This window comes from Vibrio azureus (assembly GCF_002849855.1).
Taxonomy (GTDB): Bacteria; Pseudomonadota; Gammaproteobacteria; order Enterobacterales; family Vibrionaceae; genus Vibrio; species Vibrio azureus.
This window is the reverse complement of record NZ_CP018616.1, coordinates 459,980-517,650: the sequence shown is the minus strand read 5'-3', so window position 1 is coordinate 517,650 and position 57,671 is coordinate 459,980. Positions and strand designations below refer to the sequence as shown.

The 57,671-nt window shown below is 43.9% G+C and carries 45 protein-coding genes and 1 other annotated feature (2 of these 46 running past the window's edge); of the genes, 17 read left to right on the top strand and 28 right to left on the bottom strand.

Features of this window, described 5'->3' with window-relative positions:
- Positions 1-179, bottom strand: the 5' portion of a protein-coding gene (locus BS333_RS02475) for an ArsR/SmtB family transcription factor (RefSeq protein ID WP_021710252.1). The gene continues 142 nt to the left of window position 1, outside the view; 179 of the gene's 321 nt are visible here — the first part of the coding sequence; its start codon is at positions 177-179; the stop codon falls past the left edge of the window.
- 127 nt (positions 180-306) lie between these two features.
- Positions 307-1,197 carry a transcriptional activator NhaR gene (nhaR, locus tag BS333_RS02470; protein WP_021710251.1) on the bottom strand — a complete coding sequence of 297 codons (891 nt, stop codon included), beginning with the start codon at positions 1,195-1,197 and terminating at the stop codon, positions 307-309.
- A gap of 579 nt (positions 1,198-1,776) precedes the next feature.
- On the opposite strand from nhaR, the gene BS333_RS02465 reads away from it, so the two are divergent.
- Positions 1,777-2,922 carry a Na/Pi symporter gene (locus BS333_RS02465; RefSeq protein WP_033003965.1) on the top strand — a complete coding sequence of 382 codons (1,146 nt, stop codon included), beginning with the start codon at positions 1,777-1,779 and terminating at the stop codon, positions 2,920-2,922.
- Between the two features lie 145 nt (positions 2,923-3,067).
- Here BS333_RS02465 and BS333_RS02460 read toward each other — a convergent pair whose 3' ends face one another.
- From BS333_RS02460 to rppH, 5 genes are read right to left on the bottom strand one after another with little or no spacing between them, the layout of a single operon-like run.
- Complete coding sequence (locus BS333_RS02460) at positions 3,068-3,919, bottom strand: thymidylate synthase (protein WP_021710249.1); 852 nt, start codon at positions 3,917-3,919, stop codon at positions 3,068-3,070.
- 9 nt (positions 3,920-3,928) lie between these two features.
- Entirely contained in the window at positions 3,929-4,750 is an 822-nt protein-coding gene (lgt, locus tag BS333_RS02455) for a prolipoprotein diacylglyceryl transferase (protein WP_021710248.1), read from the bottom strand.
- A 38-nt stretch (positions 4,751-4,788) separates the two neighbouring features.
- A complete protein-coding gene (locus BS333_RS02450) occupies positions 4,789-5,580 on the bottom strand; it encodes a sulfite exporter TauE/SafE family protein (protein WP_021710247.1) in 792 nt (263 codons plus the stop codon).
- A 2-nt stretch (positions 5,581-5,582) separates the two neighbouring features.
- Complete coding sequence (gene ptsP, locus BS333_RS02445) at positions 5,583-7,829, bottom strand: phosphoenolpyruvate--protein phosphotransferase (protein ID WP_021710246.1); 2,247 nt, start codon at positions 7,827-7,829, stop codon at positions 5,583-5,585.
- A 9-nt stretch (positions 7,830-7,838) separates the two neighbouring features.
- The gene (rppH, locus tag BS333_RS02440; protein WP_021710245.1) at positions 7,839-8,357 is read right to left on the bottom strand and encodes an RNA pyrophosphohydrolase; all 519 of its coding nucleotides are present in this window, start codon (positions 8,355-8,357) and stop codon (positions 7,839-7,841) included.
- Positions 8,358-8,974: 617 nt separating this feature from the next.
- Between rppH and mutH the strand changes: the two genes are divergently transcribed.
- The gene (gene mutH, locus BS333_RS02435; protein ID WP_021710244.1) at positions 8,975-9,652 is read left to right on the top strand and encodes a DNA mismatch repair endonuclease MutH; all 678 of its coding nucleotides are present in this window, start codon (positions 8,975-8,977) and stop codon (positions 9,650-9,652) included.
- Between the two features lie 67 nt (positions 9,653-9,719).
- Here mutH and BS333_RS02430 read toward each other — a convergent pair whose 3' ends face one another.
- Positions 9,720-10,031, bottom strand: coding sequence for a DUF6482 family protein (locus tag BS333_RS02430; RefSeq protein WP_021710243.1), 312 nt, complete (start codon positions 10,029-10,031; stop codon positions 9,720-9,722).
- A gap of 288 nt (positions 10,032-10,319) precedes the next feature.
- Here BS333_RS02430 and BS333_RS02425 point away from each other — a divergent pair, with 288 nt between their 5' ends.
- Positions 10,320-11,354, top strand: coding sequence for an NADP(H)-dependent aldo-keto reductase (locus BS333_RS02425; RefSeq protein WP_021710242.1), 1,035 nt, complete (start codon positions 10,320-10,322; stop codon positions 11,352-11,354).
- Between the two features lie 206 nt (positions 11,355-11,560).
- Here BS333_RS02425 and BS333_RS02420 read toward each other — a convergent pair whose 3' ends face one another.
- From BS333_RS02420 to xerD, 7 genes are all read right to left on the bottom strand, one after another.
- Positions 11,561-11,812: a hypothetical protein gene (locus BS333_RS02420; protein ID WP_021710241.1), complete on the bottom strand. Its 252-nt coding sequence runs from the start codon at positions 11,810-11,812 to the stop codon at positions 11,561-11,563.
- 458 nt (positions 11,813-12,270) lie between these two features.
- Positions 12,271-13,596 (bottom strand): sigma-54-dependent transcriptional regulator, encoded by a 1,326-nt coding sequence (locus tag BS333_RS02415; RefSeq protein WP_021710240.1) that lies wholly within the window; start codon positions 13,594-13,596, stop codon positions 12,271-12,273.
- Between the two features lie 360 nt (positions 13,597-13,956).
- Entirely contained in the window at positions 13,957-15,489 is a 1,533-nt protein-coding gene (gene lysS / locus BS333_RS02410; protein ID WP_021710239.1) for a lysine--tRNA ligase, read from the bottom strand.
- Positions 15,490-15,522: 33 nt separating this feature from the next.
- A protein-coding gene (prfB, locus tag BS333_RS02405; RefSeq protein ID WP_101903845.1) for a peptide chain release factor 2 occupies positions 15,523-16,621 on the bottom strand; the annotation gives its coding sequence in 2 pieces (ribosomal slippage) (positions 15,523-16,545 and positions 16,547-16,621; 1,098 coding nt in all).
- 197 nt (positions 16,622-16,818) lie between these two features.
- Positions 16,819-18,558: a single-stranded-DNA-specific exonuclease RecJ gene (gene recJ / locus BS333_RS02400; RefSeq protein WP_021710237.1), complete on the bottom strand. Its 1,740-nt coding sequence runs from the start codon at positions 18,556-18,558 to the stop codon at positions 16,819-16,821.
- Positions 18,559-18,603: 45 nt separating this feature from the next.
- A complete protein-coding gene (dsbC, locus tag BS333_RS02395; RefSeq protein ID WP_021710236.1) occupies positions 18,604-19,410 on the bottom strand; it encodes a bifunctional protein-disulfide isomerase/oxidoreductase DsbC in 807 nt (268 codons plus the stop codon).
- A gap of 58 nt (positions 19,411-19,468) precedes the next feature.
- Positions 19,469-20,386: a site-specific tyrosine recombinase XerD gene (gene xerD / locus BS333_RS02390; RefSeq protein ID WP_021710235.1), complete on the bottom strand. Its 918-nt coding sequence runs from the start codon at positions 20,384-20,386 to the stop codon at positions 19,469-19,471.
- Positions 20,387-20,591: 205 nt separating this feature from the next.
- On the opposite strand from xerD, the gene fldB reads away from it, so the two are divergent.
- Entirely contained in the window at positions 20,592-21,110 is a 519-nt protein-coding gene (gene fldB / locus BS333_RS02385) for a flavodoxin FldB (protein ID WP_021710234.1), read from the top strand.
- Positions 21,111-21,184: 74 nt separating this feature from the next.
- On the opposite strand, the gene brnQ is transcribed toward fldB, so the two are convergent.
- Entirely contained in the window at positions 21,185-22,549 is a 1,365-nt protein-coding gene (gene brnQ / locus BS333_RS02380) for a branched-chain amino acid transport system II carrier protein (RefSeq protein ID WP_021710233.1), read from the bottom strand.
- A gap of 328 nt (positions 22,550-22,877) precedes the next feature.
- Here brnQ and BS333_RS02375 point away from each other — a divergent pair, with 328 nt between their 5' ends.
- Positions 22,878-23,597: a tRNA1(Val) (adenine(37)-N6)-methyltransferase gene (locus tag BS333_RS02375; RefSeq protein ID WP_033003943.1), complete on the top strand. Its 720-nt coding sequence runs from the start codon at positions 22,878-22,880 to the stop codon at positions 23,595-23,597.
- Positions 23,598-23,705: 108 nt separating this feature from the next.
- Positions 23,706-24,929 (top strand): ATP-dependent RNA helicase SrmB, encoded by a 1,224-nt coding sequence (srmB, locus tag BS333_RS02370; RefSeq protein ID WP_021710231.1) that lies wholly within the window; start codon positions 23,706-23,708, stop codon positions 24,927-24,929.
- A 159-nt stretch (positions 24,930-25,088) separates the two neighbouring features.
- Here srmB and yaaA read toward each other — a convergent pair whose 3' ends face one another.
- Both yaaA and BS333_RS02360 read right to left on the bottom strand, forming a co-directional pair.
- Complete coding sequence (gene yaaA, locus BS333_RS02365; protein ID WP_021710230.1) at positions 25,089-25,865, bottom strand: peroxide stress protein YaaA; 777 nt, start codon at positions 25,863-25,865, stop codon at positions 25,089-25,091.
- Positions 25,866-25,989: 124 nt separating this feature from the next.
- Positions 25,990-27,426 carry an alanine/glycine:cation symporter family protein gene (locus BS333_RS02360; RefSeq protein ID WP_021710229.1) on the bottom strand — a complete coding sequence of 479 codons (1,437 nt, stop codon included), beginning with the start codon at positions 27,424-27,426 and terminating at the stop codon, positions 25,990-25,992.
- Positions 27,427-28,129: 703 nt separating this feature from the next.
- Between BS333_RS02360 and BS333_RS02355 the strand changes: the two genes are divergently transcribed.
- Positions 28,130-28,315 carry a DUF3545 family protein gene (locus BS333_RS02355; RefSeq protein ID WP_021710228.1) on the top strand — a complete coding sequence of 62 codons (186 nt, stop codon included), beginning with the start codon at positions 28,130-28,132 and terminating at the stop codon, positions 28,313-28,315.
- A 93-nt stretch (positions 28,316-28,408) separates the two neighbouring features.
- Here the strand turns inward: BS333_RS02355 and ung are convergent, their stop codons facing one another.
- Positions 28,409-29,089 carry a uracil-DNA glycosylase gene (gene ung, locus BS333_RS02350; RefSeq protein WP_021710227.1) on the bottom strand — a complete coding sequence of 227 codons (681 nt, stop codon included), beginning with the start codon at positions 29,087-29,089 and terminating at the stop codon, positions 28,409-28,411.
- Between the two features lie 382 nt (positions 29,090-29,471).
- A complete protein-coding gene (gene nfo / locus BS333_RS02345; protein ID WP_021710226.1) occupies positions 29,472-30,347 on the bottom strand; it encodes a deoxyribonuclease IV in 876 nt (291 codons plus the stop codon).
- Between the two features lie 611 nt (positions 30,348-30,958).
- Between nfo and grcA the strand changes: the two genes are divergently transcribed.
- The gene (gene grcA, locus BS333_RS02340) at positions 30,959-31,336 is read left to right on the top strand and encodes an autonomous glycyl radical cofactor GrcA (RefSeq protein WP_021709925.1); all 378 of its coding nucleotides are present in this window, start codon (positions 30,959-30,961) and stop codon (positions 31,334-31,336) included.
- Between the two features lie 250 nt (positions 31,337-31,586).
- On the opposite strand, the gene thrC is transcribed toward grcA, so the two are convergent.
- The 3 genes from thrC to thrA are packed head-to-tail and all read right to left on the bottom strand — an operon-like array spanning position 31,587 to position 36,301.
- Positions 31,587-32,867 carry a threonine synthase gene (thrC, locus tag BS333_RS02335; protein ID WP_021709924.1) on the bottom strand — a complete coding sequence of 427 codons (1,281 nt, stop codon included), beginning with the start codon at positions 32,865-32,867 and terminating at the stop codon, positions 31,587-31,589.
- Positions 32,864-33,820, bottom strand: coding sequence for a homoserine kinase (gene thrB, locus BS333_RS02330; RefSeq protein ID WP_033003801.1), 957 nt, complete (start codon positions 33,818-33,820; stop codon positions 32,864-32,866). Before thrB ends, thrC begins: the two co-directional genes overlap by 4 nt.
- 21 nt (positions 33,821-33,841) lie before the next feature.
- Positions 33,842-36,301, bottom strand: coding sequence for a bifunctional aspartate kinase/homoserine dehydrogenase I (gene thrA / locus BS333_RS02325; protein ID WP_021709922.1), 2,460 nt, complete (start codon positions 36,299-36,301; stop codon positions 33,842-33,844).
- Between the two features lie 54 nt (positions 36,302-36,355).
- Positions 36,356-36,472 (bottom strand) — a sequence feature (Thr leader region).
- A 365-nt stretch (positions 36,473-36,837) separates the two neighbouring features.
- On the opposite strand from thrA, the gene BS333_RS02320 reads away from it, so the two are divergent.
- On the top strand, positions 36,838-37,308 hold the full coding sequence (locus BS333_RS02320) for a hypothetical protein (RefSeq protein ID WP_021709921.1): 471 nt from the start codon (positions 36,838-36,840) through the stop codon (positions 37,306-37,308).
- A gap of 10 nt (positions 37,309-37,318) precedes the next feature.
- Here BS333_RS02320 and BS333_RS02315 read toward each other — a convergent pair whose 3' ends face one another.
- Positions 37,319-37,813, bottom strand: coding sequence for a putative 4-hydroxy-4-methyl-2-oxoglutarate aldolase (locus tag BS333_RS02315; RefSeq protein ID WP_021709920.1), 495 nt, complete (start codon positions 37,811-37,813; stop codon positions 37,319-37,321).
- Between the two features lie 502 nt (positions 37,814-38,315).
- Here BS333_RS02315 and arcA point away from each other — a divergent pair.
- Positions 38,316-39,032 carry a two-component system response regulator ArcA gene (gene arcA, locus BS333_RS02305; RefSeq protein WP_021709919.1) on the top strand — a complete coding sequence of 239 codons (717 nt, stop codon included), beginning with the start codon at positions 38,316-38,318 and terminating at the stop codon, positions 39,030-39,032.
- 123 nt (positions 39,033-39,155) lie between these two features.
- Here arcA and BS333_RS02300 read toward each other — a convergent pair whose 3' ends face one another.
- The 4 genes from BS333_RS02300 to BS333_RS21985 form a co-directional block, all read right to left on the bottom strand.
- Positions 39,156-39,605 carry a hypothetical protein gene (locus tag BS333_RS02300; RefSeq protein WP_033003800.1) on the bottom strand — a complete coding sequence of 150 codons (450 nt, stop codon included), beginning with the start codon at positions 39,603-39,605 and terminating at the stop codon, positions 39,156-39,158.
- Positions 39,606-39,621: 16 nt separating this feature from the next.
- Positions 39,622-42,012 carry an aerobic respiration two-component sensor histidine kinase ArcB gene (gene arcB / locus BS333_RS02295; RefSeq protein WP_021709917.1) on the bottom strand — a complete coding sequence of 797 codons (2,391 nt, stop codon included), beginning with the start codon at positions 42,010-42,012 and terminating at the stop codon, positions 39,622-39,624.
- 127 nt (positions 42,013-42,139) lie between these two features.
- A complete protein-coding gene (gene mnmL / locus BS333_RS02290) occupies positions 42,140-43,066 on the bottom strand; it encodes a tRNA modification radical SAM protein MnmL/YtqA (RefSeq protein ID WP_021709916.1) in 927 nt (308 codons plus the stop codon).
- Between the two features lie 251 nt (positions 43,067-43,317).
- The gene (locus BS333_RS21985; protein ID WP_021709915.1) at positions 43,318-43,644 is read right to left on the bottom strand and encodes a hypothetical protein; all 327 of its coding nucleotides are present in this window, start codon (positions 43,642-43,644) and stop codon (positions 43,318-43,320) included.
- 58 nt (positions 43,645-43,702) lie between these two features.
- Here BS333_RS21985 and gltB (BS333_RS02285) point away from each other — a divergent pair, with 58 nt between their 5' ends.
- The 7 genes from gltB (BS333_RS02285) to BS333_RS02255 all read left to right on the top strand — a co-directional run.
- Positions 43,703-48,253, top strand: a complete 4,551-nt coding sequence (gene gltB / locus BS333_RS02285; protein WP_021709914.1) for a glutamate synthase large subunit — start codon at positions 43,703-43,705, stop codon at positions 48,251-48,253.
- Positions 48,253-49,722, top strand: a complete 1,470-nt coding sequence (locus BS333_RS02280) for a glutamate synthase subunit beta (protein ID WP_021709913.1) — start codon at positions 48,253-48,255, stop codon at positions 49,720-49,722. The genes gltB (BS333_RS02285) and BS333_RS02280 overlap by 1 nt, the downstream gene beginning before the upstream one ends.
- A gap of 506 nt (positions 49,723-50,228) precedes the next feature.
- Positions 50,229-54,692: a glutamate synthase large subunit gene (gene gltB, locus BS333_RS02275; RefSeq protein WP_021709912.1), complete on the top strand. Its 4,464-nt coding sequence runs from the start codon at positions 50,229-50,231 to the stop codon at positions 54,690-54,692.
- 20 nt (positions 54,693-54,712) lie between these two features.
- Positions 54,713-56,125 (top strand): FAD-dependent oxidoreductase, encoded by a 1,413-nt coding sequence (locus BS333_RS02270; RefSeq protein WP_021709911.1) that lies wholly within the window; start codon positions 54,713-54,715, stop codon positions 56,123-56,125.
- A 159-nt stretch (positions 56,126-56,284) separates the two neighbouring features.
- Positions 56,285-56,713, top strand: a complete 429-nt coding sequence (locus BS333_RS02265) for a DUF1499 domain-containing protein (protein ID WP_021709910.1) — start codon at positions 56,285-56,287, stop codon at positions 56,711-56,713.
- Positions 56,714-56,778: 65 nt separating this feature from the next.
- Complete coding sequence (gene mtnN, locus BS333_RS02260; RefSeq protein WP_021709909.1) at positions 56,779-57,474, top strand: 5'-methylthioadenosine/S-adenosylhomocysteine nucleosidase; 696 nt, start codon at positions 56,779-56,781, stop codon at positions 57,472-57,474.
- Between the two features lie 12 nt (positions 57,475-57,486).
- Positions 57,487-57,671 carry the 5' portion of a cobalamin biosynthesis family protein gene (locus tag BS333_RS02255; protein ID WP_021709908.1) on the top strand. The gene runs 769 nt beyond the window's last position, so only the first 185 of its 954 coding nucleotides appear in the window; the start codon lies at positions 57,487-57,489; its stop codon lies beyond the right edge, outside the window.

Here is a 57,671-nt window from a genome sequence, read left to right as displayed (position 1 = left end):
AGCCAAGCCAAGTGTTGTGACAGAGCCGATTGGCTTAATTCTAATTTTACACATAATTCTCCGACTGATAGCTCTTGGTCATGCAGCATGCAAAGAATCTGTAATCGCCTTTCATTAGCCATCGCTTTAAGTAATACCACGGCTTTCGGGGCGTTTTTCTCCATTTCTTGTAAGTTCATCTCCTGGACTCCTAGCGACAACGCACTTGACCTAACCTAGGCAAGGTTGCTGTATTATATAAATTCTATCGTTTTGAGTTATAATTTTATTGATAGTAATCTATTTGCGAGTCCAACGAAACCTTGTTTATTCAAACATTTGACTAAAGTTTGCATCACATACGCTCTTTACAGCAGGATGCTGTATCATCCGTTCAGCAAAAATGACGTAATACTCTTCTTTTAAGTCATCAATATGACTGATGAGCTGAAGGTTTCGCTCATCTTCTATCTCCGACATATACACCGTCGGTGCAAGAAAAATCACATCATCATGATAACGAGCAAACGCTTTCATTAGTGCAACATCATCAAATTCACCTAAAATATCTGGCTGCAAACCTTGATGATCAAACCATTGCAGCACCTTTCGACCCATTGCCGTTCGACCAGCAGGTAAAAGAAGCTTCTTTTGCTCTAAAATGGCAGGAAAACTCACGTTATCGATCGGTGAAGAAGCAAAAAAACTCATGCTACTCTCACCAAGCTTTTTACTATACAGCCCTGGACTTTGAGTAGAGTCAACGGGGCAATCGGATAAAATCATATCCAGTTTATGTTGAGATAAACGTTCTAAGAGCAGTTCATGTGTCGCTTCGTAACAGCGCAGGTGGATACGATTGTCTGATGGCACAGTTGTCATCAATACTTTGCTAACAAGACGCTTTGAAAGCGCATCCGCCACCCCGACTTCAAATAAAATATTCGAGTGCTGGCTGTAGTTCACCACATCGAGCATTTCATAACTTAAGCCAAACATTCGATCCGCATATTTATAAACTAATTGGCCTAACTCCGTTGGTTCTACCGTACGACCATTGCGCTTAGTGAGTTTGCCCTTCATTCGGTCTTCTAATGCTTTGATCTGCCCAGTGACAGTTTGAGGAGTTAAAAAAAGGGCTTCTGCGGCTTTGGTGACAGAGCCTTGTTTGCAAACCATCCAAAAGTAATAAAGATGGTTGTAATTTAAATGGGACATCTCATTTCCTCTAATGTCGATAATTATGGGCATATTTTTATAGCCAAATCACTTCAAAAACGGCTCAAAATATTCGATAAAGCCTACAAGATGAGAATTAAAGACTACTTTTTCCGAAGTTTATAGCGTCATAATGTCATATAAAAAGGTAAACTCAAGAAAATTAATTAAGCCTCCAACAAAAGTAAATCTTGACACCAAGAACTTGCCTTTCCCCAGCGATGTCTGTTTCGGTTCTACAGAATATTACTTCTAACCCATTAATTAATAAAAAATAAGCCAAGAAGAATCATCATCAACTTGCAGGGTAAAGGAAGCCTTGTTCTAGATTAAACAAGCCATAGTTTACACCTAGGTGACGTCTCTCTTTCGCTGTTCACCCAAAAGCTACAAATCACCACACTTATGATTATAATCAGCAACTTAAAGATGCAAACTCATGGAATACTTCATAAAATCTAGAAAAGTTACGCCTCTCTCACTGACTGTAATATTAATGAAATATTTCTTTACTAACATCGCTCACAGTTTCAACTACAGACCAAACACACAAACTCAAGGTCAACGGAGAAAATTATGATGAACCAAGCTACTTCAACAGCACAACCTATTGCGAGCACGACTCGCTGGGTGCGCTGGGCTAACTTGGCATTCATGCTGTACCTGCTTCTTTTAGCAGTATCTATGATTGGTAGCGGCTTCAAATGGGCAACAGGCGACCAAGCAAAAGTCTTGTTTGAATTTGCTTCACACCCTATTGCTGGTTTAATGATTGGCTTAGTGGCCACTGCATTAATTCAATCTTCCAGTACCGTCACTTCTATTATTGTTGGCCTTGTGGCTGGCGGCCTTCCAGTAGAAACCGCGATTCCTATGGTCATGGGTGCAAACATTGGTACAACATTGACCAATACACTCGTTTCTCTTGGTCATGTCCGTTGTAAAGAAGAATTTAAGCGGGCATTCGCAAGTGCAACTATTCATGACTTCTTTAATCTACTTGCGGTACTGATCTTCCTACCTCTCGAAATGATGTTTGGTATTCTAGAAAAGATCTCTCATTGGTTAGTATCACCTTTACTGAACGCAGGTGATATGAGTATGAAAGGCTTTGACTTCATTAAGCCAATAACCAAACCAGTAGTAAGTGCAATCAAAGAGCCACTGTCTACGTTTGGTGACAACATTGGCGGTGTTATTCTGATCGCTATGGGTATCGGTACTATCTTTGTTGCGATCACTGTCATGGGTAAATTGATGAAAAGCCTGATGGTAGGAAGAGCACGTGATATTTTGAAAAATGCAATTGGTCGTGGTCCAATTCACGGCATCGTATCAGGCTCACTGGTGACGGTCTTAGTTCAATCGTCTTCTACCACCACAAGTTTGATGGTACCTCTTGTAGGCTCTGGTGTCCTGAAAGTCCGTGACATCTACCCATTCACATTGGGAGCCAATATCGGTACATGTATTACTGCACTGCTTGCTGCCACTGCAGTATCAGGGGAGTTTGCTGTTTTTGCCCTACAAATTGCTTTGGTTCACCTTACCTTCAATGTGCTAGCAACACTGTTTATCTTTGGTATTCCGTTGTTGCGAGAAATTCCAGTTAAGTGTGCAGAGTGCCTTTCAGATATGGCGATCAAAAACAAAGCGGTTGTCGCAGGTTATCTACTCGCTGTATTTTTAGTTCTTCCTGGAACTATCCTAGCACTGAGTGTTTAAACTCTAGATACGACTATAAAGTGCGGCTGTAACTCAATAGCAAATGCCTAAAACAGCCGCCATCTGATAATAAAAAAGCTGACTCCAAAGGGTCAGCTTTTTTGATCTCGCAATCAACAATCTCACACTCAACAACCGTGTTTAATTAAACCGAAAACGGATAGCGGATCGGGTCATGATGTTGATAATCTTCTACCCAAAAATCGTCAAGCGTAACCCAGGTTTCTAAATCTTCTAATGATTTAATATCTGGATTGATATGGAAAGTCGGCGCTTGTAACGGCTCTCGCTTTAGCTGAACATCACGCATTAACTCAAGCTGATCTTCGTAAATGTGCGCGTTAACCAGCTTATGATAGGCTTGACCTGCTTTTTTACCTGTTATCTGAGCCATAATCGCCAAGAACACATAGACTTGAACCATATTAAAGTTCAATCCAAGTGGGACATCACAAGAACGCTGAGTACTATTTAGATACAATGTATCCCCAAGTAAAGAAAAGTGATGACTGTACATACATGGCCTTAGGCATCCCATATGAAACTCGCCAGGGTTATAGAAATTGAGAATCTCACCTCTATCATCCACTCCACGAGTCAAGTCATCGACAATTTTACGCAGTTGATCGACATGACCGCCATCTGGCTTTGCCCAAGCACGACCTTGAACACCGTAGACTCGGCCCATATCATCTTCGCCTTTACGGTGCTTATTATTCAGCCATGCTTGATTGAGGTTGGCATTCGCATCCCAAGTTTTTGTCCCAAGTTGACGAAAATCTTCGGCATTATCATAACCACGAATATAGCCCAGCAGCTCAGCAACCGCAGCTTTCCAAAAGCTTTTACGCGTTGTCACTAATGGAAATTGGTTATTCGCAACATCATAAGTTAGATCGGCGTTAATTACCGTCAGGCAGCGTTTACCAGTTCGTTCATTTTCAACCCAAACGCCTTGGTCAACAATGCGTTGACACAAATCTAAATACTGTTTCACTCCAATTCCTTACTTCTTTTCTGCTGGAACTTTGTCTTGATATAGGCCTCGTTTGTAAGCCCAAATCATCATCAAAATACCCAAAATGATCATCGGTGACGAGAGGATCTGCCCCATTGAAATGTAGTCACCATACAAGCCAAGTTGCGCATCTGGCTCACGGAAAAACTCAATGATGAAGCGGAATGTACCATATCCAGCCAAAAATAGCCCTGATACAGCTCCTAATGGGCGTGGTTTTTTGATAAACCAGTTAAGAATAAAGAACAACACAACACCTTCAAGAAGCATCTCATACAGTTGAGATGGATGACGCGGGACAGGACCACCCGTTGGAAATACAATTGCCCAAGGGACATCGGTCATTCTTCCCCATAATTCACCGTTCATAAAGTTACCCATTCTTCCCATACCGAGACCAAAGGGCACTAAAGGTGCAACAAAATCGGCGACACCAAAAAAGCTGCGGCCATGTCTATGCGCATACCAGAACATCGCCGTAATGACTCCAAGCAATCCGCCATGGAATGACATGCCACCTGTCCATACTTTGAACAAATAAAGAGGGTCGGCTAGGAAAAGATCAAAGTTGTAAAAAATAACGTAGCCAACACGTCCACCAATGACAACGCCAAGAAAACCTGCAAATAACAAATCAGAAATTTGCTCACGAGTCCAACCACTACCAGGCTTATCTGCACGACGGTTTGCTAGCCATAACGCGAACATAAATCCAATCAGGTACATCAACCCATACCAGCGGATAGAAATAGGGCCAATAGAGACTAGAACAGGATCAATATTGGGAAATTCAAAGTAGCCCTGAGACATAAATTATTCTCTTCTTATTAATAGTTAACGGGTGCACTTTACAACAGCATCGCTGCTGCAACAAATATCAAAAATACTGCAAATATCTTTTTGAGCGTCGCTGTTGGCAAATGAGTCGCCATTTTAGCCCCAACACGAGTTGTCACCATGGATGCCATAGCGATCGCCAATAAAGCAGGTAAGTAAACATAGCCAAGGCTATAACTGGGTAAGTCTTCGACTTGAGCGCCATGTAAGACAAATCCAATCATTCCTGAAATAGCAATCATAAAGCCACATAAGGACGATGAGCCAACAGCTTTTCGCATCTCTATACCATGCTTGTTCAAAAATGGTACCGATAAAGAACCGCCACCAATCCCTGCTAAGCTTGAAATAACGCCAATTCCGGCACCATATAACGTGGTCACTGTGCGGCTTGGCATCGGCTTAGTATGCATGGCTTTAATCGAATAGAGCATCTGGAACCCAAGAAATAAAACAATGATTCCGAAGATTTTGGGTAAGTAATGAGTAGGAATCCATTCAGCGATATTCGCCCCCAAAAAACCACCGAATACCACACCGGGAATCAGCCATTTGACCACGAACTTATCGACATTACCAAGCGTCAGATGATTAAAAGCAGATGAACCCGAGGTTACGATAATACTGGCTAATGAGGTCGCTAAAGCCATGTGCATGCTAAGCTCAACGCTCACCCCCATAAGAGGAAGCAGATATAACAGAGCGGGAACGATGATCAGTCCACCACCGATGCCCAATAGGCCTGCCATAATTCCGACAAATCCACCCAACAACAGCAATAGGAAAAAAAGAGAGATGGTCACTGTTACTTTTTACCCGCACGAATGAAGCCTGCAAAGCCCTGCTGGACAAAAAAGTCATTCATCATTTGATGAATTTCCAATCCATAGGAACAGGACATAGCTTGCTCTGCCAGCTCGGTTAATTCTTGCTGATGGCTTTTACGAATTAAATATTTGACCTTAGCAACGTTAGACATGTTCATACTCAAACGGGTGTAGCCAAGGCCTAATAACAATAGTGCACCAAATGGGTCCCCTGCTAACTCTCCGCAAATACAGACCGGGACTTGATATTGGTGACAGACTTCGCGAATCTGCTTCAAGGCCAATAATACAGCAGGGTGCATCGATTCATAGACATCAGCAACACGTGCATTATTTCTGTCGACTGCGAGTAAGTATTGGGTAAGGTCATTGGTTCCAACAGAGACAAAATCGACACGATGTGCAATAGCAGGCAACAGATACACCATAGATGGAACTTCGATCATCACGCCAATTTTCGGCATGGGTATCCGCTCGTCGATCAGTATGACTTCATTGTAAGCTTGTTGAATCAACAGCAAAGCATCATCAAATTCTTTAATGCCCGAGATCATCGGCAGCAAAATACTCAAATTACCGTGTTCTGCACTGGCTCTCAGCATCGCGCGTAATTGGATCAAGAAAATATCAGGATGGTCTAGCGTAAAACGAATCCCGCGCCAGCCTAAAAATGGATTATCTTCATCAATCGGTAAATAAGGTAAAGGTTTATCACCGCCAATATCTAATGTACGCATGACCACATCTTGCGCAGCATAGTGTTCAAGGATTGTGCGATACTGCTGGTATTGTTCATCTTCTGAAGGAAAGTGATGCTGAAGTAAAAAAGCAATTTCTGTTCGATACAATCCAACCCCATCGACACCACTATTAATGGCGCTATTGCTGTCTGCACTTAGCCCTGAATTTAGCATGATTTCAATATGGCAGTGATCTTGTGTGATCGCGGGTAACTCAAGATCTTGGTTCACCATTGCGAACAGTTCAGACTCTTCGCTGATCAAGCTACGATAAGCCCTTAATAGCTGACGATTGGGCTCAAGATGAATCTCACCCGTATAGCCATCCACAATCCCCTGCTTTCCATTGACCTCACGAGTATCAAGCCCCACTCCCATGACGGCAGGCACTCCTAAAGCACGTGATAAGATTGCAGCATGTGAGTTTACCGCTCCCTCTAATGAAATCACGGCTAATAAATGTTGCTTTGGAATCGAGGCTAATAACGTTGCGCTTAACTCATTTACCACTAAGATCACGGGCCGATCAATCGAAACCTGTTCTTGTTCACTGTTTTGTAAAAAGTAAAGTAACCTTTGCCCCAGCTCTCTAATATCCTGAGCTCGTTCCCGTAGGTAAACATCCGACATGCGAGCAAAACGGTTGGAGTAGGTTTCGACAACTTGGCGTAACGCCCAATCTGCGCGATCTCCTTTTTCGATCTGTTTTTTTAGATCACCGCGTAACATGGGATCATTAAGTAAGTGAGTAAAGAGATCAAAAATAGCCAACGCTTCTTTATTGATTTCACTGTCGAGCTTCTTGCGCATACGACGAAAGTCATTCACTGCTCGCTCAATTGCAATCGCCAATAGCTCGTGCTCTCTTTCTTTATCGAGCGCTGAAGCGGGAAACACCTCATGCAAATTAGGCTGTGAATCATCAAACCAAAGTTCACCGATTGCCACGCCTGTTGACGCAGGAGCTCCTTTAATCACAGACGGCTTAGAGCTTAGTTGCCACTGCCCTAAGCTTTGAGCATGGGCAATTAATACAGCAAGCTGTGCAGACAAGGTCACCAAAAAAGACTCTTCCATTTCACTGAATAAACGAGGCTCTTTTTGCTGAATAACCAGAACACCTAAGACTTGTTTACGATAAATAATAGGCGTAGCAAGGAAAGCGTGATAAACCTGCTCCATCAGTTGAGGAAAAAACTTGAAGTCAGGATGAGAAGAAGCTTCAGCCAGATTAAGTGGCTCAGCACTGCGCTTAACCAACCCCACCAAACCTTCATTGAAATTGATATGAATGCTATCGTTTTTGAAACTCAGCCCTTGAGTTGCCATCAACTCAAGGCGTTGCTGCTCTTCATTAGCAAGGTAAATAGTGCAACATTCAGTGCAAAGGGCAGTACAAGTCTCTTTCACCAATACATCGAGAGCTTGATGTAAATCGTCGACCCTAGAGACTTTCTCAACGACTTCCCTTAGCTGACTGAGCATATTAATCCTCTATCTACGTTGCTTTTTTCGTTTACCTTTCGCTTTACGTTCTCGAAAAGGCATTGCCATTGATGCAAATTCTTTCATCGCACGTCGGTAGACATCACGCTTAAAAGACACAACTTGCCTAACCGGGTACCAATAACTCACCCAACGCCAACCATCAAATTCAGGTGACTTTCCACGTTGCATATTGATATGTGATTCATCACAGTCTAATCGCAGCAGAAACCATTTCTGTTTTTGGCCGATACAAACAGGCTTAGAGTCCCAGCGTACTAATCGTTTGGGTAGCTTATACCTCAACCAATGACGGCTGGTTGCGATGATCTTAACGTCTTTTTTCGTTAGACCAACTTCTTCATATAGCTCCCTAAACATAGCTTGTTCAGGAGTCTCACCATCGTCAATCCCACCTTGTGGAAATTGCCATGAGTGTTGCCCGTATCGCTTAGCCCAGAAGACCTGACCATGGTTATTACATATCACAATACCAACGTTAAGTCGGTAACCATCGCCATCTATCACTGGCTAACCTCTATGAATAATTTTTTATTACTATGATTTTTCCACATATCCCCATTACTAGCAAACTTACTGGTGTGATATAAGCAAGATTTATTAGCTTTAGAACAATTTTGGATATCTTTTAAGCACATATTGTTTTATCAACATCTCAGTGAGAGATAGCCCACATTTATTCACCTTTTCTGTGAATAACTTTGTGCAGAAAGTGATATCAACAGAAACTTAAGAGAAAACACTCCGAATAAAAAATCATTTCAAAGCAAAGGATTAAAAAATAAGTAACTGTTTTAAAAAACAAAAAATAAAAACACCTGTTAATATGATCTTATTTTTTTCGATGATCTTTTAACCAAAACCAGATCGGTCAAAGATCGAACGATTCTATCTTTATCCACATAGAACAAGTATAACTTTAGTACATCTCAATAAAATCAAGTAAAAAACACTTTAAAAAACCTGTTTATTCATCCAGCTTAATGAAAAGTGTATACATTGATTTATCTGTCTGTGGATAACATGAGGATGGATCTTTTAATCACCAATATGATTAAAAGATCAGCAGAGAAGTGCATAGAAATTTGTTAGTATATGAACTGTAGATCTTAAGCAACGACGATATGAAATCAGAACCAAAATCCGAAGCTGAATTAATGGCTCGCGCACAAGATATGGCAGGTATTACTTTTGCAGAGCTCGCTGAAGAAGCAGATATGTGTGTGCCCGAAAACTTAAAGCGCGATAAAGGTTGGGTTGGTCAACTACTTGAATGGCATTTAGGTGCTCCAGCAGGCAGCAAACCACAGCAAGATTTTCTTCATCTTGGTATAGAGTTGAAAAGTATTCCTATCAGCCACACTGGGAGGCCACTTGAGACAACGTTTGTTTCTGTTGCTCCTCTCGTTGGTGTACAGGGACTCACTTGGGAAACCAGCCACGTTCGAAATAAGCTTTCTAGAGTTCTTTGGATCCCTGTGGAAGGAGAACGCGAAATCCCACTAGCGGAAAGACGCGTGGGTAATCCACTGATATGGTCCCCCGATCATGAAGAGTCCATGATCCTCAAAAATGATTGGGAAGAATTGATGGAAATGATCGTCTTCGGGCAATTTGAAAAAATTTCTGCAAAGCATGGTCAAGCACTGCATCTACGCCCAAAGGCGGCGAATTCAAGAGCCCTCACCGAAGCCTATAACGCCAATGGCAAACCGATTAAGACATTACCTAGAGGCTTTTACCTTAGAACGCAGTTTACTGAAAAGATCTTGAGAAAGCATTATATTGCTAAGCAAGAATAATAAACGGCTAGAGCAAAAACATCACAGAATACTTATTCATTGATCCAAGATACACGTGATGAGCTTGTTAGTGTGTGGCCAGTGACATTTCAATATCACAATAAGAAGCCAATCCTTCACTGCCAAACTCATCATAAGCATTATGGAGCCTTAAATAAGCTTTATCGATACCCAACCTGAGCAATTCTTGCTTAACCAATTCTAATGAACCGAAATGCATCGGGCCATCACCATCTTTAATTGGCTCAAGTTGATGTTTATATTCCACTGCTAATAGATAATTGGTGACATCGGAACAACCGATAACAAAAACTTTTGGTATCCTATATGAGCTTTTGTGTTGACCATGTAACCACATGTCGAGTTGATGCTTCTGCATATCGCACCTCCATCACAAGATTTTTAATTATAGTCACGTTATTAGCAGCTTTCGAGTTATCGCCAATTTTAATTTTAAATCATTTGCGGTAATGGCGAAAAAACACCTATATTGTATACCCAAGCAACCTCAAGATGCCGTGTTCACTGAGCCTGACATTGGCTCTCATTCGCAGCAACGATTCGTAGATATACTGATTCAACTATGAAAGAGGTTGGCTTTGACGCTCACTGCCGATAACTTGCCATCATGCCTGCTCTGAAGGTAACGCACTTTCAAGGATGTAAAATGCAATATACAACTCTGCCACACTCCTCCCTTGAGGTCAGTAAGATTTGCCTTGGTACTATGACATTTGGAGAACAAAACACTGAGCTGCAAGCTTTTCAGCAGCTTGATTTTGCTTTAGATCACGGCGTCAATTTTATCGACACCGCTGAAATGTACCCAGTACCACCCAACAAAACCACACAAGGACTCACTGAACAATATATTGGCCATTGGTTATCAAAAAGCGCCAAACGAGAAAAAGTGGTACTCGCAACGAAAGTCTCTGGACCTAGAAGCGTCCCTTATATTCGTGAAGATATGAGTCTTAATCGCCGCCATATTCATACTGCAATCGACGATAGTCTAAAACGTTTACAAACTGACTATGTCGATCTGTATCAATTGCATTGGCCTCAGCGCAGTACCAATTGTTTCGGTCAATTGAACTACCCTTTCTCAGATCTTCAGGAAGAAGTGACCCTGATAGAAACTCTAGAAGCTCTCAACGATTTAGTTAGGGCAGGGAAAGTTCGCTATATTGGCGTTTCGAATGAAACCCCTTGGGGTGTGATGTCATTATTACACCTCGCAGACAAGCATGATTTACCAAGAATTATTTCGATCCAAAACCCATACAACTTACTTAATCGCAGCTTTGAAATCGGACTCTCAGAAATAAGTCATCATGAAGGCGTGCAGCTACTCGCATATTCCCCTCTCGCTTTTGGGTGTTTAAGTGGTAAGTACCTCAATGGCATGAGGCCCGAAGGTGCTCGTTGTACTAAATGGGAACGTTTTGCTCGTTACTTCACTCAACAGGGCTTAAATGCCACACAAGCCTACGTAGACTTAGCCCATAAGTACGCCGTCGATCCTGCTCAGATGGCTTTAGCTTTTGTGAATCAACGCCCATTTGTTGCTTCAAATATTATTGGAGCCACTAACCTAAAGCAGCTAAAGTCAAATATTGAGAGTATCGACTTGCACTTAAGTGAGGAACTATTAAGTGAGCTTCAAGCGATCAGCACTCTTTATTCGAATCCTTGTCCGTAATATCCCCAAGTAACCTCACGACGTTTGGTTATTTACAACTTGGAAGGCAAAGGCTGATAGAAGAAAGAAAAGAATAGAGAGCAGAGATAAGAAAGAAAATAAGGCTGACTTGATTAAGTCAGCCTTAATGCCCAAATTAATCATGTATATGAATATACCCAAGTGACCTCAATATGCTTGGGTATACATGTCAATTTGGGCCTTATTTATGTCATTATTCGCAATGATAAAACTCTGCGAAGATGACGCGTTTTTCGCTCTGTTTTAACCGCATCTGGAACATAAGCACGGTTTGAGCGACCTTCAAAATCTAACCCAATGTCTTTCAACAAATGAGTATTGAGTGCTGGTAAATGATAACCCTGACGACGCATGAGACGCTGCCACTGTCTTGTCTCACGTTTCAAGTCTGCGTGTAATAAAATGGCTGCTAACTTTACATAAATTGAATGACGCATTGTGTTCCCCAAATCAAAAAGATCTCTTGAACTGGAAAAGTAGAGCATGAATAAGGGAAAAACGCCGATAACCGAGCTGCTACTTTCCGCAGCCCAGTAAATAATAAGGTAGGTTACGGATTAATTATGTTTTGTGAGTTGTGCTGGCTAAAATCAAGCATCAAACACGTAATGGATAGAGATACCGTACTGCATAAAACATTAACATCATCGTATTTCATTCTGTACCTCCTAATAATTAATCTGTAATATGAATATAACTCAATAAGTTACAATTAAATTGTAATTAATCGTAACCAATTATCAAACCTTTTTTCTGACTTTAAATAAAAACGAACAAATACACCAAAATAAACCAAACCAATACTTACAATTAAAAACATTCAACCGAAATATAGCTCAGCTATCGAGCTTTATTATGTATACCCAAGTGATTTATCTTTTTAAGAAAAAATGACCTATTCATCAATGAGACCATGTTTGTTCAATAACCGATACATGGTTGCTCGTGATATCTCAAGCTCCCTTGCAGCATTAGACACTTGGCCACTATGTGACTCTAACACAAGGACTAATGCATCTCGCTCGCTCTTTTCGCGAATCAACTTTAAGCTCCGCTTACTCTCTTCACATTTGGGTAAATCCAAATGGTGTTCTTCAATCATTACGTCATCGCACAGAAGCACTGCTCTTCTCACCTGATTGAGCAACTCTCGCACATTGCCAGGCCATGTATAACGTATCATCGCTTTTAACGCGTCTTCAGAAAAACTTTTGGCCTGCGAATGGTATTCTTTAGAAAAATCATATAGGAAAGAACTTGCCAGTAGACCGATGTCATCTGGACGGTCTTTTAAACTTGGGACATTGATTCGCATAACACTGATATGATGATAAAGCTCCTCGTTAAAATCCCCTTCTAATAACGCTTTTTCGATATCCGAAGTGTTGGTCACCAATATACGAACATTACTACTTTTTATCCCATCAAGCGTTTCAATGCTGTTTTCTTGTAAAAACCTCAAAAGATTCTGCTGCTGCTGTTTGGATATCATGAGGATATCATTAAACAGCACGGTTCCTCCTTCCGCTTGCTCTAAAATACAAGGGCCGTTTTCTGCTTCAGAACCGATGCCAAAGACTTCCATCTGAAAACGTTGTTCATTGAGTGTACGGCAACTGATAGAGAAAAAGGGCTGGTGCGCTCGAGATGACGCTTTATGAATGGCTCTGGCAACGGTCTCTTTGCCCACACCGTTCTCACCGTGAAGAAATACGCCTACATCAGTGGGTCCAATACGCTTGATTTGTTCGCGTAATTGCTTGATAGGCACAGATTCTCCTGCCAATCCCATATCACCTTGATTACCTAAACTTGGCCAAACTTTTTTCTCAAGTTTTAACATACCAAGCTGATGCCCAATGGTACTCAGCAGTTGCGCATCAGGGATTGGAGCAGTAAAAAAATCGATACAAAAGTTAACAATAAATTGGCACGTTGTATCACTACCAAGTTGTAGCTCTTTGATGAGTGCAAGCCAACGTACGTATTTATGAGAGCTGACTAAACTCGCGAGCCCATTGAGGCTGAATTCATCATGACTAAGATCAACAATACCAATACAAGGGCTGAATTCTTCGAGTAATGCATTAGCTTGACGTAAATCACCGACCTGGTGGCATTGCCAACCCGCTTTTTCTAAAACAGACAACCATGATGCGTAAGTCCCTCCAATGACGATAATCACGCCAGGTTTAGAATCCATCTTAAACTGCTCTACCATTCACAAACCCTTATTCAATATTGAAAATTGTTCGCCCTTATCGAACGAATTCACCGTCTTATGCATGCTTTCTGACACTCGAACCAGAAAACAGCTTGAAGCACAATGATTTGGTTAAAGGCGGAGGTTTGCCCTTAATGACCAAATCTTCCAACGAAATAGTTTGATTACTTGGTACATTCCTCTAAATCAATCTTGTTCCGCAGTCTCAATATTAAGACTACTCAATAAATTACAATTTAGCTAATAGTAATTTTACAATATCATCATTAAGAGTGGTCAACGCTATGAAGCGTGGGATTTTTTAACAAAAAAACCACCCGCAGGTGGTTTTCTTGATGCAAAGCAACGGGCCCGTTATTAAGCTTGAGGTCTCATCGCAGGGAACAAAATAACATCACGAATAGTATGTGTATTAGTTAACAACATAACTAAACGGTCAATACCAATTCCTTGACCAGCCGTCGGTGGAAGGCCATGCTCTAGTGCTGTAATGTAATCCGCATCGTAGAACATTGCTTCATCATCACCCGATTCTTTTGCTTCAACTTGAGCTTTAAAGCGTGCATCTTGGTCTTCCGCATCATTCAGTTCCGAGAAGCCATTAGCAACTTCACGACCACCAATGAAAAACTCAAAGCGATCGGTAAAGAATGGGTTGTCATCTGAGCGACGTGCTAATGGTGAGATATCTGCAGGGTAGCCCGTAATGAACGTTGGTTGGATCAGTTTTGGCTCTGCGGTTTCACCAAAGATTTCCTCAAGCAACTGACCACATGTCCAGAATGTTTCCACTTCAACATGAACAGACTTAGCAATCGAAACCATAAGATCACGGTCCTGTAAATCTTCTTCTGTAAGTGCTTGAATCTGTGTATGCTCTGGATTGTAATGTTTGATCGCTTCAAACATGCTCATACGTGTGTAAGTGCCACCAAACTCAACCGTTTCATCACCATAAGGCATCGCCGTAGAGCCTAGTACTTCTTGAGCCACTGAACTTAGCATTTCTTCCGTCAAATCCATAAGATCATTGAAATCTGCATACGCCATGTAGAATTCCATCATCGTAAATTCTGGGTTATGACGAGGCGACAATCCTTCATTACGGAAGTTACGGTTAATTTCAAATACTCGGTCAAAGCCACCAACAACAAGACGCTTCAAGTAAAGCTCAGGCGCTATACGCAAGTACATTGGCATATCTAACGCGTTGTGATGAGTGATAAATGGTCGTGCACTTGCACCGCCAGGGATCACATGCATCATTGGCGTTTCAACTTCCATAAACTGCTTGTTCGTCATAAAGTTACGGATTGCAGACATAACTTTTGAACGTACAACAAATGCATTACGTGAGTCTTCATTAACAATCAGATCGATATAACGTTGACGGTAACGCATCTCTTGATCAGTAAGGCCGTGGAATTTTTCTGGCAATGGACGAAGCGCTTTGGTTAACAGTTCATATTGCTCCATGTTGACATAAAGGTCGCCTTTACCTGACTTATGCAAAGCACCTTTCACACCAATGATATCGCCAATATCAAGACCGTGGTATTGCTCTTTCAATACTTTTTGCACGGCTTTATCTGCGTATGCTTGAATACGGCCAGACGTTTCTTGAATCACAAGAAATGGACCACGCTTTGCCATAACACGGCCTGCAATCGCAACCGTGTGGTTCAGTTCTTCTAACTCTTCTTTCGTCTTTTCACCGAACTCTTTTTGTAGATCGCCCGCTAGTGCATCACGGCGGAAATCATTTGGGTGGCCGTTAGCTTTGCAGCTCTTACGGATTTCATCCAGTTTTGCGCGGCGTTCAGCAATTAGCTTGTTTTCTTCAGGTGAAGAGGCTTCTTGTACAGTGTCGTTTTGAACAGCATCAGTCATTTTCGATGTATCCTGTTTTGTCGGTGAAAAGCGCTATAGCCCAGATTTAAGGCTAGCTTCAATAAATTTATCCAAATCGCCATCAAGTACCGCTTGCGTGTTGCGGTTTTCAATGCCGGTACGGAGGTCTTTGATTCGAGAATCATCTAAGACGTAAGAGCGAATCTGGCTGCCCCAACCAATATCAGATTTAGCGTCTTCATTGGCTTGTTTCTCTGCATTTTGTTTTTGCAGTTCAAGTTCAAAAAGCTTTGCTCTAAGCTGCTTCATTGCTTGATCTTTGTTTTTGTGCTGAGAACGATCGTTTTGACATTGCACGACCGTATTGGTTGGAACGTGGGTAATACGTACTGCTGATTCCGTCGTGTTTACGTGCTGACCACCTGCGCCTGAAGCTCGGTAAACGTCAATACGTAAGTCTGAAGGGTTGATATCAATATCAATGTTTTCATCAATCTCTGGGTAGATAAACGCAGAAGCAAATGAGGTATGACGACGGCCGCCCGAATCAAATGGAGATTTACGAACAAGACGATGAACCCCAGTTTCTGTACGCAACCAGCCGTAAGCATATTCACCAGAAATCTTAACCGTTGCACCTTTTAAGCCAGCAACCTCGCCCTCAGAGACTTCGATCACTTCGGTTTTGAAGCCTTTCGCTTCTGCCCAACGTAGATACATACGCAGCAGCATGTTGGTCCAGTCTTGAGCTTCTGTACCACCCGAGCCAGCTTGCAAGTCAATGTAACAATCAGAGCTATCGTGATCGCCAGAGAACATACGGCGGAATTCAAGCTGCTCTAGCTTATTTTCCAACTCGACAAGCTCAGGATCGATTTCGTCAAAGGTTTCTTGATCTTCTTCTTCAACAGCGAGTTCGAGAAGACCTTCAACATCTTCTACGCCTTGTTCAAGTTGATCAATGGTTTCAACAACGGCTTCTAGTGATGCACGCTCTTTACCTAGCGCTTGTGCACGCTCAGGTTCGTTCCATACATCCGGTTGTTCAAGTTCTGCGTTTACTTCTTCTAGACGCTCTTTTTTGGCGTCATAGTCAAAGATACCCCCTCAGGACATTCGTGCGCTCAGACACGTCCTGAAGACGGTTTTTTATTGGATTAATTTCAAACATGTTGGCTCAACACTTTAGAGTAGAATTTAACCGAGAAATTCTACTGAAAAATGTGATAGAGATACAGGAAAATTTCGGTAAGAAGCCAGATTCCTTTTCAGTAGAAGGTAGTTCGTTCTAGCTCTTACCAAAAATAGCGTTCGACAATTGCCGCTTCCTCGACATCACACCCCACATCACTGACTGTGATACGGAGGCTATTTGGCTTCAATATGTTCGATCATGAGCTGTAATGACTGGTTACCTCGGAATTCATTCACATCTAATTTGTAAGCAAGACGCACCGTCTTCACTGACGCATCAGGCCAACGACGTAAATCAACATTGAAGGCAATACCATCAATCATGACATTCGTTGGGTGACCTTTATGCAGGGGCTCTAGCATTAACTTGAGATGTTTCTCACCAACTAACTTTTGGTGTAATACTTTAAATTCACCATCAAAGATCGGCTCAGGAAACGCTTGACCAAAAGGACCACCAGCTCTCAGCTGCTCTGCAACATGCATAGAAAACTCTTCTGGTTTTAACTCACCATCCGACAAAATAATACCTTGCAGCGCTTGCTCTCCCAGCTCTTGTTTCACCACTTGATCAAACAAACGACTGAACTGGTCAAAATCTTGCTCGTTAATCGTCAACCCCGCAGCCATTGCATGACCACCAAACTTAATAATTAAGCCCGGGTGCTGAGTATCGATAAGATCCAAAGCATCACGCATATGCAGACCAGGAATAGAACGGCAAGAGCCTTTAATCGTTCCTCCCCCACCATCCGCAAATGCAATTACGGGACGATGAAACTTATCTTTAATCCGAGACGCTAAAATGCCAATTACCCCTTGATGCCAGTCTCGTTGAAACAAGGCTAAACCATATGGGAGTTCACTATTTTCGCCAAACTGAAGACGCTCACAAAAAGCCATCGCTTCTTGTTTCATTCCTTCTTCAATCTCTTTACGAGTTTGATTTAAGCCATCAAGTTCACTGGCCATACGGCGCGCAGCATGGATGTTATTGCACATTAACAACTCAACACCAAAAGACATATCATCGAGACGACCTGCGGCATTAATGCGCGGCCCAAGAGCAAAACCAAAATCAGCGGCAACCAAACGACGTGCATCACGCTTGGCGATTTCAATTAATGCTTGAATACCCGGGCGAGCCTTACCTGCTCGGATGCGCTGTAATCCTTGGTGTACCAAAATACGGTTATTTTCATCCAATGGCACAACATCTGCGACAGTACCAAGCGCAACAAGGTCAATCAGTTCCATTAGTTTAGGCTCTTGCATCCTTTGCTGTATAAACCAATTTTGCTGACGCATATGCACGCACAAAGCCATCATTAGATAAAACGCCACACCAACGCCTGCTAATGCTTTAGAAGGGAAAGCACAAGTGTCTAAATTGGGATTTACCATCGCATCCACATCAGGTAAAACCTGACCGGGTAAGTGATGGTCAGTGACCAAGACGGTAATCCCGTTGTCTTTTGCGTAGCGAACACCCTCGATAGAAGACACACCATTATCAACGGTCATGATCATTTCAGCACCGAGCTCTAAAGCTTGATCGACCACCTCAGGACTCAGACCGTAACCGTCTTCAAAGCGATTGGGGACAAGGTAATCGACATTACGACTGCCCAGCATACGCAGTGCTAAAACCGATAAGGCTGAGCTCGTTGCACCATCAGCGTCAAAATCGCCAACCACGATAATTCGTTGCTGTTGATTAATTGCCTGAAACAAAAGTTCTACCGCTCGCTCAATACCACCAAGTTTTTGGTAAGAGTGCAAACCACGTGCGGAAGTTTCGAGCTGCTTAATATCGTGAATACCACGATTGATATAAACACGTTTTAAAAGCGGAGAAATGGAGTCAGGAAGAAGAGAGAGGTCCGCTTCAGGGCGTCGTTGAATTTCTATCATATTGCAAGAGAGCCAGTCATTAAACTGGCTCTGCTCCTTAAAGGATTATTTTTGTTCTAAGCGCTTGATCAACTGTGCTGGTGGCAAGAAGCCGCCAACCAACTCACCACTTGGCAAGAAAATCGCTGGAGTACCAGAAATACCTAGCTCTTGACCCAGTTGGTAATGAGATTGAATCGTCTGCTTACATTGCTCAAGATCTTTACTTGGCGTGTCGAATTTACGATCAACTTTAGCATTATGGATCGCAGATTTCGGATCTTCAGCACACCAGATAGTTGCCATTTGCTCAGCAACAGAACCTGTTGCACCCTGACGAGGATAAGCCATGTAACGTACTGTGATACCTAAATCATTGTATCCTTGCATCTGGTTGTGTAGACGAACACAGTAGCCACAAGTGATGTCAGTGAAAACTGTTATAACGTATTTCTCGTTATCAGCTTTGTATTCGATAACAGAATCGGAAAACTTAGCGATCTTTTCTGCATTAATCGGCGCTTGACGCTCAGCAAGAACATCTTTGTAACCACCATTTTCATCCAGCGCGTAAAGTGTACCTGCGATAAAATGTTTGCCGTCTGGCGATGAAAAAAGCACTCCACCGTTGGTTTGAACTTCCATTAATCCGTCTATATCGGATGGCTGAATGTTCAAGATAGACACACCTAACTTAGAAAGCTGGGTTCTAAGTTCAGATTGATCTGACGTTTGTTTCGCCGCTGGTGCAGCTTGCTGTGTAGAAGCCGCTTGCTGGACAGGCGCTTCTGTGGTTACTTTTTCTTCTTCAGTACCGCAGGCGCTAATGAGAAGCGGTAAAGACATTAAAGTTAGTCGGCGTAATACGCTCATTAAATTCACCTTAAAATAAGTTGTTATTGTAAATGGGCTACTGAGGCAGCGGTCATCATTATGCTCTTGGGTGATGCTGACTGTGGATCTGCTTGAGTCGCTCAGTCGCTACATGAGTATAAATTTGTGTTGTCGATAAGTCACTATGTCCTAACAACATCTGTACGACTCTTAGATCGGCCCCATAGTTCAATAAATGCGTCGCAAAAGCATGACGTAAAACATGTGGAGACAGATTATCCGTATCGATGCCCGCTATAACAGCATAGTACTTAATACGGTGCCAAAATGTTTGCCGTGTCATTTGTCTGGCGCGCTTACTAGGAAAAACAACGTCTGAGGTCGTCTCACCTAACAGTGTTGGTCGCCCCTGCTGCATAAATTGTTCAACCCAATCAATGGCATTCTCGCCCATAGGTACTAGTCGCTCTTTGCCACCTTTACCAATAATCCTCACCACGCCTTGACGCAAGCTGATGTTTTCCATCGTCAAACTGACCAATTCCGTAACACGAAGTCCTGTCGCATAGAGCAGCTCCAACATCGCTTTATCACGCAGTTCAATTGCATCATTTGGATCTGGCGCATTGAGCAAAGCTTCCACATCCTCTTCTGAGATATCTTTGGGTAATCGCTTGGGTAACTTAGGGTTGACGAGCAATGCACTGGGATCGTCTACACGCATTTTTTCACGGTGTAAGTATTGGAAAAGACTTCGAATCGCCGACATCATCCTCGCTCGTGATGTTTGTTTATAATCATTATCCATCAGGTAATTTTGAAATTCTTGTAGACCTGATAAGCTAATGAAGTCGAGTCGATAATTGTTCTCTTCCATCCAAATAAGTAATTTTACGGTGTCGTTTCGGTAAGATGCCATGGTATTTTCAGATAAGCCACGCTCCATCCACACCGAATCTAAGAACCGTTCAATAATGGCTAAATCTTGTTGATTGACCACAGGCTGTGAAGTCATACATCTTTCCTTATCCGTTTAACTATTCAACAGACCCAAATCATGTCTCTAATCGATAACATCACTTGGCTTCACGTATCGTGTGAGATTAAGGCACCAACCGAGGCAATACCATAAAAAATCACTCCAATTCATATATACGCTGCAACTTTCTCCAATTTATGGGTAGAATCGACCATAACAGCAATATGAAAGTGATGAATAAATGAAAATTGGACTCTTTTACGGCTCCACCACTTGCTATACCGAAATGGCGGCCGAGAAAATTCGCAATATCATTGGCGCCGATCTCGTCGATATTCACAATGTGAAGGAAACTTCTTTATCGCTGATGGCGGACTACGACCTGCTTCTACTCGGCATTTCCACTTGGGATTTTGGCGAGATTCAAGAAGATTGGAATGAGATTTGGCAAGATATCGCCACCACACCGTTAAAAAACAAAGTCGTCGCACTATTTGGTCTTGGTGACCAAGAGGGTTATGGCGAATGGTACTTAGATGCCATGGGCCTCTTGCATGATGAGCTGAAAATAACAGGCGCTAAGTTTATTGGCTACTGGCCGAATCAAGGCTATCAATTTGAGGCATCTAAAGCGCTCACTGAAGACGGTAAACAGTTCGTAGGGTTAGCTTTAGATGAAGACTCTCAATATGAGCTGAGTGACGAAAGAATTGAGCAATGGTGTGAGCAGGTCTTAGTTGAGTTCCACGACACGCTATAGCAAGGTCATCAAGTAGCTCCCCACCCAACACTAAAAAGCCCGAAGTCTTCACTTCGGGCTTTTCTATTATTCAACTATTCAGCGACTTTAGAATTCTTTGTCCACTTTTTCTTTAACCTTACTTCAGATGGGTCAACTTTCTTCAACCTATCTTCAGATGGCTTAGCAACAAAGAACATAGCGATGATTGCAACGAACGTAGGCAGCACCCAGCCCATGCCATAACTCGATAACGGAATCATATCAAGTTTAGACATATTAAAGCCTGCAACCTTAGCCGCATCAATCAGAGCGAATAAGAAAGAGACCAATAGTACACAGCGGTATGCCATTTCAGGGTTTGGCAATTTACTACGCAGGAAAGTCAACGCAACTAATGCAATCGCAACAGGATAAAGAGCAAAGAGTACTGGTACAGAAAGCGCAATCAGTTGAGCAAGGCCTACATTCGCGACGAGTGCGCACAATGAACCATTAATGATCACCCATTGTTTGTAAGAGATAGACGTTTTAGAACTAAAGAAGTCTGAACATGCCGACACTAAACCAATCGCAGTTGTTAAACACGCCAATAATACAATTACAGAAAGTACGATTTGACCGTATGAACCAAACAAAGCTTGGACATATAGGCTCAGAATGGCACTTCCGCCATCCGCTCCTGCGGCAATCGTTGAGCTCGTTGCTCCAAGGTAGAAGAGTGAGATATAAACAAAAGCGAGACCAGCAGCAGCGATACAACCCGCTAAGATTAAGTATTTTGTCGTTGCGCGACGCTCTGTAATACCTTTGCTACGAAGTGCATCAACCATGAGCATACCAAACATCAAAGATGCAAAGGTATCCATGGTGTTGTAACCTTCAAGGAAACCCTTAGTCAACGGTTGCGTTAGATACTCACCATGCGCAGGCATAAGTTGTCCCTGAGGGTCGATCAAGACAGCAATCGATAAAGAAATTAAACTGATGCACAACACAGGCGTTAGGATCTTACCAATAAGGTCAATCATACGCCCTTGGAACCAAGCAAACAGCATGGCAACAACAAAGAACAAGATTGAAAATGCCGTAAGGTGGGCTTGGTCAGCACCAGAAAAGAAAGGGCTAACAGCCGTTTCATAGGCAACAAGAGCAGTACGAGGCGCAGCAAATGCAGGGCCAATGATGACGAAGATCAATGCTGCCATCAATACTGAGACTTTCTGAGGTAAATCTTTAGTTAAGTGATCCCACGTTCCACCAGCAACAGCAATAGCAACGATGGTAATAAGAGGAAGACCTACCGCTGTTAATAAGAAACCTGACATGGCAGGCAACAAGTTTTCTCCTGCTAGCTGACCTGCTAGCGGCGGAAAAATGATATTGCCTGCTCCCAAAAAGAACGCAAACAGCATAAAGCCGACTGCGATAATATCTGTTAGTTTTAACGTCTGCTTCACAGATAACCCTTTATCTAATTTAATGAATGTTGTGTATGCATCGACCACTTTTTGTATACCAAAAGTAAATGGATACGACGTAGCTCAATCTATAAGTAATGCCGAATAATGACTAAACGCTCATCATTTGGCAACCTTTAAGAAAAAAACACCATATTAATTTACATTCAGAACAACAAAGCAGTGAATTTCACTGCAAATAAAAAACAGTCTAGTTCTTTATACTAACCAAAACCACATACAATTTAGCAACCAATAACACAAATATCCACACAATAAATTAACATCAGAGTAATGAACTACATTATCGGTGAAATATAAAATAATCATGAAGAAACCAGCGCATAAAAACAAAAGCTTCAGTTTTAAACAATTTACTATTCAAGCAGGAAACAGCGGTATGCCAGTCAGTACCGATGGCGTCATGCTTGGTGCATGGGTACAGTGTGCCGATAACAGTCATATACTCGATATTGGGACAGGGACAGGTTTACTGGCTTTAATGTGTGCACAGCGCTTTCCAGAAAGTCACATCACCGCTTTGGATATCGAACCCATTGCCATTGACGCTGCCAGATTAAACTGCTCTCATTCACTTTGGACAGAGCGCATTACGATTCTTCATAGGGATGTCTTGAGTTTTGAGCCCAAACATCGTTTCTCAACAATCATTTGTAACCCACCCTACTTCAATACCGGGCAATCCGCTCAACGAATCCAACGTGCCATTGCTCGCCATACTGAGACGCTTCCTCACAGTCACCTGCTCCATCGTTGCTATCAGCTCTTATCAGATGATGGAAAAGCAAATTTTGTCCTGCCTGTAACCGAAGGCAACCAGTTTATTGACATGGCTCGTGCTCAAGGATGGCATTTGTCACGCCTTTGTCGCGTGCAACCTTCAACCAAAAAGCCAGTTCATCGTTTATTAATTGAATTAACCAAACACGCTTGTGACACTCACGATACACAACTCATTATCCAAACAGAGACAGGCTACAGTGCAGACTTTATCCAGTTAACCCACGAGTTTTATCTGAAGATGTGAAATAAGATGTGATCCTTATCACCAATCACTTTATAATGCTCAACCATTTTATATTCTATGCTGCTTTTGCGAACCTATTAACCAAGCTTTGCTTGTGGAGAACTCATTGTGATCAGAACCTTTGCTGAACTTGATCTAGACCAAAACCTACTTGAAGCCATTGAAGAAATGGGCTACGAACGCCCTACTAAAATTCAAGCGGAAGCAATTCCACAAGCATTAGATGGGCGTGATATTTTGGCATCCGCACCAACAGGAACCGGTAAGACCGCCGCTTTCGTTCTGCCTGCTCTACAATATTTACAAGATTTTCCACGCAGAAAGCCTGGACCTGCAAGAATTCTGATCTTAACACCAACACGTGAACTCGCGATGCAAATTGCAGATCAAGCACGCGCACTGGCCAAAAATACCAAGCTGAATATTTTTACCATTACTGGTGGTGTCCAGTATCAAGAACATGCTGACATCCTTGCCACCACGCAAGATATCGTCGTCGCAACGCCAGGTCGTCTCCGTGAATACATCGATGCAGAGCGCTTTGATTGTCGTGCCATTGAGTGGCTAATTCTTGATGAAGCCGATCGCATGCTCGACATGGGCTTTGCTCCAACGGTGGATCGCCTTTCATCTGAATGTCGTTGGCGTAAGCAAACATTACTTTTCTCAGCCACTTTAGAAGGCAAAGGGGTAGAAGGCTTCACAGCAGACCTGCTCAACGAGCCTGCGGAAATCGATGCAAAATCACCATTACGTGAGCGTAAAAAGATTGCACAGTGGTATCACCGAGCAGATAACGCCGAGCATAAGCTTGAACTACTGAAACACATTATTACTCAGCAAGCTGAACGTACTATTGTCTTTTTGAAGACTCGTGAGCGCTTAGCTGAGCTTCGAGCTCAACTTGAAAGTGCTCAGATCCCATGTTCTTGGATTCAAGGCGAAATGCCGCAAGACCGTCGTAACAATGCCATTGCTCGTTTTCGTGAAGGTACCGTTAATGTTCTACTTGCAACAGACGTTGCTGCACGTGGCATCGACTTACCGAATGTCTCCCACGTTATCAACTACGATATGCCACGTACTGCTGACGTTTATCTTCACCGTATTGGCCGTACCGCACGTGCGGGTAAAAAAGGCAATGCCATCTCAATTGTAGAAGCACACGATCAACCTATGCTCGATCGTGTTGCCCGCTACGTAAAAGAAGATATCAAAGAAAGGTTTGTCAAAGAAATGCGTCCTAAACACAAAAAGCCAGTGTTTAAGAAGAAAAAGAAAAAAGACGACAAAAAGAAAACGACCAAAAAGAAAGTGATTAAGAAAAAGTAACTTTCTCTGATTTCTACCAAAAGAGCCGCTGGAGCGGCTCTTTTTTATATAAATTGATTACAGCTGATAGATAGGTAGTTTTTCTCGATCTTCAAATTAACCGGCATAAAAACCGGAGATAACCCCGGCTTAGTTTGATTTATGCAGCTTGGCGAATCATCAGCTCTGCTCTTCACGCTTGAAAACTAAATCTGTAGGAGTAGACTCTTCTTCTACAAAATAGTAACCCGCCGTATCAAATTTGGTCAGGTCTGCAACACTTTCAATACGATTTTCTATGATGTAGCGTGCCATCATGCCACGTGCTTTTTTCGCATAAAAACTGATAACCTTGTACTGACCGTTTTTACAATCTTTAAAGATCGGTGTGATCACTTGCGCATCTAAATTCTTTACTTTTACCGCTTTAAAATATTCATTCGAAGCAAGATTAATCAACACATTGTCACCTTGAGCTGCAATCGCTTCATTAAGTTTATCAGTGATCACATTACCCCAAAACTGATACAGGTTACTGCCTTTGTCGTTGGCCAGTTTTGTACCCATTTCAAGACGGTAAGGCTGCATAAGATCAAGCGGTTTAAGTAAACCATAAAGGCCTGACAACATGCGCAGATGATCTTGTGCATAGTCAAAATCAGTATCAGAAAGGGTTTCCGCTTCTAAACCTGTATACACATCACCTTTAAAAGCCAGAATCGCTTGACGTGAGTTTTCAGTAGTGAAAGTCTCACTCCACTCCTGAAAGCGCCCTACGTTCAAGTCAGCGATCTTATCACTGACTTTCATTAATGCGGCCACATCGGCAGGCGTCAATTCGCGACACACTTTGATCAGTGCTTTTGAATAATTGATTAGATCTGGCTGAGTAAACTTCTCAGTCACAAGCGGTGTTTCGTAATCAAGTGTTTTTGCCGGAGAAACTACGATAAGCATGACTTTCACTTCCCTAATTTTATTTTCCATTAGAGTACAAAAAAAGCCATGCATTGTCTGCATGGCTTTTTAAATTGTGTTGATAGCTTTCAACGATGACTAGAGTCTATTGAATCTGAATCAACTACTGTTCTTTTTTAGTGTTGTCCCAAATGCCTTCTTCTAGCTGAGATTTCAACTCAGGAAAATCATTGGCATCAAAAGTTGGTACCTTACCTTCACTGAGCTGACGATTGTAGTCTTTCGCCAGTTTAATCACGATACCAGACAATAACAGAATCGCGACTAAGTTTACTATCGCCATTAAGCCCATCGAGACATCCGCAAGAGACCAGACAACCGGTAAAGAAGCAAGTGCACCGAACATAACCATACCTAGAACAACAATACGGAAAATGCCTAAACCTGCTTTATGGTTATGCTCTAAGAAAATAAGGTTTGTCTCAGCATAAGAATAATTGGCAATGATCGAGGTAAATGCAAAGAAGAAGATGGCTATCGCAACGAAAATACCACCCCAATCACCAACCTGAGAGCTTAATGCACGTTGAGTCAATTCAATACCCGTCACTTCTGTAGCCTGCCCAACGTATTCACCAGACATCAGGATAATAGCAACCGTCGCAGAACAAATAACGATTGTATCCATGAAAACACCAAGCATTTGTACGTAACCCTGCGATGCTGGATGCGGTGGGTAAGGCGTAGCAGAAGCTGCTGCGTTCGGTGCAGAACCCATACCCGCTTCATTAGAGAAAAGACCACGTTTGATACCATTGATCATAGCTTGTGCAATCGCATAGCCTAGACCACCCGCTGCCGCTTCTTGCAGACCAAACGCGCTCTTGAAGATAAGCATCAGTACATCTGGCAACTTTTCTAGGTTAGACAGCATGATGAACATAGCAAGAGCAAGATAAGCCAAAGCCATCACTGGTACAACCAACTCTGCTACTTTAGCAATACGCTTAATGCCACCAAAAATCACAATAGAAGACAATGCAACAACCGCAATACCAACATAAAGTGAATCCCAACCAAATGCATTATGCATCGCGTTGGCAATAGAGTTCGCTTGTACCGCGTTAAATACTAGCCCGAAAGCAATGATTAGGAAGATAGAGAACAGGATGCCCATCCAGCGCATTCCTAATCCTTTTTCCATGTAATAAGCTGGACCACCACGGTAGTTGCCATCATCATCTTTGGTTTTGTATAACTGTGCAAGAGTACTTTCTGCAAAAGAGGTAGCCATACCAAGCATAGCGATCAACCACATCCAGAATACAGCACCAGGGCCGCCTGCAGTCAAAGCAACCGCAACCCCAGCCATATTTCCTGTTCCTACGCGAGCAGCAAGACTAGTACAAAGTGCTTGAAAAGAAGAAATACCAGCTTTGTCTGCTTTACGGCTGTTTTTAAGTACCGAGAACATGTGGCCAAAATGACGGAACTGGATGAAACCCAAACGTACCGTGAAATATATTCCTACACCTACAAGGAGATAAACCAGAATCGAGCCCCAAAGGAGGTCGTTCATCAAATTGATTAAGTCTGTCATGTGTTCCTCAAAGATTGGCGCTGGTCTTTGCTTCCATGCCATCCACTAGATTGCTTGCTAACTGTCAAAGTGTATTAGCTTATGAATAATGTTTATAGGGCAATCTAGAATCGTAAATGTCGCTTCATGCATCCATCTTACGTACCAGCGTATTTTTGACTGGCGGATAATGCAGCCTCGACAAGTAAAAATCAATATGCAAAATTCTGCATATTTGGGTTGTTTTTCACTATAACATCACTAAAAGTTAACATGAACAACAACATTAAGTGGTACTTCTTGCAACATACCACCTGTTAGGTTGAGACATTTATTCGTGATTATTACTATCAAGGTGTTCAATCATAAATCAATAACAAACCGAGTGATGACAAGGGATCACCTCACGTCATCGATACTTTTTCAGTCGACGATTAGCCCCTTATCATGCTCATTCATGGCAGGTAAGGTCACTCTTCAAAACTCAGCAAAAAGCGCACCACCTCATTAACATTGTCGATAATACCATTTAATCGTTTTTGTGAGCCCGTTCGGTTATTTTTAATTCAACATCATCATACAGAACGTGATACCTATTGGATAATATGCATAAAAGTGTCATATTTCCGACACAAATGAGAAATACATCATAGCTATGATTCTCCTGAGTATGGTACTTAACATGCGATAAAGGACTTCAACTAAATTAGGGTATAGGTGGCTTATGGAAGGCTTTCAACTCGACAACATCTTCAATCTTGATATCCCATTAACACCAAAAGTGCGGGCAAAACCAGTCAAACGTAAATGGCGAGAAATCGAAGCAATGAACGACCGACGTAGTTTACTCAAAGAACTGCAAGAGCTCGATGCTTGCTATGACATCACTCTAGAAGATATCAAGCTGTAAGAATCAGTGTGACTCGATATACCCAAGTAACTTCAAAATGCCGTGTTCAACGACACGACCTTTGGAGAGCATATCACTTGGGTATAGAAGTATTTATGGCGTCATTGGAAGGTGCCAATTTATCTCGGTTTTACCTTGTTGAGCCAGCAGTTGATTAGTCTGAGAAAAATGCTGACAGCCAAAAAAGCCACGATGGGCAGATAATGGTGAAGGATGTGGCGCCGTCAACACATGATGCCGAGTTCGATCAATAAACTGACCTTTCTTTTGAGCATGTGCGCCCCATAACAAGAACACAACTCCTTGCTGATGCAGATTAATCGCTGCAATGACACGATCTGTAAATGTTTCCCAACCCGTTTTCGAATGTGAGTGTGCTTTTCCTTGCTCAACGGTTAACACAGTATTTAACAATAGCACTCCTTGCTCAGCCCAATGTTGTAAAAATCCATGAGCTGGAATCTGAAAACCCTCAATATCTTGTGCTAACTCTTTGTACATATTTACTAATGAAGGGGGTGTTTTTATCCCCGGAAGTACAGAGAAGCATAAGCCGTGAGCCTGATCAGGCCCATGATAGGGATCTTGTCCTAAGATCACGACTTTGACATCGTTAAATTCTGTCAGCCGAAAAGCATTAAAGATATCTTTTGCTGGAGGGAACACCACTTTACCCGCTTTTCGCTCTGCTTCAACGAAGTTTATGGTGTCAACAAAATACGGTTGTTGTTTTTCATGGCCAATCACGTCGTGCCAAGTTGTGGACTCAAGCATGCTGCATTCCTAAAAGTAAGATTTGCCTTCATTCTAACGATCAATAATCAAACAAACAAAAACTTACCTTAAGATAGTGACCCACTTTCACGCTAAAACGATTTTCAATTCACCCCAATAACAGCGTCAAAACCACAGAGAGGATGATTCACTATTATCGCTCCTCCATCACTGAGCTCAGGCAAACTCTAATATCGTTGTGGTGTTCGAAAATGGCCCTGACCAGAAATGTGACGGTTGGGGATCGGGAAGCGTCGCACGCTTTGGCTTAGATAAAGTGATGGGGAGTAATGATATTGAGCCATAAGTTATCCTGTATAAAAAATAGTATATACCCAAGTGACCTCAAGAAGCTTGGGTATAAGAAACGGCTCTATTTCATTTATGCTGGGACTGCTTCTAAATGAAAGTTGCGTAACATATTGATTTCATGTTGCCATAGTTCAGGTTCAATGGTCTCTAAAATCAAAGGAATACCATCGAAACGGGGGTCTTTAGCAATATATTCAAAGCATGCCCAACCAATTTGTCCTTTACCTAGTGACTCATGGCGGTCAACTCGGCTTGCAAGCGCGACTTTTGAGTCATTAATATGCATTGCTTTGAGGTAATTCATTCCTACAACATGATCAAACTCTGCAAACGTCCGTTCACAATCTTCCTTCGTACGCAGGTCGTAGCCCGCACTGAAAGTATGGCAAGTATCAAGACATACGCCAACACGAGTTTTATCTTCAACTTGAGCAATAATGTCAGCCAGATGTTCAAACTTCCAACCTAAATTACTTCCTTGACCAGCTGTATTCTCAATCACTGCAATCACATCAGGTACCGCTTGATGAGCAAGATTTATTGAGTGTGCAATTGTCGTCAAACATTGCTGTTCAGAGATTTGTTTTAAGTGGCTGCCCGGATGAAAATTCAATAGCTTTAGGCCCAGTTGATGACAACGTTGCATTTCATCAATAAACGCCAAACGCGACTTTTGTAATTTTTCCTCATCCGGAGCGCCTAAGTTGATCAAATAAGAATCATGAGGAAGAATATGCTCAGCACAAAACCCCAATCTATGGCAGTTTTCTTTAAAAGTTTTAATGATTTTCTCTTCTAAAGGTTTTGCCACCCACTGTCGCTGATTCTTTGTAAAAAGAGCGAAAGCATTGGCACCAATCGCATGAGCCCGAAGTGGCGCTTGATCCACACCACCAGCAGCGGAAACATGGACTCCAATAAATTTATTTCCAAACTTGTTTTTCATTTTGGCGTTTCATGAGTTGAATAAAGATTGCAGGGTAATTAAAGAGAGCGCACTCAAAGATGCTTGTGCAGTAAATAGTGACGCAATTATACCCAAGTAACCTCAAGATGCTGTGTTCAGCGAGATGACCTTAACTTTCAGGCGAGGCAACGATTCGAAGATATAGTCGTTCTACATTGAGAATCGTTAACAAAGCCTGAGAGTTAAGGCCGCTCGCCCTTTGGGAGCGTGTCACTGAGCCGACTTCTTGCGTCAGACAACCGTTCTTCTTACAAAAATAAGAAAGAGCCTGCTATTCCGCTTCGTTGTCTTCCTTGAATTCGACTCAGTGACCTCGCTCTGAATCAAGCATCTTGAGGTCACTTGGGTATATACCGTTTTATCGAACATATATCGACACGCATATATTTAGGACAATGTTCATACCCTTGCGACTCTTTGACAGTCTTTTGATTTGAAGCAATAAATTCTCCTGTTCAAAAGTATACTGTTTGGTTATTGCTTGATCTAAATCAACATAAAGACTAGGGATATTGACTATATAATAAGCCGCTCAGCAACGGTTCAAAATGAACATCAACAACGACCATTAGATGATCTAGGAGAGAGTGATGATCCAAGGTATTCAAATTACAAAAGCAGCGAATGACAATCTATTAAACTCGATCTGGCTAATTGACAACGAAAAGAACGAAGCGCGTTGTGTAGCTGGAGCAACAGGCTATGAAAACGAGCAAGTAATCACTATCAGTGACCTAGGTGAATACGAAAGCCGCGAAGTCGCCATTGAAACAGCGCCTCGTATTGAAGGTGGACAACACTTGAACGTCAACGTTCTTAAGCGTGAAACACTAGAAGATGCTGTTGCACACCCTGAAAACTACCCTCAGTTGACTATTCGTGTTTCTGGCTACGCTGTACGTTTTAACTCGCTCACTCCAGAGCAACAACGTGACGTAATTGCTCGTACTTTTACTGAGTCTTTATAAGTTAGATGATTTGAGTCACCTTAACAGAGACTTAAATACCATAAACGGCGCTGTGTAAGCGCCGTTTTTTATCATGGTTCACATGAAAAAGAAAAGTAGAGACTCCCGTTTTCATTTTCACTTTAACTTTCATTTATCAGCGAAGTTTGTTGCTGTCTCATTCAGCGAGCAGTTAAGTCACGCAGCGGACAGTTAAACCACCCAGCTGGCAGTTAAGCAACTATAAACGCACACCGTTAACTGGCTATGGCTATTGCACTCGACGTAACACTGATTTCAGTGCTTGAAAATCTGCATCTAGATTTTCAGATAGCAATTCCATCGCAGCATGTTTCGCAAGTGGAGCTGGAAGTTCGATGTCCGTTTGCAGAATATCATCCACCACTTCTTTGAATTTCGCCGGATGCGCTGTACACAAGAATAAGCCTGTTTCACCCTCTTGCAATTGCTCTTCTAGTACACGGTATGCTATCGCACCATGTGGTTCACATAGATAGCCCAATGCATACAAATCTTTCACTGACTGAGCACTTTGCTGATCTGAAACAGCACCTTTACCTAGCGTCTCTAAGCCCCACTCTTTCACTCGACACAGCTCTTCGATTCGAGGCCAGTTATTGGGCTGACTGACATCCATAGCATTAGAAGTCGTCGCGACGGTTGGTTTTGGCTCCCATTGACCGGTTTCTAAGTAACGTGGCACAGTGTCATTAGCATTCGTAGCAGCAATAAAGCGCTTAATGGGCAAGCCCAATGCTTTTGCCAGAAGGCCTGCGGTTAAATTACCAAAGTTACCACTTGGAACCGAAACCACTAAATTTTCACGTTGTTGTTTACTCATTTGCGCGGCGGCTTCAAAGTAGTAGCAGATCTGTGCCATTAAGCGGCTAATATTGATTGAGTTGGCCGAGTTTAGGCCGATCTCTTCACGCAGTGCGCCATCATCAAAAGCCTGTTTAACCAGTGCCTGACAAGCATCAAAGTCACCGTTAATCGCCACCGTGTGAATGTTCTTGCCTAATGTACAGAACAGCTTCTCTTGCAGTGGACTGATTTTGCCTTTTGGATAAAGAATCACAACATTGATGTCTTCCATGCCGTAAAAAGCATGAGCAACAGCAGCACCAGTGTCCCCAGACGTCGCTGTCAGAATTGTGATTTTGCCACCGTCCGAAACAGCCGCAAGGGATTGCGCCATAAAGCGGCCACCAAAGTCTTTAAACGCAAGGGTTGGCCCGTGGAATAGCTCTAGTGCATAAATGCCTTCTTTCACCGGACGAATGGGAGCCGGAAATTGGAATGCGGCGTCAACGAGAGCATTCACCTGTTCTTGTGCCAACTCATCACCAATCAATGCTGACAAAATCTTGGTACTGCGAGAAACAAAGTCTTCTGCAAGTAATGCATCAATATCTTCAAATACAGGTAATTCCGCAGGAAAAAATAGACCTTGGTTACGACCTAACCCTTGGCGAACGGCTTGGCCAAAGGAAACTTGTTCATCATTTTCTTTTATATTGTAAAGCTTCATAGCTCACTTCCTGTTACTTTTGATCCTTGTTTATCTAGACGACAAACATGGACGAATCCTTGTTCATTTTGTACATAATTCTGCTCTAACCAGCGAGCCACTCGCTCAGCAACGTCTTTTTCTTTACAGATACTAAACAACGTCGGACCACTACCAGAGATCCCAGTAGCAAGGGCACCTGCAGAGGTGGCATATTGACGAGCGTCGGCAAAACCTGGCAATAATTTCTCACGATAAGGTTCTGCGATCACGTCTTTAATCATTTTGGCAGCGAGCTCTGGTTGGCCAGAATGACACGCATGAATAAAGCCTGCAAGGTGACGACCATGCGCAATGATATCTTGTCGACGATATTGTGCCGGAAGGATCTCACGAGCCTCCGCGGTTGAGACCTTAATACCTGGATACGCCATCACCCAGTACCAATCATCAAAGCCGGGGACTTCTTGACTTATCACACCCAACTCTTCGAGGATTAATTGCACACCGCCGAGATAGCAAGGCGCCACATTATCATAGTGAACACCGCCAGAGATCTTACCTTCCATCTCTCCCATTAGTGCTAATAGTTCCGTTTCACTTAACACTTGTCCATGAAAGCGATTCAGTGCATCAAGAGCAGCCACGATAGAACATGCACTCGAGCCCAAGCCAGAACCAATCGGCATGTTTTTTTCTAGTGTCATTTCTAGCGGCTTGAGTTCCACACCCTTTTTTTTCAGCTCACGTGCAAACACCAGCCAGCAATCATAGACAATATTTTCTTTTGGTTCCTTGGGTAGCTTATCAACAAATTTGCCTGCAGTGTTTAACCGGAAAGACTCACTGCCTGCTTTCACACGTACCCTATCTCCCAATAAAGAGCCATCAATGGGAGAAACTGCCGCTCCTAATACATCAAAACCAACGCTTACATTACCAATTGATGCTGGTGCATAAACCACCACATCCATATCACCTGCGCTCATTGTCGTTTATACCCCTAGTTTCCAACCTAAAGTTCGCATTACATCAGAGAAAACACCAGCCGCCGTTACTTCTGTACCTGCACCATATCCACGAAGAACCAACGGAATTGGCTGGTAGTAACGACTGTAGAATGCCAGGGCATTTTCACCGTCTTTTATCTTAAACATGGGATCATTTTCATCCACTGCAGTCATACGTACCGCACATTTACCATCCATGATTTCACCGACATAACGCAGGACTTTGCCCTCTTCTGCTGCTTGAGTAGAGAGTGCTTTAAAGTAATCATCCGCTTCCGGTAAACGAGCCATGAACTGCTCAACACTTCCTGAAGCATCAAAGCCTGGTGGTAGCGCAGCCTCAACAACCACATCTTCTAGTTCAAGCGACATACCCGATTCACGGGCAAGGATAAGCAATTTACGTGCGACATCCATACCTGAAAGATCATCCCGAGGATCAGGCTCAGTAAAGCCATTTTGCTTAGCAATATTTGTCGCCTCACTAAGACTCATGCCTTCATCTAATTTACCAAAGATATAAGAAAGTGAGCCAGAAAGAATGCCACTAAAGCGCTCCAGTTCGTCGCCTGCTGAAATAAGGTTTTGTAGGTTTTCAATAACCGGTAAACCTGCGCCCACAGTCGTCTCATACATCAACTTACGGCGTGAACTACGTGCAACATCACGAAGTTGGTGATAGTAAGCCATGCTTGCTGTATTTGCTTTTTTGTTGGGAGTAACCACATGGAAGCCTGCTGCAAGAAAGTCTGCATATTGACTCGCAATCGCTTCACTTGAAGTACAATCGACCAGAACAGGGTTGATAATATGGTTACGTTGCACCAAAGAAGTCAAACGAGCCAAGCTAAATTCTTCCGTAGAGGCCGACATACGATCACGCCAATGTTCTAATGGTAAACCTTCACTATCAAGGAGTAGGCCTTTACTGTTGGCTAAGCCACATACTCGAATGACGATGCCTTTCTCTGCCAACTTGGCTTGCTGACGTTCAATTTGATCGACCAATTCACCACCGACACCACCGACACCGACAACAAACACATCAAGAAAATGCTTCGAGTTGAATAAATTTTCGTGACATGCCTTGATGGCTTCTGAAATTTTATCTTCGGGGATTACGGCTGAAATAGCGCGCTCCGATGAGCCCTGTGCAATAGCAACAATGTTAACATTCACCTCAGCAAGCGAAGAGAAAAAGCGTGAAGCCACACCACGAGAGGTCCGCATTCCATCGCCAACTAAGGTGACGATAGACACGTTATCGATAAAATCAACGGGTTCTAAAAGACCGTCTTTTAGCTCAAGTTCGAATGCATCAGATAGGGTCTGCTGCGCCTTTATTTTGTCTTGAGCTTCGATACAGAAGCTGATGCTGTACTCTGAAGAAGACTGAGTGATCAAAACGATGGAAACGCCTGCAGATGACATCGCACCAAAGACTCGGCTTGCCATGCCAACCATACCTTTCATACCAGGGCCCGATACGTTAACCATTGTTAAATTATTAAGCGTAGTGATCCCTTTGATCTCAAGGTTATCTCCACCATTATCTTGGCCGATTAACGTGCCTTCGCCTTGTGGATTGAAACTGTTTTTGATCAAACAAGGTATATGGAACTGAGCGATAGGTGCTATCGTTTTGGGATGTAAAACTGATGCGCCAAAATACGACAGTTCCATCGCTTCCTGATAGCTCAAAGACTTCAGTAAACGGGCATCTTCCACTAAACGAGGATCACAGTTATAAACCCCATCCACATCCGTCCAAATTTCGCAACAATCTGCACGCAAGCAAGCGGCAAGCACCGCTGCTGAATAATCCGAACCATTACGCCCAAGAGTGACCAATTCTCCTTTCTCATTACCAGCGGTAAAACCCGGCATAATACTGACATGATCTTGAGGCAGAGGCGATTGCAAGAAGTTGTGCGTTGATGCGTCAACATCAACCATAGCTTCCAAATGGTCGCCTTTAGCGAACAAATATTTCACAGGGTCGATCAGGTACGCTCGCTGATTTTTTGCTTCCAGTACCGCCTTCATCAACTGAATCGAGATACGCTCGCCTTTGCTAATGATTCGAGCATTAACATTGTTTGGACACATACCCAGCAGGTTAATGCCATGAACAAACTGGCGCAATTGAGACAGTGAAGAGGTAACTTGCTCATCAAATGCTGAACTGTCTATATTTGGGATGACTTTTTGAATATCTTTCAGCAATGTGTTGAACGAGGCCTCTAACTCTTTAATCTGCAATTCTGCATCGCCACTGCGAAGTGCACTTTCAATCACAGCAACAAGCTTATTTGTCGTTTTACCTGGTGCCGATAGAACCACAGCAATTTCTTCTTGTTGAGCGTTATTCGCAATGATATCTGCCGCTCTTAAAAAGCGATCGGCATCCGCTAATGATGAACCGCCAAACTTTAATACTCGCATCCCTTCCTCCGGTATATCTTCTTAAATTTGTTGAATTTTATATTCTTAAAAGCATAAAAAAAGGCCTGTATCTTGTGGGATACAGGCCTTTTTTGTGAATTTCTTTCGCTCAGCAGCCTGCCCCAACATCGGTTGTGTCGGTAATAATGGTGGTCGTCATTAGGGCGGTATTATGAGTGTTCATTTTTGAGTCTGCTTATGCACTGTTCTGTCTTTGTTTTATCTACGTTTACCGAGTTTCTAACACAGAGTCAACAAAAAATGTCTCTTTTCTGAATGTCTATAGCCAAATGAACTCAAATAATTGAAGTTTATCGACGAATCGGTATCTCTTGGAAATATAAGGATCCCAAACGATCTTAGGCGTATTTCTGACATGAATAACAAAAAACTGTGCCTCTACCTAACAGAATCACCGACTCAATGAGCCGTTTTATGCTTTAATATTTAATACCCCTAAATAAGTTCAACCTGCCACATAAAATCAGTCACCTGAAAATGCAGTAAGGATCCAAGTCAACCAAGGAATGGTAAAGATGAAAAAATGGGCTTTGTTAATACTTGGTATGCTTCCATTCGCTGGCACTGCAAATGTGTTACCCCCCTTATCACCCCAGTCAGCATCAGCTTCTCCACACAAGCTTTTTATTTCAGGAGACAATCAGCTTAACGATAATTTTGATGTATGGAGTATCGATAGTGGTTACGCTTATGAAGTGATCGACTCTGTTGATCTCTACATCGGAGCACGTCTCAATAATTCATCAACCAATAACCAAAGTGGGCTGCTAAGTGGCGTTCGTTATCACTTTAATGAACGTATTACTCTTAATAGTTCTTTACGAACATATAGCGGCGAAACCATTGAAAACCCAAAAGATGAAAACAGCCTTGCCGCAGAATTATCTAGCCGAGTAAAACTCTCAGAACACTTAGATATTCACGCAAGGCTGGATTACCAACAGCAGCAACAAGGAATTGAAGTTGGGCTTGGATTTCGTTTTTAAACATCAAATTTTAGCTTGAAAGTGTCACCTTTAACGCTTGCTTAGCAATTAAGACGCCATTCCAGTCTGCATAAACATAATGCTTGGGTTGAACGATCTGGTTATGCATCGTCAAACTAATATTAACCTCCCCCATACCCCGCTTTTGTGTTTTAAACGGACAGCTTCCCATCGCTTGAATGCCAATATCCATTTGTGATATCTGGGCGACGTCACGCACGGCTCCGTAGACAATGATGCCCTCCCAGCCGTTATTCACCGCCAGCATCGCCAATTGATCACCGAGCAATGCTTTGTGACAAGATCCATGTCCATCGATGATCAGAACTTTACCCTGTCCATTTTGCTGCAAAACTTCTCTCACTTTAGAGTTGTCGTGATAACAACGAACAGTGATAATCTCTCCCCAGAAAGCACATCGCTGACCAAAGTTTTGCAGTGGCAAATCCAATAATGTGACCTGATCTTCGAACTGGTCACAAATATCGGGGGTGATATCTTTCATACTGCCTCCTTGAAAGTTCTACTCAAATCGGGTGAATCCATGCCTTTTCCAATCGACTCTATCTTCACAACACAAAACACTTAACAACTTGGAATAACTCAGATAAAACACCATAAAGTAGAGTTGAAAGCCGTTTACTTTTCTTCATTTTTGCTCTCAAACACGTAACGATGGTTACATTTGTTCAATTGATACAAATCAATAAACTGCATAAAATTAACATTTGACCATTGTTAGCATGCTGTTAACAATATAAAATCTACCTCATATTTTAGGGCTGTACGTCTGTTGCCTTTTAAGGCGAGAAAGATCAGAAGGCACTCCTACAGAATAGACCTATCAGAGGATTCTGGTAAGTTGGCAAAACTCCATGGAGGGCGGATAGCTGGGTAACGTTTTTGAAGACACGTAATAATTATCAAAAACTTGTCCCCCATATGCTATATTTTTGCCTAGAATTTATTCTCTTAGCATAATATTGTCACAAATTTAGGTACCGCCAATGCAAACCCCGCAGATTCTTATCGTAGAAGATGAGCAAGTAACTCGTAACACTCTTAAGAGTATTTTTGAAGCAGAGGGATATGCTGTTTTTGAAGCCAGCGACGGTGAAGAGATGCACCAGGTATTGTCAAACAATGCCGTTAATTTGGTCATTATGGACATTAACCTACCTGGTAAGAATGGCCTTCTTCTAGCGCGTGAACTTCGTGAGCAAGCGAACATTGCCCTGATGTTCCTAACTGGCCGCGACAATGAGGTTGATAAGATTTTAGGCCTTGAGATTGGTGCGGATGATTACATTACCAAACCTTTCAACCCTCGCGAATTAACTATTCGTGCTCGTAATTTACTTAGCCGTTCTATGAACAACCATGCCGTTCAAGAAGAAAAGCGCTTGGTAGAAAAATATGAGTTCAATGGTTGGGTGCTCGATATCAACAGCCGATCTCTTATCAATCCAACAGGAGAGAGCTACAAACTACCACGCTCGGAGTTCCGTGCACTGCTGCATTTCTGCGAAAACCCGGGCAAGATCCAAACCCGTGCTGATCTATTGAAGAAAATGACTGGACGTGAGCTTAAACCGCATGACCGAACTGTTGATGTTACGATTCGTCGTATCCGTAAGCATTTCGAGTCGGTTTCAGGTACTCCGGAAATCATTGCGACGATCCACGGAGAAGGCTACCGCTTCTGTGGTGAACTGGAAGAGTAATCCAGTTTTCCAATCACTTTCGTGAATCAAAACGATAGGGCTTGCAACCATTGTAAGCCTTTGTTTTATATTAAAGTAACCAGTCCTTCAGTATACTTTATCGACTTAATGTCATTTCTCGACCTAGTATACTTGTTCCACTTTAATCTCTCTTTCTACTACCCAAGCTTTTTTGCCTGATTCTTGCAGTAGTAACGCCACCTCAAACCGCTTATTCGTATTGGCATCGATTTGTGTAACGAACACCACTTCCCAGTAGTTTTCGTCGTGAACCCTAAGTTCAATCTCAGGTTGTGCTAGCGTCCACTCCACACCACCTTGCTTAATGATCACAGCCTCCACCATAAAATCGGCAGGTAAAGGATGATTTGCATTTAAATAGAGGGCTCCATGTAGGTGCTTATGCTGTTCTGCTTCCGCTATTGGCAAGAAATTGATCCATAGATGACTGTCTAATTCGATCCGGATGTTATTGAGCGTTATTTGGCTTTCTCGAGACCAATTCAAAGCCGGGAAAGAGTGACACCCAGCGAGAAGGGCGATCATCAATCCTTTCCATAGCCAAATCGTCATTCGCCCTTCGCTCATCTTACGCCTTTTGCTTCAACCAAGTTTTGAGCACTTGGATATCATTCTGATATTCGTTCTTAATTTCTTCTACCCAATCAGAGATGTTCTCCCACCACGCTGGCATGTCTGGTGATTGCGCATACTGAGCGATATTTTGGATGTGCTTTAGACCGATAGAGCCCGCTGCTCCCTTAATCTTATGCGCTTCAGAAGCGATACCTTGCTGATCTTTTGCAATCATATTTGAGTCCAAAACCGCCAAATAATCTGGCATCATGCTTTCAAACATTTTGATGTTTTCAAAAACTGGCCCGACACCTACTATCTCAATGTAAGACTCTAACATGTCAAGATCGAGCAAATGGGTGCCAATTAATTGAGGAGAAGGAAGGTCATCCTGATGAGGGGGTTGCAAGTGCTTCACAGAGAAAACACCCTGTTCACTGCTCTCTAAGCTGCTGGTATCTAGAAAAAACTTCTTAATCACCGCCTGTATCGCTTGAACTGCCAGCGGCTTACTGAGAACGTCATCCATACCATTATCGAGATACTCCTGACGATCTCTCATTACATTTGCAGTCAATGCAACTAAAGGAGGCAAACCATCATAACGCTCCCGATACTGTTTGGCGACATCAAAGCCCGTCATATCGGGTAACTGAATATCCAATAATACGAGATCATATTGTTCAGGCACAAATTCAGTTAATGCTTCTTCGCCAGTCATCGCAACCGTGACGGAATGGCCTAGGCTTTCTAATAGTGATTTCGCAACGGTTACATTCAATTCAATATCTTCAACCATAAAAATATTTAAATGGATGGATTGTTGCTTAACCTCATTACTTTGTTCAACCACATGGATAATAGGCACTCGAAGAGACACAGTGAAGGTACTGCCAAAACCTTCTTCACTGCTTACTGTGATGTCACCATCCATCATATTGATCAATTGTTTAGACACCGCAAGACCAATACCTGTACCGACAGCATGAAGATTATCTTTACCTGATTTAACTTGGTAATACATCGCAAATATTTTATCTATTTCGCTTTCAGGAATGCCAATCCCCGTATCTTCAATTTCAATAACGATATTGGCAAAATCTTGGTTTTCATCGCCCTGCTCAACATCAGCACTGACGGTCATCACTACCCCGCCTTCTTTGGTGAATTTCATCGCATTACTGGTTAGGTTCCAAATCACCTGACGCAGACGGGTTGCATCGACCTCAATTGATTGAGGAAGATCACTTAACCGTTCTAAATCGAACCGAAGTCCCTTTTGTTCCGCCATTAATGCCGAGATGCTCTCTATTTCTGCAACAAAATCTTCAAAGTTCAGAGGAGCTGGTAGCAATTCAAGTTTACGTCGATCGAATTTATCCATATCAATAATGTCGTTAAAGATATGGCCTAGAGTGATAGCACTCACATTGATGGTTTGCATGTATTTACGTTGTTCTGGCGTCAGAGAGCCATCGAGTAACATGCGGCTCAAGCCAACGATGCCATTAAGTGGTGTTCGGAGTTCATGACTGATGGTTGAAATAAAGGTTGTTTTATCGCGGCTGGCTTTTTCCAATGACTCTTCATGTCGTTTACGCTCAGTGATATCACGACCAAATCCAACCAAGCCGAGATGGCGGCCATCTTTGCTATAAAATGGGACTTTACGCAATTCAAAGTAGTGCTTACGCCCATCCGGATATTCTAACCACTGCTCATAGGTGATGGCTTGATTATCAACAAAGACTTTTTGGTCGGTGTTGACGATTGGCTCTGCAACCTCCTTGCTATAGACATCCCATGGGCTCAAACCGACTAATTGACTTTCCTTTTTGCCGGTTAATTCTTCCATTGCTCGGTTACATCCAGAGAAGATCCCTTGCGCATTTCGGTAATAAATCAGATCAGGAGATGCATCGATAAAAGAGCGCAATAAAGCAGTTCGTTCAGCCAACTCAAGTTGAGTACGCTCGCGCTGGTAGACTTCATTTTCCAAGTCTTGCATCGCTTCTTCGCGCCCTCCCTCTGCTTTTATGCGCTCTTCAATCTCTTGGTTGAGCTTTTCAATATTGTGCTGCAGTTGGATATTCAATTCATGATCACGAGAGCGCATGTCTTTGAGCTTGGAGACTAACTTTGTCAGCCGTTGCCGTGATTCCTCTAATTGATCAACCACCACAGACAAAAAATACACCGCCCAAGGAGTGATTAATAACCCAAAAAAAACAGAACGAACGATATCGGTGTCATTGACAATACCATTCAATGCCAACGTAATCCCGACTTGCACGACAACCGCCAGTGCGACTAGCGCCAAAGCCAGCAAAATGGAGAAACGAACAATGCCCAGCTTCACTAACAGATCGACATAGTACTGCGCAAGGTTTTTAATCGGCTTCATTTAAGACTCCATAGAACAATAAAAACTAGAAGCAAAACAGATCACTTAAGGTAGAGTGCAGTTTAACGTGTTTGATGAGTCGGTTGAAACTCTCCACCCTCAACTTAGAGTTGAACGTCACAAAGGATTATGAATAAACCGCAAAAGGTTCATCGGTTAAAGATCCCTGCCCTCCATCTCGCTCCAATGCGCGACTAATTTCGGTCATCGCGAGCCAGCGGTTCTCACACCACAGTGGTGATAGCAAGGTTGGGCGACGCGCCGCAGAGGAAACACGATGGTAAATCACCTCTTTTGGGGTCATGCGGATCATTTGACTGGCGATCGCCACATACTCTTCAAGCTCAGGCGCTTCTAACTTTCCAGCACGCCAAGCTTTTGCCATGATACTGCCTTCAACAATGTGTAGGCCGTGAAGCTTGATACCGTCAGTACCGACTTCGAGCACTTTACACAGCGTTTCAAGGTTGTCATCACGAGTTTCTTTCGGTAAGCCAACGATCAAGTGAGTGCACACTTTAATACCTAAATCGCGAGCGCGTTTGGCAATCTCGGCATAGCATGCAAAATTATGACCCCGATTGATATGCTTGAGAGTTGTATCATTCGCAGTTTGTAACCCCAGTTCCAACCAAATTTCGTAGCCTTGATTCACATAGTCAGAGAGTAATTCCAAAACGGAATCAGGCACGCAATCGGGACGAGTCCCCACACAAAGACCAACAATATCCGCCGCTTTTAATGCTTCTTCATACATCGATTTAAGTACTTGCACTTCGGCATAGGTGCTTGTGTAGGCTTGAAAATAAGCCAAATATTTCTTTGCTCGCTGAATCTCTGCGGCGCGATCTTGCAATTGTTCATGAATACTTTTATTACGTTCACTTTCATTGGCAAAGGAAGCAACATTGCAAAAGGTGCATCCACCTCGTCCAATCGTGCCATCACGATTGGGGCAACTAAACCCGCCATGTAAAGTCAGCTTATGGACTTTTTCACCATAACGACGTTGAAGATCTTGTCCTATTGTGTTCACTAATTGGTGTAGTTGCACGATTTAACCTTATTTCAACCCATCGATAAGTCAGTTCTCTCAGCAGCTCAGTGGAGGCATGGTCAAGCACGTCTTAATTAACATGCAACGTTTTAGCTACACGCTCAAAGCACAACGCCAAAAATGTAATTAAATTACAAAACATACTGAGTAAAAATCATTATTTTAATCAATAAAAACCAACCAAGAATGATTTCAAATCAATAAAACCGCATAATAAACGAACCAAATATCGTAATGTTGCGTATTTGTTAATCTAATCGTGCATATTTAGACAAAATAAATTCATCAAATAAAGCGACTTTTGATTGCATAAACCGCACTCTAGATTGTAGGATAGTTACACAAACCGCTGTTTTTGTAACTTTTATTACACTGTCTACAGTGGTTATAACCTGTGTTATCCCAAGCCTACCAAGATAAACCACTACTAAGTGATAAAAAAGAAAGCGATAACACCAAGGAATGTTTTTCTCGCAATATTTTTCAGTGAGAGACGGAAAGGAATCAAAACTGGCTACCTCAGCCAGTGGCGAGTAATGCACATAAGGACAAGACGCAGCCCCATTACCAGTCATGATGGATTCATCTTGGTTTGGCGGGTTGTGCGTCAACATCAACTGGAAGGATGTATCTATGGTCGATAGAGAGCAAAGTTCACACGGGCTCTATACTCCTGAATTGGAGCATGACGCTTGTGGTATCGGTTTTGTTGCTCACCTCAAAAACCGTAAATCTCATGACGTGGTGACGCAAGCATTAGATATGCTGGCTCGCATGGAACACCGTGGTGGTCAAGGTTGTGACCCATGCAGCGGTGATGGTGCGGGTATCTTGCTACAAAAACCTCATGAATTCCTATTAGAAGAAGCGGTTAAGTTAGGCATTAAGCTGCCTTCGTTTGAAAAATATGGTGTAGGCGTCGTTCTTTTCCCGAAAGACGAATACAAACGCGAGCAATGCCGTGACATTCTAGAACGTAACGCACAACGTCTAGACCTTGAAGTTATCGGCTACCGCATTCTACCAACCGATAACTCAATGATCGGTGCAGATCCACTGAGCACAGAGCCTCAATTTGAGCATGTGTTTATCTCTGGTGGGCCTGGTATTACGCCTGAAGAGCTAGAACGAAAACTGTACGTGCTTCGTAACTACACAGTGCGAGTCTGCCTAGAAAGTGTTTCGAACATTGGTGACGACTTCTACATTAACTCCATGTCTTACAAGACATTAGTGTACAAAGGTCAGCTAACGACCGAGCAAGTACCTCAGTACTTCCTTGATCTACAAAACCCGACCATGGTGACTGCACTGGCACTGGTACACTCTCGCTTCTCTACCAATACCTTCCCGAGATGGCGTCTTGCACAGCCTTTCCGCTACATTGCCCACAACGGTGAAATCAATACCGTTCGCGGTAACTTGAACTGGATGAAGGCCCGTGAAGCTATCTTAGAATCAGACCTGTTTACTCAGGCTGAAATCGACATGCTGCTTCCAATCTGTCAGGAAGGCAGCTCGGATTCATCTAACTTCGATATGGCACTTGAGCTCCTCGTTCTTTCTGGTCGTAGCCTACCACACGCATTGATGATGATGATTCCGGAAGCATGGCAAGAAAATAAAAACATGGATCCTAAGCGTCGCGCATTCTATCAATACCACGCGAACATCATGGAACCATGGGATGGCCCTGCTTCAGTATGTTTTACTGATGGTGTTCAAGTTGGTGCGACACTCGACCGTAACGGTTTGCGCCCTTCTCGCTACACAGTGACCAAAGACAACTTCCTGGTGATGGCATCTGAATCTGGTGTTGTGGATATTGAACCAGAGAACGTTGAGTTCCGTGGCCGTCTACAACCAGGTCGTATCTTCGTTGCAGACCTAGAACAAGGTCGCATCATCTCTGATGAAGAAGTGAAAGACACCATCGCAACAGCGCAGCCTTACGAGAATTGGGTAGAAGAAAACCTACTGAGCTTGAAGAAGCTGCCAGATGCGAGCAACCAGTTCAGCCAACCTTCTCCTGAACGTTTGCTGCACCGTCAACAAGCTTTCGGAGTGAGCACTGAGGAAGTGAACGAAATCATCGTTCCAATGGCGAATGATGCGAAAGAGCCATTATCCGCCATGGGTGCAGACTGGCCTCTTGCGGTTCTATCTCATCAGTCTCAGCATCTTTCAAACTACTTCAAGCAGCTGTTTGCACAGGTAACTAACCCACCGATCGACCCGATCCGTGAGCGTATGGTGATGTCGCTGAACACTTACTTGGGTAAAGACCAAAACCTTCTGACTGAAACACCACTTCACTGTCAGAAAGTCGAATTGGAATCACCTGTTCTAGCGAACTCTGAGCTTGAAAAGCTGCGTGCGATCGATAACGAGCACCTACAAGCGAAGACGCTAGATATCGTATTCCAAGCCAATGAAGATCAAGGCAAGCTTGAACGTGCACTAAAACGTATCTGCCAATACGCAGAAGACGCAGTTATCGATGGTTACTCAATCATCCTACTCACTGACCGTGCAGTGAACTCAAACCACGCGGCGATCCCTGCAATGCTGGCCGTTGGCGCAGTCCACCACCACTTGATCCGCAAAGGTCTACGTGCGAAGTGTGACATCGTAGTTGAAACCGGTGACGCGCGTGAAACGCACCACTTTGCAACGCTACTGGGTTACGGCGCGAATGCGGTTAACCCATACCTAGTGATTGAAACCATCATCGAACTTCAACGTACGAAGAAGCTGGATCCAGAAGCGAACCCTCGCGATCTGTTCAACAACTATCGTAAAGCGATCAACGGCGGTCTTCTGAAGATCTTCTCGAAGATGGGTATCTCAACACTACAGTCGTACCACGGCGCGCAAATCTTCGAAGCCTTGGGCATCCACAAATCAGTAGTAGACAAATACTTCACAGGTACGGTTTCTCGTATCCAAGGTCTCACCCTTGATGATATCGCCAAAGAGGTACTTATCCGTCATCGCATCGGTTACCCACAACGCGAAATTCCAATTCAAATGCTGGATGTTGGTGGTGTTTACCAGTGGAAACAGCGTGGTGAGAAGCACCTATTCAACCCAGAAACCATTTCTCTACTGCAAGAGTCTACGCGCAACAAGAACTACGATCAGTTCAAGCAATACGCGACTGCTGTAGATAAGCAAGGTGACAACGCGGTAACCCTGCGTAGCCAACTTGAGTTCATTAAGAACCCAGCTGGTTCTATCTCTATCGACGAAGTCGAGCCAATTGAAAGCATCGTGAAACGCTTCGCGACCGGTGCAATGTCATTCGGTTCTATTTCTTACGAAGCACACTCCACACTGGCTGTTGCGATGAACCGCCTTGGCGCGAAATCGAACTCTGGTGAAGGTGGTGAAGACCCAATGCGTTTCGAGCGTAAAGAAAACGGCGATTGGGAACGCTCGGCAATCAAGCAGGTGGCTTCTGGTCGTTTCGGCGTAACCTCTTACTACCTAACTAACGCTGAAGAGCTGCAAATCAAGATGGCTCAAGGTGCTAAGCCAGGTGAAGGTGGTCAGCTACCAGGCGATAAAGTAGATGACTGGATCGGTGCAACACGTCACTCAACTCCGGGCGTCGGTCTTATCTCACCACCACCACACCACGATATCTACTCAATCGAAGATTTAGCTCAGCTGATCTACGACTTGAAGAATGCGAATCGTGCAGGTCGTGTCAACGTGAAGCTGGTATCAGAAGCAGGCGTAGGTACGATCGCTTCTGGTGTTGCTAAAGCGAAAGCGGATGTTGTACTTATCGCAGGTTTCGACGGTGGTACAGGTGCATCCCCCATGTCTTCCATCCGTCATACCGGTCTTCCTTGGGAACTTGGTTTGGCAGAAACGCACCAAACGCTACTAAAGAACGGTCTACGTAACCGTATCGTGGTTCAAGCGGATGGTCAGATGAAGACACCTCGCGACCTTGCAGTGGCAACACTACTTGGTGCAGAAGAATGGGGCGTGGCAACCGCTGCATTGGTGGTTGAAGGTTGTATCATGATGCGTAAGTGTCATAAGAACACCTGTCCTGTTGGTATCGCGACTCAAAACAAGACGCTTCGCGAGCGCTTTGATGGTCGCGTAGAAGACGTCGTAACCTTCTTCCAATACATGGCACAAGGTCTACGTGAAATCATGGCTGAACTTGGCTTCCGCACTATCGATGAGATGGTCGGTCAAGGTCAGAAGCTGAAGATTCGCCAAGACGTTTCTCACTGGAAATACAAGAACCTAGATCTGTCTCCTGTTCTCCATGTTGAGCAACCACGCGAAGCCGATGGCGTCTTCAACCAAGCTCAGCAGAACCACAACCTAGAAGAAGTACTAGACCGCAAACTGATTCAAGCAGCGATTCCTGCGCTCGAGAAAGGCGAAGCGGTGAATGCCGAATTCCCTATCGTCAACACGGACCGCTCTGCAGGGACCATGTTATCGAACGAAATCTCCAAAGTGTACAAAGATGCCGGTCTACCTCAACCAATGAACGTCAAGTTCAAAGGTTCTGCAGGTCAGTCATTCGGTGCTTTCCTCGCGAAAGGTGTGAAATTCGAAGTGGAAGGTGATGCGAACGACTACTGGGGTAAAGGCTTATCTGGCGGTACTTTAGTGCTTTACCCAGACGCGAAATCAAGCATTGTCGCCGAAGACAACATCGTGGTGGGTAACGTGTGTTTCTACGGTGCCACTTCGGGTGAGTCTTTCATTCGCGGTATGGCTGGTGAGCGTTTTTGTGTTCGCAATTCAGGTGCGAAAGTCGTAGTAGAAGGCGTCGGTGACCACGGTTGTGAATACATGACGGGCGGTGCAGCCATCATCCTTGGTTCAACAGGTCGTAACTTTGCTGCAGGTATGAGTGGCGGCGTGGCTTACGTATGGGATAAATCCAGTGACTTTGAGTCAAAACTGAACCCAGAGCTGGTAGATCTCGACCCCATCGAGCAAGAAGACCGAGATCTATTACTCGACATGCTCACTAAGCATGTTCAATTCACAGGAAGTGAAGTCGCTCAGTCTTTCCTAGACAACTTTGAAGCCAGCTTGGCCACCTTGGTTAAGGTTATGCCACGTGATTACAAAGCCGTCCTTCAAAAACGTAAAACTGAAGCGCAGTCTCAAGGAAACGAAACTCAAGCGGAGGCCGTATAATGGGTAAGCCTACTGGATTTTTAGAGCATGGACGTGAACTGCCACAGAAGATCGACCCGGCAGTGCGTATCAAGAACAATAAAGAGTTTGTTCTCAACGAAGAGTTTGGTGACAAAATCAATACACAGGCTTCTCGTTGTATGGACTGTGGTGTGCCGTTTTGTCATAACGGCTGCCCTATCGGTAACATCATCCCAGAATTTAATGATGCGGTTTATCGTGATAGCTGGGAAGAAGCATGGAACATTCTAAGTTCAACCAATAATTTCCCAGAGTTTACTGGTCGAGTCTGCCCTGCTCCGTGTGAAAGTGCTTGTGTACTTGGCATTAACCAAGATCCAATCACCATCTGTAATATCGAGAAAACCATCGTAGAAACCGCGTATCGTGAAGGATACGCCAAACCCAAAACACCGCGTTCTCGCAGTGGTAAAACCGTCGCGATCATCGGTTCAGGCCCTGCTGGCCTCGCAGCCGCTGAACAGCTCAACAGTGCTGGGCATACTGTGACGGTATTCGAGCGAGACGAGAAAGTAGGCGGTCTGCTACGTTTTGGTATCCCAGACTTCAAATTGGGCATGGACGTCATTGATCGTAAGATCAACTTAATGGCAGAAGCAGGCATCGAATTTAAAGTAAATCAACATATTGGTGTTGACGTAAATGCTCAGCAACTGCGTCAAGAGTTTGATGTGGTGTTATTGACTGGCGGATCAACAGTTCCACGTAACTTACCAGTTCCAGGCCGCGAGCTAAAAGGCGTTCATTTTGCGATGGAGTTCTTAGGACAAAACAACCGTCGCGCCAACAACATGGATCTCAAAACAGAAGAGATCCATGCGAAAGGTAAACATGTGGTCGTTATCGGTGGCGGTGATACGGGTTCTGACTGTGTAGGTACTTCTAATCGTCATGGTGCAGCAAGTATCACTCAGGTTGAAATCATGCCGATTCCACCAGAGAAACGTCCTGCAAATATGCCATGGCCACAGTACCCAATGATCCTACGTACATCGACGTCTCACGAAGAAGGCGTTGATCGTCACTGGAACATCCTGACCAAAGAATTCATTGGTAATGACAAAGGTGAAGTTACAGGACTTCGTCTGGCTGATATCGTTTGGCAAGATGCGAAACCTGGCGAGCGTCCAAGCTTCAAAGAAGTAGAAGGCAGCGAGCGTGTGATTCCATGTGATATGGCATTCCTAGCGATGGGCTTCCTACACCCAGAGCCAACAGGCGTGCTTGCTCAACTGGATATCGCTTTAGACGAGCGCGGTAACGTAGCCACTCAAGGATTTGCGACTAACCAAGAAGGCGTATTTGCAGCTGGTGATATGCGAACAGGCCAATCTTTGGTGGTTCGTTGTATCAACGAAGGTCGCGAATGTGCCCGTGCTATCGATGATTACCTCATGGGTAACACCAATCTAGAAGCAAAAGCAGACTCCTTAATGCTATCTGCCTAACATAACGCTTTACCCTAATATGCCTCAGGGAAACGACCTGAGGCAAGATTTCCTTCCAAGGCCTTTTGACCAGCCTTCTGTAGCTAAATGATATCAGTATACCTATTTCCAACCGACTGAGCTCCTTAACTATACGCTGGTCTTTTTTTAGCCTAAAGCTAACAAATTTTTTTCTTTACCTCTTTTCTGCTCTCTTTCCTCTCTTTTTTCTACTCTCTTTCTTCACTCCGCTTTGGAAGAAATAGCACGACAAAGTGCAACTGAAAGCCCAATGCAGATGAATAATTCACAAAACTAACATTCGCATTATTAATCACTATTTACTTGACCTTTTTTCTTCCAAGCTATAGCTTGTTTGACTATTGAGCACAAAAATGACATCTATCAAAAAATAAATAGTCTCAAATCCTGAATAACCATCAATTACCCATACTCAATCAAAATCATCAACGGATGTCTTGTTGATGTATCTGCCAGGATGACAGATAAGCAAAAGGAGAATTGCTATGGCTCTTTATGATCCAAGTCTTGAAAAAGACAATTGTGGATTCGGCTTAATCGCACATATGGAAGGGCAGCAAAGTCACAAACTGGTTCGAACTGCCATTTATGCTCTCGACCGTATGACTCACCGCGGCGGGATTGCCGCAGATGGAAAAACTGGCGACGGCTGCGGCTTGCTACTTCAAAAACCCGATTCTTATTTACGTTTGATCGCGGAAGAAAATGGTTTCAAACTTGGCAAGCAATTTGCTATCGGAATGATCTTCTTTAGCCAAGACCCGCTCAAAGCTCAACTTGCCAAAGACATCGTCAACAAGGAACTTGCCCAAGAGACCTTAACTGTGGCTGGTTGGCGTGAGGTTCCGACTAACTCAGAGGTGCTCGGCCCAATCGCTGTCGATTCACTACCAAATATCCAGCAAGTCTTTATCTCTGCGCCAGCAGGTTGGCGTGAGCGTGATATTGAACGTCGTCTCTACATTGCACGCCGTCGCATCGAAAAACAAATCACTGAAGACCCGGACTTCTACATCTGTAGCTTGTCGACACAAGTTCTAGTGTACAAGGGCCTGTGCATGCCTGCAGACTTACCGCGCTTTTATCTTGATCTGGCGGATTTACGCATGGAATCCGCTATCTGCTTGTTCCACCAGCGATTTTCAACCAATACCCAGCCGCGTTGGCCTCTGGCTCAGCCGTTTCGCTACCTCGCTCATAATGGTGAAATAAACACTATTGAAGGCAACCGCCAATGGGCACGAGCACGCGCTTACAAATTCTCATCGCCACTGCTGCCTGACCTCCAAACTGCAGCGCCATTTGTGAATGAAACAGGTTCAGATTCCTCAAGCCTAGATAATATGCTGGACCTCTTTTTAGCAGGCGGCATGGATATCTTCCGTGCCATGCGTATGCTAGTGCCACCAGCATGGCAAAACCACCCAGATATGGACCCGGATCTGCGCGCGTTTTACGACTTCAACTCAAAACACATGGAACCATGGGATGGCCCAGCTGGTATAGTACTGTCCGATGGTCGCTATGCGGCATGTAACCTCGACCGTAATGGTTTACGCCCTGCACGCTACGTGATCACAAAAGATAAGTTAATCACATTAGCTTCTGAAGTTGGCATTTGGGAATACGCTCCCGATGAAGTCGCAGAAAAGGGACGTGTTGCTCCTGGAGAGTTACTGGTTATCGATACTCGCAAAGGCAAACTTTGGCAGTCTAGCGAGATCGATAACGATCTCAAATCTCGTCACCCTTACCGAGAATGGATGGAAAACAACGTTCGCAAACTCACACCTTTTGCTCAGTTATCTGAAGATAAAGTTGGCGAACGCAGCTTTGATGAAGACTTGCTTAAGACTTACCAAAAGCAATTTGCCATGAGCAATGAAGAAGTTGATCAAGTACTGCGTGTCCTTGGTGATATGGGCCAAGAAGCCGTCGGCTCTATGGGTGATGACACCCCAATGGCCGTTCTCTCGTCAAAAGAGCGCTTGGTAACTGACTACTTCCGCCAGAAGTTCGCTCAGGTAACCAACCCGCCAATCGATCCATTGCGTGAAAAACACGTAATGTCACTGGCGACCAGTATTGGCCAGGAGATGAACGTCTTCTGTGAAACCGATGGTCACGCCTATCGAGTGACCTTCGATTCACCAGTACTACTTTACTCAGACATGCAGCAATTACTTGATCTTGGTGACGATCACTACCGCAATACCATTCTCGACATCAACTACGATCCACAACAGAAAGATCTCAAACAAGCCATTGATGATCTGTGTGAGCAAGCAGAACAGGTCGTACGTGAAGGCACGGTTCTGGTTGTGCTTTCAGATCGCGCTTTAGTCAAAGGCAAACTGCCAATTCCTGCAGCAATGGCAGTCGGTGCGGTTCAAACTCGCTTGATCGATGCCAACTTACGTTGTGATGCCAACATTGTTGTTGAGACCGCAACTGCGCGTGACCCACACCAATTTGCTGTCTTGCTTGGCTTTGGCGCCACTGCAGTTTACCCATACCTAGCTTATGAAGCGCTAGGTAAGCTGATTGATGATAAAGCGCTAGAAAAAGACTATCGCGATGTGATGCAAAACTACCAATACGGCATCAACAAAGGTCTGTATAAGATCATGTCAAAAATGGGGATTTCTACTATCGCCTCTTACCGTTGCTCACAACTGTTTGAAGCCGTTGGTTTAAGTACAGAAGTCGTCAATCTGTGTTTTAAAGGCGTAGCAACTCGTATTGAAGGCGCGAACTTCGATGATTTCCAACAAGACTTGTACAACCTGTCTCGCAAAGCATGGGCAAAACGTAAGGCCATCGAGCATGGGGGTTTATTGAAATATGTTCATGGTGGTGAGTATCATGCCTATAACCCGGATGTCGTTAGTACACTACAAAGTGCCGTAAAAACGGGTGATATCAGCGATTATCAACGCTTTTCTTCACAAGTCAACCAACGCCCAGTTGCGATGCTGCGTGACTTAATGTCACTGAAGAAACCAGACTCACCGCTACCACTTGAGCAAATCGAGCCAAGCACAGAACTGTTCAAACGTTTTGATTCGGCGGCCATGTCAATTGGTGCACTTAGCCCAGAAGCACATGAAGCTTTAGCAACAGCGATGAACCGTCTTGGTGGTTACTCCAACTCGGGTGAAGGCGGTGAAGACCCTCGACGCTTCGGTACAGAGCGTAACTCGCGTATCAAACAGATTGCTTCAGGTCGATTTGGCGTCACACCTCATTACCTCACCAATGCTGACGTACTGCAAATCAAGGTGGCACAAGGAGCGAAGCCAGGTGAAGGTGGTCAGTTACCGGGACACAAAGTCACCGCAGAAATCGCAAAACTGCGTTATTCGGTACAGGGAGTAACTCTGATCTCCCCTCCTCCGCACCACGATATTTATTCAATTGAAGACCTAGCCCAGCTGATCTTCGACCTAAAACAAGTCAATCCAAAGGCGCTGATTTCCGTAAAGTTAGTCTCTGAACCCGGTGTCGGCACTATCGCAACAGGTGTCGCTAAAGCTTATGCAGACCTCATTACCATCTCCGGTTACGACGGAGGTACCGCAGCCAGCCCATTAACCTCTGTGAAATACGCAGGTAGCCCTTGGGAGTTAGGATTGGCAGAAACCCAACAAGCACTGGTTGCCAATGGCCTGCGTCATAAGATCCGCCTGCAAGTAGATGGTGGTCTCAAAACCGGTCTAGACGTGGTGAAAGCGGCGATTCTCGGTGCGGAAAGCTTCGGTTTTGGTACTGCGCCAATGGTGGCAATGGGTTGTAAGTTCCTACGTATTTGTCACCTCAACAACTGTGCGACTGGCGTTGCAACTCAAGACGAGACACTACGTAATGAGTACTTCAAGGGTCTACCAGAAATGGTGATGAACTACTTCATCGGGCTGGCAGACGAAGTACGTGGATTGCTCGCTGAACTTGGCGTCGAAAAACTGACTGACTTGATTGGACGTACAGATTTGTTGGAAACCGTTGAAGGTCTGACAGCAAAACAAACCAAGCTAGATCTGTCGAATATCCTTGAGGCACCAGTCTCTCCAGAAGGACACCCTCTTTACTGGACACAGCCAAACGCACCATTTGATAAAGCCGAGCTAAACAACAAGATCATTGAAGACGCGCAGCAAGCAGTTGAGAAACGTCAATCAGCTAGCTTCTTCTACAACGTGATCAACACCGACCGTTCTGTTGGTGCTCGCTTATCAGGTGAAATAGCTCAGCGTTACGGTAACCAAGGCATGACGGCAACGCCAATCAAACTGCATTTAGATGGCACTGCTGGTCAGTCACTTGGCGTTTGGAACGCAGGTGGTGTTGAGCTTTACCTCACTGGCGATGCAAACGACTATGTAGGCAAAGGCATGGCTGGCGGTAAGGTGGTAATCAAACCCCACCTAGGCACTGCCTTTAAGTGTAATGAAGCGACCATCATTGGTAACACCTGTCTGTACGGCGCGACCGGCGGTAAGCTGTTTGCGGCAGGTAAAGCCGGTGAACGCTTTGCCGTGCGCAACTCAGGTACGATTGCCGTTATTGAAGGTGCTGGCGATAACGCTTGTGAGTACATGACCGGTGGTATTGTTGCCATACTAGGCGCGACTGGCGTGAACTTCGGCGCAGGCATGACGGGCGGTTTTGCTTACGTATTGGATGAGAACCAAGACTTCCAAGGTCGCGTGAACAACGAATCGGTTGAAGCGATATCTCTGTCAGACCTCTACATCCATCAGGAGCACTTACGTGGCCTGATTGCCGAACATCTTGAAGAAACCGGATCGAGCCACGCAGAAGATATCTTGGCGAACTTTGATGAATGGATTCCAAAGTTCTATTTGGTCAAACCACAAGCGGCAGACTTGCGTACGCTGCTTGGTCACCAAAGTCGCAGTGCCGCAGAACTGCGCGTTCAAGCCCAATAATCATGGAGGATGTTTGAATCATGAGTCAGAACGTTTATCAATTTATCGATGTTAAGCGCGTAGATCCTGCGAAAAAGCCCCTCAAAGTTCGCAAGATCGAGTTCGTTGAAATTTATGAACCATTTACCAAGCAGCAAGCGACGGCTCAAGCGGATCGTTGCTTAGATTGCGGTAATCCATATTGTGAATGGAAGTGTCCGGTCCACAACTACATCCCTCAGTGGCTAAAACTGGCTAATGAGGGTCGTATACTTGAAGCTGTTGAACTCTCACATCAAACCAACAGCCTACCTGAAGTTTGTGGCCGAGTGTGCCCACAAGATCGCTTGTGTGAAGGCTCTTGTACTCTTAATGATGACTTTGGCGCGGTCACCATAGGTAACGTTGAGAAATACATTACCGACAAAGCCTTTGAGATGGGCTGGAAGCCAGACATGTCTAAGGTCGAATGGACTGATAAAAAAGTCGCCATCATTGGTGCAGGCCCAGCAGGTTTAGCCGCCGCCGATATCTTAGTTCGTAACGGAGTAAAACCCGTGGTGTTTGACCGCTACCCTGAGATTGGCGGGCTCCTGACCTTCGGTATTCCTTCATTCAAGCTTGAAAAAGGCGTGATGGAAAATCGTCGTCGTATCTTCACCGAGATGGGCGTCGAGTTTTGTATGAATGTCGAGGTGGGCAAAGATGTTCAAATGCAAGAACTGCTCGATGAGTACGATGCCGTCTTTTTAGGTGTAGGTACTTACAAATACATGCGTGCAGGATTAGAAAATGAGGGTGCGCCGGGCGTTTACGATGCTCTACCATTCTTGATTTCAAATACTTACAAGGTCATGGGCTTGGAGCACGACAAACCTTTTATCGACATGGCAAAGCAACGCGTAGTGGTACTCGGTGGTGGTGATACCGCGATGGACTGTGTTCGAACCTCTATCCGCCAAGGCGCATCAAACGTGGTATGTGCTTACCGTCGTGATGAAGCCAATATGCCAGGTTCTCGCCGCGAGGTGAAAAACGCCAAAGAAGAAGGCGTCAAGTTCATGTTTAATCTTCAACCTTTAGGGATTGAAGTGGATGCATCAGGCAAAGTCTCGGGGGTCAAAGTAGTGAAAACCGCCCTTGGTGAACCTGATGACGCAGGTCGTCGACGTCCAGAACCCGTCGCAGGCAGCGAACACGTTCTACCTGCAGACGTCGTCATCATGGCGTTTGGTTTCCAGCCACACAAAATGGATTGGTTAGCGCCGTTTAATGTTGAGTTGGATCCGTGGGGACGCATCAAAGCCTCAGCCAAACAAGAATTCCAATTCCAAACCAGTAACGCCAAAATCTTTGCTGGCGGAGATGCAGTAAGAGGCTCCGATCTTGTTGTAACTGCCATCGATGAAGGACGTAAAGCCGCAGAAGGCATTCTCGACTACCTCGAAGTTTAGGGCCATCTCTTCTCTTAAACAAAGGGGGCTCAATCGGGCCTCTTATACCCAAGCGCTCTCAAGATGCAGAAGTTGCTTGGGTATAAAACAGAAACATCATGTGATCATCTCAGTGCCATTTGGGTATATACTAAAGAACCATCGGTAAGAAAGAAAACCATGAAAAAAACGGCCCTCCTTCCTATTATACTTTTCAATTTAACTGCATGCAGCCAAGGAATGACCTCAATGATCGATCGCTCTCACATGCCTTGTGGCAATAAACCTAATTGTGTCTCGACTCAAGATACTCGAGCCAAATTTGCACTTATGCCATATACACTCAGCGATTCAGCGACTATCGATGCGATTGAGCAAGCGGCTTTAGCGCTACCCGGAGCAAAGACCGCTGTTAAACAAAATGACTACTTACGCATCGAATGTACGTCCAAAATCATGCGATTTGTCGACGATTTAGAATTAAAGATCGAAGGTAACACCCTGCTCGTCCGCTCTGAATCTCGTGTCGGTTATTCAGACTTTGGCGTGAACCGTAAACGTGCAGATCAACTCAGAACCTTGCTAATAGAAGCAAAGTTAGTCAAATAACGCCCCTATATCGACACAGAGTGGTATACTCTCAGGAAATTAATTGTTATCAATAAGAGAGTATTATGAAAGTTGGTATCATCGGCGCGATGGAACAGGAAGTGACCATATTAAAAGAAGCAATGACAAACAGCCAAACCGTAACAAAGGCAGGTTGTACATTCTTCTCCGGACAAATCAACGATGTTGACGTGGTGCTACTTCAATCGGGTATCGGTAAAGTCGCAGCAGCAATAGGCACAACCATTCTGTTAGACGAATACCAACCAGATGTTGTCATTAACACCGGTTCAGCGGGTGGATTTGACGCCAGCCTAAACCTTGGTGATGTCGTTATTTCAACTGAAGTTCGTCATCACGACGCAGATGTGACTGCATTTGGCTACGAAATGGGGCAAATGGCTGGCCAACCTGCGGCATTCCAAGCCGATAACAAATTAATTGAACTCGCCGAAAACGCACTCGCACAAATGGAAAATACCCACGCAGTTCGCGGTCTTATCTGTACAGGTGATGCCTTCGTTTGTACTTCTGAGCGTCAAGAATTTATCCGCAGTCATTTCCCGAAAGCTATCGCAGTAGAAATGGAAGCATCCGCTATTGCTCAAACTTGTCACCAATTCGACACACCTTTTGTGGTAGTACGCGCTATTTCAGATGTTGCAGACAAAGAATCACCAATGAGCTTTGAAGAGTTTTTGCCATTAGCAGCAAAGAGCTCCTCAGAAATGGTGTTCAAAATGTTGGAATTGACTAAATAAGCCTTCTATTAGATGAAAGAATTCTTTCAACTTTTGTATGCTGATGGTGTGCTCCTCGTTATGTGGGGAGCACTGTTCTTTCATCTCGTTCTCCCTATCCCCCATTCTTTACACCCGGTCACGCTTTGGCACAAATTTGCTGAACAACTGACGGGGAAAGTAAATAATCATCATAACGACTCCCAAAGCATCATTTC

Bases quoted from the DNA above. Each gene is read 5' to 3' on its own strand.
- nhaR (WP_021710251.1), bottom strand. From the start codon at position 1,197: ATGTCCCATTTAAATTACAACCATCTTTATTACTTTTGGATGGTTTGC.
- BS333_RS02465 (WP_033003965.1), top strand. From the start codon at position 1,777: ATGAACCAAGCTACTTCAACAGCACAACCTATTGCGAGCACGACTCGC.
- lgt (WP_021710248.1), bottom strand. From the start codon at position 4,750: ATGTCTCAGGGCTACTTTGAATTTCCCAATATTGATCCTGTTCTAGTC.
- ptsP (WP_021710246.1), bottom strand. From the start codon at position 7,829: ATGCTCAGTCAGCTAAGGGAAGTCGTTGAGAAAGTCTCTAGGGTCGAC.
- mutH (WP_021710244.1), top strand. From the start codon at position 8,975: ATGAAATCAGAACCAAAATCCGAAGCTGAATTAATGGCTCGCGCACAA.
- BS333_RS02430 (WP_021710243.1), bottom strand. From the start codon at position 10,031: ATGCAGAAGCATCAACTCGACATGTGGTTACATGGTCAACACAAAAGC.
- BS333_RS02425 (WP_021710242.1), top strand. From the start codon at position 10,320: ATGCAATATACAACTCTGCCACACTCCTCCCTTGAGGTCAGTAAGATT.
- BS333_RS02420 (WP_021710241.1), bottom strand. From the start codon at position 11,812: ATGCGTCATTCAATTTATGTAAAGTTAGCAGCCATTTTATTACACGCA.
- BS333_RS02415 (WP_021710240.1), bottom strand. From the start codon at position 13,596: ATGGTAGAGCAGTTTAAGATGGATTCTAAACCTGGCGTGATTATCGTC.
- lysS (WP_021710239.1), bottom strand. From the start codon at position 15,489: ATGACTGATGCTGTTCAAAACGACACTGTACAAGAAGCCTCTTCACCT.
- recJ (WP_021710237.1), bottom strand. From the start codon at position 18,558: ATGATAGAAATTCAACGACGCCCTGAAGCGGACCTCTCTCTTCTTCCT.
- dsbC (WP_021710236.1), bottom strand. From the start codon at position 19,410: ATGAGCGTATTACGCCGACTAACTTTAATGTCTTTACCGCTTCTCATT.
- xerD (WP_021710235.1), bottom strand. From the start codon at position 20,386: ATGACTTCACAGCCTGTGGTCAATCAACAAGATTTAGCCATTATTGAA.
- fldB (WP_021710234.1), top strand. From the start codon at position 20,592: ATGAAAATTGGACTCTTTTACGGCTCCACCACTTGCTATACCGAAATG.
- BS333_RS02375 (WP_033003943.1), top strand. From the start codon at position 22,878: ATGAAGAAACCAGCGCATAAAAACAAAAGCTTCAGTTTTAAACAATTT.
- yaaA (WP_021710230.1), bottom strand. From the start codon at position 25,865: ATGCTTATCGTAGTTTCTCCGGCAAAAACACTTGATTACGAAACACCG.
- BS333_RS02360 (WP_021710229.1), bottom strand. From the start codon at position 27,426: ATGACAGACTTAATCAATTTGATGAACGACCTCCTTTGGGGCTCGATT.
- BS333_RS02355 (WP_021710228.1), top strand. From the start codon at position 28,130: ATGGAAGGCTTTCAACTCGACAACATCTTCAATCTTGATATCCCATTA.
- ung (WP_021710227.1), bottom strand. From the start codon at position 29,089: ATGCTTGAGTCCACAACTTGGCACGACGTGATTGGCCATGAAAAACAA.
- nfo (WP_021710226.1), bottom strand. From the start codon at position 30,347: ATGAAAAACAAGTTTGGAAATAAATTTATTGGAGTCCATGTTTCCGCT.
- grcA (WP_021709925.1), top strand. From the start codon at position 30,959: ATGATCCAAGGTATTCAAATTACAAAAGCAGCGAATGACAATCTATTA.
- thrC (WP_021709924.1), bottom strand. From the start codon at position 32,867: ATGAAGCTTTACAATATAAAAGAAAATGATGAACAAGTTTCCTTTGGC.
- thrB (WP_033003801.1), bottom strand. From the start codon at position 33,820: ATGGATGTGGTGGTTTATGCACCAGCATCAATTGGTAATGTAAGCGTT.
- thrA (WP_021709922.1), bottom strand. From the start codon at position 36,301: ATGCGAGTATTAAAGTTTGGCGGTTCATCATTAGCGGATGCCGATCGC.
- BS333_RS02320 (WP_021709921.1), top strand. From the start codon at position 36,838: ATGAAAAAATGGGCTTTGTTAATACTTGGTATGCTTCCATTCGCTGGC.
- BS333_RS02315 (WP_021709920.1), bottom strand. From the start codon at position 37,813: ATGAAAGATATCACCCCCGATATTTGTGACCAGTTCGAAGATCAGGTC.
- arcA (WP_021709919.1), top strand. From the start codon at position 38,316: ATGCAAACCCCGCAGATTCTTATCGTAGAAGATGAGCAAGTAACTCGT.
- BS333_RS02300 (WP_033003800.1), bottom strand. From the start codon at position 39,605: ATGACGATTTGGCTATGGAAAGGATTGATGATCGCCCTTCTCGCTGGG.
- arcB (WP_021709917.1), bottom strand. From the start codon at position 42,012: ATGAAGCCGATTAAAAACCTTGCGCAGTACTATGTCGATCTGTTAGTG.
- BS333_RS21985 (WP_021709915.1), bottom strand. From the start codon at position 43,644: ATGACTGGTAATGGGGCTGCGTCTTGTCCTTATGTGCATTACTCGCCA.
- gltB (WP_021709914.1), top strand. From the start codon at position 43,703: ATGGTCGATAGAGAGCAAAGTTCACACGGGCTCTATACTCCTGAATTG.
- BS333_RS02280 (WP_021709913.1), top strand. From the start codon at position 48,253: ATGGGTAAGCCTACTGGATTTTTAGAGCATGGACGTGAACTGCCACAG.
- gltB (WP_021709912.1), top strand. From the start codon at position 50,229: ATGGCTCTTTATGATCCAAGTCTTGAAAAAGACAATTGTGGATTCGGC.
- BS333_RS02270 (WP_021709911.1), top strand. From the start codon at position 54,713: ATGAGTCAGAACGTTTATCAATTTATCGATGTTAAGCGCGTAGATCCT.
- BS333_RS02265 (WP_021709910.1), top strand. From the start codon at position 56,285: ATGAAAAAAACGGCCCTCCTTCCTATTATACTTTTCAATTTAACTGCA.
- mtnN (WP_021709909.1), top strand. From the start codon at position 56,779: ATGAAAGTTGGTATCATCGGCGCGATGGAACAGGAAGTGACCATATTA.